The following is a 53,979-nucleotide window of genomic DNA, read 5'->3' on the forward strand; positions in this document are numbered from 1 at the left end:
AAGCAAAATCTGGCACCTAAGTAACGTTATGACGAATGAGCCAGCGCTGCGTTTAGCAAAGAAGCTAACTGATGCAACTTTCGCCGATCGCGTTTACTACGCTAACTCTGGTGCAGAATCTAACGAAGCAGCCCTTAAGCTAGCTCGTCGTTGGGCACTAGATAACTACGGCGCAGACAAAGACCAAATCATCGCTTTCAAACAAGGTTTCCACGGTCGTACTTTCTTCACGGTAACTGTTGGTGGTCAAGAAGCTTACTCAGACGGTTTCGGTCCTAAGCCGGGCGCTGTTGAGCACGTTGCTTACAACGATTTAGAAGCGCTTAAAGCATTAATGTCAGAGCGCACTTGTGCGGTAATGATGGAGCCACTGCAAGGTGAAGGTGGTTTAGTTAGCCCAACAGCTGATTTCGTAAAAGGCGTTCGTGAGTTATGTGACGAGCACAATGCACTATTAATTTTCGATGAAGTACAAACTGGTTTTGGTCGCTTAGGTTCACTTTACGCTTACCAAGATTTAGGTGTGACTCCAGACATTCTAACTTCAGCAAAAGCACTAGGTGGCGGTTTCCCAATCGGCGCTATGCTAACGACTGCAGAGATTGCTAAGCACCTTAAGATTGGTACTCACGGTTCAACTTACGGCGGTAACCCACTAGCGTGTGCTGTTGGTGAAGCAGTAATGGATATCGTAAATACTCCTGAAGTATTAAACGGTGTTAAAGAGAAAGAAGCACAATTCCGCGCTGGTTTAGAAGCCATTAACGCAAAATACAACGCGTTTAGCGAAATCCGTGGTAAAGGTTTACTACTAGGTGCAGTACTTAACGACAAGTACCAAGGTCGCGCACGTGACTTTATGGTTGCATCTGCTGACAACGGTTTAATGGCCTTAGTTGCTGGTGCTAACATCGTTCGTTTCGCGCCGTCATTAATCATCACTGACGCTGATATCACTGAAGGTTTAGCGCGTTTTGAAAAAGCAGTAGCGCAAATCGTTAACGCTTAATAGCGTCTTCGAAAAAAGGCGAGTGCATAAACACTCGCCTTTTTTATCCTTTAGCATTCATTCACCCATCCAAGTAGAGGATCCATTATGTTGGTCATTCGTCCGATAGTCGCTGCTGACTATCCAGCGTTAATGCAAATTGCTCATGATTCAGGTGTTGGCTTTACATCTTTGCCAACTAACGAGCAATTGCTGCGCTCTCGAATCGCACATTCAGAAGAATCGTTTGCTGCCAATGCGACAAAGCCGGGCACTGAAGGTTACCTTATGGTGATGGAAGACACGGATACCGGAACTGTTGTTGGTACCTGTGGGCTTGATTCAGCAGTAGGCTTGGATAATGCGTTTTATCATTATCACTTGGGCAAAGTTGTCCATTCATCGCAAGAGCTTAAGCTGCACAACACTATTGATACGCTGACACTGTGTAATGATTACACTGGCGCTGCTGAGCTATGTACCTTGTTCTTAAGTGAGTCGGCGCGTGGTGGTAATAACGGCCGTGTTCTTTCTCGTTGTCGCTTCTTAATGTTGGCGGAATTTGGCGAGCGTTTTGGCGATAAAGTTATTGCAGAAATGCGTGGTGTGTCAGATGAAAAAGGCAATTCACCGTTTTGGGAGTGGTTAGAAGATCACTTCTTTAGCATGGACTTCCCAACGGCTGATTACTTGTCAGGCATCGGCAACAAGGTCTTTATTGCCGAGTTAATGCCGCGCTACCCGATTTACGTCAACTTGTTGAGTGACGAAGCGCAAGAAGTGATTGGTCATGTCCATGAAAAAACGCGTCCAGCGCTACGTTTATTAGAGCGTGAAGGTTTTAGATACCGCGGCTACGTCGATATTTTCGATGCTGGACCAACGGTTGAATGTGAACGTGAACAAATCAAAGCGGTGCGTGATTCTATTCGCGTGAAAGTGAAAGTTAGCGAAGTTGAAGAAGGTGCGCCTTATGTCGCCTGTAACACTGATTTCCAAAACTTCCGCGCAACTGAGGTGCACATCCACGTCGACCACGACGAAGAGTTTGCATTAATCACACGCGAACATGCCGACGCATTAAAAGTGGAAGACGGCGATATTATTCGCGTTCTTTCGCTGTAATTTATTAAGGAGCATTAAATGTCTCATCAAAATCAATTTATTAATGGCCAATGGGTTGCTGGTTTAGGCAGCGATGTAACATCAGTTAATCCAGCGAACAACGATGTAATCTGGTCTGGTCAAACGGCAACGACTGAGCAAGTTGATGCTGCAATGAAAGCGGCACGTGCAGCGTCTTTTGAGTGGGCACAAATCGGCTTTGAAGCGCGTAAAGCGATTGTTGAAAAGTTTGGCGCATTGCTTGTTGAAAACAAAGAAGAGCTAGCACACGCGATTGCTTTAGAAACGGGTAAGCCACTATGGGAAACTCGTACTGAAGCGGCGGGCATGGCTGGCAAGATTGGTATTTCAATCAAAGCACACGACGAGCGCACTGGTACAGTTGAAAATCCAGCACCGGGTGCTAAGGCGTTTATCCGTCACAAACCACACGGCGTTGTTGCGGTATTTGGTCCTTACAACTTCCCAGGTCACCTGCCAAACGGTCACATCGTTCCAGCATTACTTGCGGGTAACACTATCATCTTCAAACCAAGTGAATTAACGCCACGCGTTGGTGAGCTAACGGTTAAATTGTGGGAGCAAGCTGGCTTGCCAGCGGGTGTTATCAACTTACTACAAGGTGAAGTTGAAACTGGCGTTGCTATCGCTAATCACAATGAAATCGACGGCTTGTTCTTTACAGGTAGCTCAAATACCGGTCACCTACTGCACAAGCAATTTGCTGGTCAGCCGGGCAAAATCTTAGCGTTAGAAATGGGTGGTAATAACCCATTAATCGTTAAAGACGTAGCTAATGTTGATGGCGCAGTACACGACATCATCCAGTCGGCTTACGTAACCACAGGTCAACGCTGTGTTTGTGCACGTAAACTATTCGTTGCCAATGGCGCGGAAGGGGATGCACTGATTGAGCGTTTAGTTGAAGTGACTAAATCAATTAAAGTTGGCAACTTCGATGATGAAGACCAGCCATACATGGGTTCAATGATTAGCGAGAAAGCGGCACTTTCAATGGTTGCGGCACAAGACATGCTAATTGAGAAGGGCGCTAAGGTATTAATAAAGCTGACTCATAAAGCAGGTACTGGTTTTGTAACACCGGGTCTGGTTGATGTAACTGACTTTGCCCGTGAATTACCAGATGAAGAGCACTTTGGTCCATTACTGCAAATCATCCGTTACTCAAGCTTCGACGAAGCGATTGAACTCGCGAATAACACCAGCTTTGGTTTATCGGCAGGTTTACTGGCTGATAGCCGTGACGACTACGATTACTTCTTCGCACGTATTCGCGCAGGTATCGTTAACTGGAATAAGCAAATCACAGGCGCAAGCGGCGCTGCACCATTTGGTGGTGTTGGTGCAAGTGGTAACCACAGAGCAAGTGCTTACTATGCGGCTGATTATTGTGCTTACCCAGTTGCTTCGATGGAAGCCGATGAAGTTGTACTACCAGAAAACTTAACGCCGGGTCTGACGTTTTAATTTGGACTTAGTTGTTAGATAAAAAAGGGAGCTGCGGCTCCCTTTTTTGTTTCAGCAATGAAATAAAAGCGATGCTGTTAAACCAGTGCAGCTAAAGCATTGGAATGATGCGCAATATATTGATTGCTAATAACGAAATCAGTAATGCCTCGAAGTAGCGTTGAAAGTTCTTTTTCTCGAATAGCTTATCAAACAGCTTCATGACTCCGACCAGAATCGCCAATCCAATAGCGTATTCATACCATTCATTACCACGCCAATTAAACAGCTGGCTGATAATGAATGCCGCCAACGCGCCCATCGCAAACGCTAAAAATGAGCGTGTAAATTGATATTGTACTGACGAAAAACCAGTGACAATGACCACAGCGCTGCTGACCATTAACAAACCGACGACTAGTGTTGCCAGCATCCAGCCAAGGCCATTTGACGGTAGCTCTCCCCAAATAAAAACGAGAAACCACATAAACAAGCTAGCGCCAATGGCCTGCGAGACAGAGAAGTCTAATTTATCGCGATTCATCATTATTCCTTGTAATCCAGCTTCTTCATTAACACATCTGACTGATACTCATTTGCTGCCTGTGCTTGTTTAGCCCAGCTCTTTTTGCGCGCGAAAAGAATGCCAACTAATAGAGCTAATATCGATAAATCCAGTATTGGCAAGGCAATGAGTAAATCGCCGATAGTACCTACGTGCGCTTTGCCTGCTGCACTTGTGAAGAAAATAACAAACAGTGAAAAAATCGGTAGGGTGATCCAAAACCACCTTAAGATCCGCTTAGTGGAAAGGTTTTTCTTCGCGCCTAGGGCCTTCATCATGATAATGGCAGGGATATAAAATATCAGTGCTGAAACAGTGAGAATATTTAAGAACTGATGAGAGAGTTGAAAGCTATTCACTATCTTCTTCATTCCCAGCGCAAGATTATATAAGTTGAAGTGCTCGACAACTCCGCTACCGAGCTGCCAAGCAAAAGCCATCAATATCGCGGCTAATACGCCTAATGCGGCAGCAGAGTTAGCAAAGATATTTAAGACCGAGAGTTTACTACGGGCTTGCTGAAACTTTTGCTGCAATGCTATTAGTAATTCGTGCATCGCTTTGGTGGATTTACTGGTAATCATGCGTTTGGTGCGCAGCTCGTTGTAAGGAACAACTTTACCTTCGCGGCTAGATTCACCGCACACGTTGAATAGCGGAGAAGATGTTAAACACTTTATCTTTTGTGGTGATATTTGATTCGCTGCAAGTGCAGAAGTAGCGGCGTTATAAGTGTGTTCGGTATAGATATAATCACAATCATAAATGAGTCCGCCTAGGGTTTTAAGTTGCCCTTTGCTCGTTGCAAACTCTCCCTGTAGCGTGGCGTTACAATCGGCGGCAGTAATTTCACCGGGAATAGTGACGGTAAACGCGCCATTGTCGTGATCGGTGACTTGTTGTTTGCTCAACTGCCAAGTACCAGCATCTTGTAGTTCGAAATCGTCTTGATCACCATGCAGATAATCGTTGGTCCATGTTGTGGTTTCGAACTTGCTCCATTTATGCTTCCAGTTACCTAGTTTTGCATAAATATCAACGGTTTCAATATAGGTATTCTGACCATCACCATGACAGGTAGAACACCTGTTTTGCCCTGAACCGCCACAGCCTGAGCAGGTAACGCGATAATTTCTATAGCCATAGCGAGGTTCTTGTCTCGTCACGTAACCACGTGAGTCTCTGTATTCGTCATAACCAACGATTTCATAACGCGACTCATCGACTTGGCCTGATCCATAACACGTGCCACAAGTGACTCTGCCCCGACCACCACAAGGTGAGCAAGTGACTAGGCAAGAGTGTTCAAATACCTTTAACGGCAATTTCTTACGGTGGACAGACGCAAATAAAGAATTATTAGATAGCTCTTTGTATAGCGCATCACATACGCTTTTTCGCTGCCCATTTATCGATGACTCTATCGCTTTTTTGGAGTAACTTTTTACTTCGGCAACGCTTGAACAGTTGTAACTATTAATACCGCCTAATTCTCGAGAATTATGGGAGTAATCAATGTTAAATACAGCGGTTACCAAAATATCTTTGGCCTCTCTACGCGGAGTGCTACTCGCCGTTAAATTCAATTTGAAATTAGGCAGCCATTTATTTGTAAGCCTCGCAAAGGGACTTAAGAAAGCATCTTGATTATTATTCATGTTATTTTTTGACTAGCGAGAAGTTAAAGCGAGTTTTTTTGCCGTTGAGGGTAATCCAGCGGCGCTGTGTTTCGTAACCGGGGCTTGATACTTCAACGTCATAGCGTCCAGCCTTGAGTTTCATATTGGCACGATATTTAGGGCTAATATTCATAATTCTTACCTTGGCATTGCGTGGCAAAGTGACAATGCGTAGTGGATATTTCGCTATTTGCTGAGAAGGCGGTGGTTTCGCTACTGCTTTTTTAATTGTCGGCTTTGGTGAGCCGTTTAAGAAAATAGTAAGAATGGCTAGAACAGCCCAAATCCCTATGGCGTATTTAAATGATATCGTCACGATTTCGCTCTAGTAATGCTCGATGTGGCAATCAGTATGATGCCAAATAATTCGCTAACTCTATATTCGTATTATATTTTTTTCAATGGTTCTTTTGTATTGGAAGTTCATGAGCTCTTGGTTAGCAACCAAGCGCAATAACCAGAAGTTAATGACACGGAAATGCCCGAGCTTCAACAGGCTTAGTACTTTTTCTTTTTTGACAGTGAGCTGCGGCTCCCTTTTTTATGTCTAGATTTTTATAAAACCTACATAATAGAATTAATGTTTGACAGTGATTCAATAAACTCTATTATGTAGGTATTAATATTTACAGAGTTTACCAATGGCCAATAAAAAAACTTATCTTGGCGAATTTGAGCATTTAGTTTTGTTGAGTGTTTTGTGTTTAACGAAAGAAGCTTATGGTGTAACTATTCGCCGCCACTTAAAGGATACCATTGGACGTGAAGTGTCTATTGGCGCGCTGTATGCGACAGTAGAGCGCTTAGAGAAAAAAGGCTACATCACTTCGCAGAAAGGTGAGGCGACTGCAGCCAGAGGCGGAAAAGCGAAGCGGTATTTTCAATTGACGCCGCAAGGGCTGGCAGCAGTAGCCGAAACTAAAGAAAAACTCGAATTAATGTGGGCAAAGTTACCAGAGCTTCCCGCGATGAGTCTTGCTTGATATGGGACATCATTCGCCTCCTGCGTTAGCCAGATTAATATTAGCAGTCGTTTTACCGCGCCATTTAGTTGATGATGTATGTGGTGATCTTGAAGAAGAGTTTCAGCTGCAAATACAAGAAAAACCGAGTGTAGCTTCCGCTCAATACTGGTATTGGCATCAAGTGGTTGGTGCTAGCTGTCATTATTTATTCACCAAAACACGGGTTATTTCTGCTGTAATCTCCTTGTTCTCGATTTTCATCTTTCTCGCGCTTTATGGTGCTGTTTCATTATTATCCTATGGTGAACAAGCGTTTTTTATTGATGATTTCTGGTACAACGGCAATGTCCACTTATTGTTTTCAGAAGCAAAGTTCTGGCAAGCTATGCCTGATGCTTTGGCCTATAAATTTTCTCCGGATTTGCTACTAGACCTGACTGCTATCTGCTGGTCGTTGGTAGCATTCAGTCTATTGTTAAAATTGAGTAATGACGCTTGTTTAAGTCTATTCCAATTCTGTTGTTTAGCGGTGATCCTGATGTTGGCTCCTTATTTCTATGGCGTTATTAGTTTTCAAGTATTTCACCTTCCGACAAATCAGGTTGGGCCGCTTATCGCCTTAATGTGGTTGCCTATTCTTTATTTAATATTTCCAGTGACGTATTTAGTGACAAATAAACTTAAACGGTCGTTGCTCGAATCATATTCATTGTAAAAGTATTCACTCACTTCGTCTGAAAGGAAGTTTGCTGTGTTGATAGTTAAAAAACTGATATGCGCGCTAGTCTTGATAGTCATATTGATGTCTACAGCTTATTCTGCGGACTACCGTCTTGGCGTTGCCGCTCAGCCCCTTAAGCAAAAAATTTCGCTAAAGTTAGATCCACAACTGGACGAGTTTTCTGGCTCCACTTCGATAGAGCTGGAAATAGGTCAAGATGTCGAAGGCATAGATATTTATGCTAAAGATATCAGTATGTCGACTGTGGTTTTAAAAAGTATGACCGCAGATTTAAAGGTGGATTTAGTGCCATCAAAATCTAGTGAATATGACATAGTGACATTGCGCGGATCACAAACTATTAGTCGTGGCCGTTATCAGCTATTCATTGAGTACACGGCGCCGATAAACAATGAACCAAATGGCTTGTATAAATTTTCCGATGGCGATGAGCTCTACTTAGCGACTCAACTACAAGCGATGAAAGCAAGAACAGTGTTCCCAAGTTTCGATGAGCCATCATTTAAGATTCCATTTCAAATGGATGTAACAGCTCCTTCGACCTATCAAGTATTAGGCAACACTTCCATTCACAAAATTATTTCGCAGGGTAAGTACACGACTCATTATTTTAAACCAACGGCATCAATAAATACCGATGTCTTGGCGGTTGCGGTTGGCAAGTTCACTGCTTGGCCAATAAAGGAAATGGCGATCCCATCAACTATTTATACCATCAAGGGACAGCAGTTAGATGTTGAGGTAATCCGGCGGGATATCCCCAAAATATTTAAGCATGTCCAATCTTACTTCGACTCGGCGTACCCCTTTGAAAAGTTAGATTTTCTACTGCTCCCAGTCTATAGCGGCGCGGGAATGGAAAATGTTGGACTCATAACTTTGCATCAAGATTTAGTGACGTTCCCAAATAGTAAAAATGAGATAGGGAACTATGAATCGCACAAACTAATTGCTCATGAAATCATTCACATGTGGTTTGGTAACTTAGTAACCATGAAATGGTGGGACGATTTATGGCTCAATGAATCTTTTTCAGAATGGCTGGCGAGAAAAATAGTTAATAATCACTTTCAAGAACTCGGTGGTGAGCTAGATTTACCACAACTAGGAGCGTTCTGGGATGATACGCCATCAACGCCTGCTATTAAGCGCCAGATGAAGTCTGTTGAGGATTACAACGCTATAGGGCAAATCGTTTACACCAAGGGACATGCAATTATATCTATGGTTGAGCAGCACGTAGGTGAGTTAGCATTTAAACGCGCTATCGTTGATTACATTAAACAGTTCAGTGGTAAAAACGTCTCGTTTGAGGATTTTATTGGCTTTATGGAAAGGCATACTAATACGACGCTTTTTCCTATCTTTGACTCGTTTTTGACTAAACCACAATATCCATTGGTAACTTTAACAAGCTCAGAGCGGCAACTGCAGATTTCTCAGCAGCCATTTTCTGAAACAATATCGACTAAAGGCTCTAGCTTCGATACAACATCGATATGGCATATTCCATTGCGGATAAAATTCATAACGCAACAAGGAATTATTACTAAATCTGTTTTGCTAAACAGCAGAAGTCTAAGTATCTCGTTGCCAAAGGGCACTTATGCCGTCTTTGCGGATGGAGGCGCTTTAGGCTATTTCAGGTACCATGTGAAAGGTTTTGATACCGATTCAACCAATTGGCTTGAACACCTTACCAACAAAGAGAAACGCTCGTTATTGGCTAACAATAGTGACTTGGTGAAAGGGGATTATTTGAAATATGTTGATGCCCTAGCGCTGCAATTAAAACTGTTACAGAGTGATTTGCTCGTTCATGAGCTCGCAGTCGGTGTTATTGATGATCTGAATAGTGATTTCTATGATTTTTTACCACTCTCCTTACAGGGAGCATTTCGAGATTATTTGACGAAGGCCTTGTTAAAAACAACAACACAAATACGCTGGTACCAGCAAACAGAGGTTAGTGATGAGCTACGTGCCTCCTCATTGAGTTTCTTGGGAGCAAAGTTATTGGACAAAGATGCGATTAACTTTGCCACTTCGCACTATCAAACTGTTTTAAATAACAAATCATCACTGAGTGAATTGATGCAAAGGGCAGTTCTTGAAGTTGTTGCAAGCGATGGGACTAAAAGGGAGTTCAATCGATTTAAACAAGCTTACATGACATCCAAAAGTGAATTAACGAAAGATAAGATAATTCGCTACATGGGATACTTTTCGTATCAAAATTCCGTCGCTGATTACTACAACTTTTTATTTTCAAGCGATCTTAATACGACAGAGTTCAGAGGCTATTATTTACAATATCCAGTCTATAACCCCAAAAATAGAATCGATGCTATTAACTATTTAGAAGCTAATCTCTCCAAATTGTTTGCCAGAGTTTCTGAGGATGATAAACAATGGCAACCTTATAGTTTTGCATCTGGTTGCTCAATGGAATTACGCCGTAAATTAAATCTGATTTATCAGCCTTACTTCAAGGAAGTTAAAGGATTAAAAGAAAAACTGCACAACGTAAATCACATGATTAGCAGCTGTGAAAAGATGCAAAGATCTAATCATCCTCAACTAGAAGCATTATTGCTGAAGCATTAAATTATCTGTGACAGATTGAAAGGGAGCAGCAGCTCCCTTTTTTATTTTCTGGATTATTGTAATATGTTCCGCTGTTAATTCAGTAGGCTATTGAAAAGGAAGTAATGGATGAAATTTAGGTTATTAATTCTGATATCAGGTATCTTAACGCTATTTGGTTGTGGGTTAGCGGCTCAAGTAGAAGAAACTGATGCATTAATGGAATCGTTTTACGCTGAAAGGGCTGATGGGCAGAATGTTGATCGCTACTATGCAAAAATGTTTTGGGATGCGACAAGTCAGCAAGAATGGAAAAATATAATTTCGCTAGTTAAAAAAGCACATGGCACATTAAATTCACATGAGCAGGTAAATTGGAACATTAAGTCGACATCTCATACCAACCAACTTTCAGGAACTTTCGTTTCTTATGTTTACAATGCTCATCATGAAGTTGGCGTAGTGACTGAATATCTAACGCTGTTTAGAGAAGATGATGATGATGAGTTTAAAATATTGAGCCATAGGTTTGATAGTCAGGAAATTAAAGAACTTGTTAATAAAGGTATTCAGCAAGTCGCAACTGAATAGAGTATAAAAAGGGAGCTACTGCTCCCTTTTTGTTTTTTACAATCCCAACTTTTTACGCAGTTTGCGGTGCTTGTTGTTGTGTTGTTGCCAGTACTTTTCTTTGATGGTGGCAATTAGTGTCGCGCTTGAGGTGAGTACTTTAGCGCTTTCGCCAAAACCGCTTTTGTAGGTGTCTTCCCAGCCTTGAATGACGTATGGAAATTCATTGTTAAAGGTAATCGCTAGGGTGCGGTTGAGTGTTGGGTATTTGATATTGTACACCGACGTTTTATCGCCTTTATTTAGACTCAGTTTGGCAGGGTAGGCTTTGGTATCGATATGCAATAAACGGCTATATTCCAGCGCTGGAATGAGCTGCACTTCACCCTGTGGCAATGATGTTGGGTTGAGACGGATTTTCGTCCATAGCTCATCTTCTAACAGTGCTTTGTTTAAGGTGAAGTTTTTATCCGCTTCGCCTTCGAAATATGAGTGAGATGACACCTCGAATAACCCGCGATTATTGAGCTGTGCGTAGGCGTTGCCACACCATTCTTGGGTTGTATTACTGACCTTAATTGCATGACCTTGATTGTCTGTCGGTGAAAAGGTGCTGGTCATGATAGTGTAAGGATAAATGCCTGTAAGAAAGGATTTGTGCTTGTTGAGTTTAAGCACGCCGATATTAGTGTCTTTTACGGAATCTGCCTTTACCTGCTCCTTTGGTAGGAACTGTTCGGTAACATAAATCAGTGTCGCCGTGCCTTCGTTGAGTTCACCATAACGCGCTTGTTGAAGTTTGTATGATGACAACTCGGCATCGCCTGCATACCAATAATCTTTGAATTGCTGATTGATGTGATTATTCGCACTCGCATTGTGGGCTGTCAGCACTAACAAGGATGCGAGGAGTGAACGCGTTATGTTTGTCTTTATCATTGGGTTATTCCGCTGTGAATGGGCATCTATTAACAGACCTTAGCATCTGCTAAATAATTACACAGGTGGCTCTTTACGATAAAGACTTGTACGAACAAGAACTGCGGGCAAACAAAAAGGAGCTAAAAGCTCCTTTCTTCGTGATAAATATTCTGACGCTATTTAGAGTCAGACTTCACATTACCCGACCAAATATCCGCATAAATAGAAGATTCTTTTTTGGCAGCTTTCTTGGCTTTTTTCTTTTTGCCAGAACCCGGCGGTGGCACGACAGGTTTGTTGGCAGAAAAATCAGGATCGATAAGTGACTCGTCGATTTCAAAGCCGGCGATTTCTTCGCGTTCTAATCTGAACTTGTTTTTCTTCTCGATAATTTTGAAGTGGTGATAATCTTCATAATCGATTAGCGATAACGCCAAACCAATTTCACCGGCACGGCCACTACGACCAATGCGGTGCATGTAATCTGCTGGGCTTCTTGGTAAATCGTAGTTAATTACCACAGGTAGCTTTTCGATATCTAAGCCACGGGCGGCAATATCTGTAGCGATTAACACTTCAATTTCGCCATCTTTAAATGCTTGCAGCACACGGCTACGTGCGCCTTGACCTTGATTGCCGTGGAATACTTCGGCAGTAATGTCGTGTTTAGCAAGCTTTGATGCAAGGTGTGAGCAACCGCTTTTTGAATTTACGAATACTAAAACCTGTCGCCATTGATTTTCTTTAATTAAGTGCGCCAGCGCAGCGGTTTTCTGACCTTTGTTTACGGTAAACACACGCTGAACTAATGTACTGGCATCGGCGCTTTGCACCTGTACTTCAACAGGATTGTTTAGCAGTTTTGATGTTAACGCTTTTACCTGTTCAGGGAAGGTGGCGGAGAATAACAGCGTTTGTTTTTGCTTTGGCATCATCGCCAATAGCGCTGACAACTCTTCGGTAAATCCTAAACTCAACATGCGATCGGCTTCATCAAGCACTAGTGTTTTTACTTGATCGAGTTTAATAGCATTGCTGGAAATCAAATCGAGTAGGCGACCCGGTGTTGCCACCAAGATATCGGTGCCACCGCGCAGTGCTAGCATTTGTCTATTAACAGACACGCCACCAAACACGGCGACGGTTTTTACTGTGCCATTTAGATGAAATGCGTAAGAGCGAATACTGTCAGCGACTTGGGTTGCTAATTCACGTGTCGGCACTAACACTAGCGTTGCTGCGTAGTTTCCTTTCTTGTTTGTGCTCGGCTTTCCAGATGATTTAGCGTTAAACAGCTGTTGCAGCAATGGCAGGGCAAAGGTCGCTGTCTTACCCGAGCCAGTATTCGCGCCTGCGATGAGATCACTACCATTCAACACACTTGGAATGGCTTGCGCTTGAATCGGCGTTGGCTGTTTATATTCCAAGTCGACTAAACGCGCCAACAATGGAGAAATAAGGCCAAGCTCGCTAAAACAGCTTGATGAAGAGGCGGTATTATTGTCGTTAGTCATGAATAGTCGCGGCTTAAAGTAAAAGTAATGGCGCTATTTTACCGTATTTATGTCCATGAGAGTGAACTGAATCTAGCTTGATTATTGTTGGGTGGTAAATGTGTGTTGTTTACCTCGTTTTGAATTGTAATTGAGCACTCAATGCATTACATTCACCAAACACTGTTACACATAGATGTGTATTGAAAATCATTAAAGCTAAGGAAAGCTCCTCATGAAAAAATTATCCCTCTTGATTACTGTATGTTTATTTCTCTTATTAGGAGTAAATTCAGCATACGCTGTCACTGTTCAGCAAGCATATTCAAAACAGCAAAGTGATGTCCAAGTTCAAGGGATGGGAACCGTCGTTCGGTTGCTAAGCGATGATCTAGAAGGCGCCCGTCATCAAAAATTCATTCTTAAATTATCATCAGGCCAAACCATACTTATTGCCCATAACATCGATTTAGCCCCGCGTATAAATAGTATTGCTACTGGTGATAAAGTGCAGTTTTTTGGTGAATACGAGTGGAATAACAAAGGCGGTGTCGTACATTGGACGCATCACGATCCGCGAAGACGTCATGTTGGTGGCTGGCTTAAACATCGCGGGAAGGTTTATCAGTAGGATTAACTAGATTGGGAGTCAGCAGTGGCTGATGGACTATCGTTGAAGTTATTGTATGTTTAATTTTGCTTTAATTCCGTCAATCTCGCTATTGATATGTTTTTGTTCTTAAAGTTACGTTAAAAAATTACCTGTATTAAATAATGAGTTTTATTAAAGTGATAAATGATTTATCTAGAATAACTGTATACATTGAGTCTTATGCGATTAACAGAAACAACGGAGAATGGTGTAAGCGAGCCAATGCGACAGGCTTTTTTGTAAAAACTGAAAATAAAATATTATTGGTAACGAATTGGCACGTTGTCACTGGATTAGATCCGAATAACCCGCAAAAAAATAGAGGGAGGAGTGTACCTGAAGTTTTAAAAATCACTGTAATTAGCAAAGATAATATGATTACTGAATTGTCACTCCCGTTATACAACAAAGAGCTGGAGCCATTATGGCGGGAACATCCAGAGCGGAATACTGTTGATTTAATTGTATTACCTATTTCAATGACTTTAGATAAGTATTTTCATATTTTTGATATCTTTTCAGAACTTGATTCACACTCATTAACTCCTTTGGTTGGAAAAGATGTGTTTATTTTAGGTTATCCTTTTGATAAGGATTCTTTAAAGGAATCATTTGATGATTTTGACCATTATTTTTTACCTATCTGGAAAAGGGGGAGTATTGCAAGTGAACCCTCAGCTCTAATTTCAGATAAAGTGATTTTAATAGATAGTTTGACTCGAGCAGGGATGTCAGGTTCGCCAGTCGTTTTATCTGAAGATGTTTCAATAATGGTCGCACGTACCAAGCGCGGACAAGACGTACTAAAAAGAATTGATGAAGGTGATGTTTTGGCAATCACAGAATCAACACCAGAGGATATTGGCTACGAACAGCGTCAAAAATATAGCATTTTAGGAGTTTATTCTGGGGTAGTTGGTACAACTAAGCTTCAGGAGTTAGCTTTAGGAAAGTGCTGGCATATCGATGTCCTTCAAAATTTAATTGAAAACCAAATTAAGGGAAAAATGCCTTATCATGCACCATTGCCGCCTCATCCCTACTACGAAGAATTTGTCGAGCAAACTATGGGGGTTATTATTCGTATAGATTCTAATGGTGAAAACATCGAAACAATAAGACTTTCAAAAGAGTATGAACTGCCATCTTATTCATATAGCTATAATTTTAGAAATTAAAATAATGAGGCAGCTGAACATTAAAATTTTAATAGTTTAGCTTTACCGCTTCAACTTAGTCGCCAAAATTACCGATGAATTCGTTCGTTCCACCCCTTCTAGGTTACCAATTTCTTCCAATACCGTATTCAGCTTATTGAGTGACTGTGCCTGCACCACGGCGATGAGATCGTATTCGCCGCTGATGACGTGGAGATCGACGATTTGCGGGATGCGTTGTAGTTCAAGGTTGGTTTTCGATACCAACTTAGGACTTTCTTTGATCAGCACGTGGGCAGACACAATGTCGTCGAGATATTCGCTGCCGTAGTTAACGCTGTAGCCTTGGATGATGCCGCTTTGTTCTAATTTGGTAATGCGGTTTTGTACCGTCGAGCGGGATAAATGCAGGGCGCGGGCTAGATCTGAGACACTGGCGCGGGCGTTTTCTCGTAGTAGGGCTAATAGCTCTTCATCTTTCTTATTTATCATAATGACGATCTATTTGGTTAATTTGATAGGTTATATGGTTAAAAATATCATATCGACACTGCAAATTGAATGATTGAAGCGACATAATAAGGAGTAATGCTGTTTGCGAATCAACGAAACTGTCGTTTGAGGCAAGCAGTCGATGAAACAATAAGAAACACCTGTCTGCAATCATCGGTTGTAGGCACCAAAGTAGGAAAATTTATTATGACAGTAACAAGAGCATTATTTGACGAAGTAATGGTACCTAACTACGCACCATCAAGCATCATTCCAGTACGTGGTGAAGGTTCTCGTGTATGGGATCAAAACGACAACGAGCTAATTGATTTCGCAGGCGGCATCGCGGTTAACTGTTTAGGTCACTGTCACCCAGCACTTGTAGCTGCTGTGAATGATCAAGCGAGCAAAATCTGGCACTTAAGTAACGTAATGACTAACGAGCCAGCGCTACGTTTAGCAAAGAAGCTAACTGATGCGACTTTCGCTGATCGCGTTTACTACGCTAACTCTGGTGCAGAGTCTAACGAAGCGGCACTTAAGCTAGCTCGTCGTTGGGCATTAGATAACTACGGTGCGGACAAAGACCAAATCATCGCCTTCAAACAAGGTTTCCACGGTCGTACGTTCTTCACGGTAACTGTTGGTGGTCAAGAAGCTTACTCAGACGGTTTCGGTCCTAAGCCGGGCGCTGTTGAGCACGTTGCTTACAACGATTTAGACGCACTAAAAGCATTAATGTCAGAGCGCACTTGTGCGGTAATGATGGAGCCATTACAAGGCGAAGGCGGTTTAGTTAGCCCAACAGCTGATTTCGTTAAAGGCGTTCGTGAGTTATGTGACGAGCACAATGCACTATTAATTTTCGATGAAGTACAGACTGGTTTTGGTCGTTTAGGTTCACTTTACGCTTACCAAGATTTAGGTGTGACTCCAGACATTTTAACTTCAGCGAAAGCACTAGGTGGCGGTTTCCCAATCGGCGCTATGCTAACGACTGCTGAGATTGCTAAGCACCTTAAGATTGGTACTCACGGTTCAACTTACGGCGGTAACCCACTAGCTTGTGCTGTTGGTGAAGCGGTAATGGATATCGTAAACACGCCAGAAGTATTAAACGGCGTTAAAGAAAAAGAAGCACAATTCCGCGCTGGTTTAGAAGCGATTAACGCGAAATACAACGCGTTTAGCGAAATCCGTGGTAAAGGTTTATTACTAGGTGCGGTACTAAACGACAAGTACCAAGGTCGCGCACGTGACTTCATGGTTGCATCTGCTGACAACGGTTTAATGGCTTTAGTTGCTGGTGCTAACATCGTTCGTTTCGCGCCGTCACTAATCATCACTGACGCTGATATCACTGAAGGTTTAGCGCGTTTTGAAAAAGCAGTAGCGCAAATCGTTAACGCTTAATAAGCAATAACTTAATTAAAGGGCTGATTATTCAGTCCTTTTTGTTTGAGGAATTATTATGCTAATTATCCGTCCGATTACTAGTGATGATTATCCAGCGTTAATGCAGATTGCGATTGATACGGGAATAGGTTTCACGTCGTTGCCAATCAATGAAGATCTGTTGCGTAAACGTATTAAACACTCGGAAGAGTCGTTTGTGGCGCAAGTGGATAAGCCGGGTGACCAAGGTTATTTATTGGTGATGGAAGATACTGAAACGGGTGAAATCGTTGGTACTAGTGGTATCGAAGCATCAGTTGGTTTAGATAGTGCGTTTTATCACTATCACCTTGGTAAAGTGGTGCATTCATCGCAGGAATTAAAACTGCACAATGTGATTAATACGCTGACGCTGTGTAACGACTACACGGGTGCTGCTGAGGTTTGTACGCTGTTCTTAAAAGAGAAAGCGCGCTTTGGTAACAATGGTCGTGTGTTATCGCGTTTCCGTTTCTTGATGCTTGCAGAATTTGCCGAGCGTTTTGGACAAACCGTTATTGCAGAAATGCGCGGTGTGTCTGATGAAGAAGGTCATTCTCCGTTCTTCCAATGGCTGCAAGAGCATTTCTTTAACATGGATTTCCAAACCGTCGATCACATGATGGGCTTGGGTAATAAGGTCTTTATTGCCGAGTTAATGCCACGTTATCCGGTATACACCAATTTACTGAGCCAAGAAGCACAAGATGTCATTGGCCACGTTCATAAGAAAACAGCGCCTGCATTAAAACTTCTACAACGCGAAGGCTTTGTACACCGTGGTTATGTAGATATTTTCGATGCTGGACCAACAGTTGAGTGTGAGTTATCTGAAATTAAATCGGTGAAAGAGAGCAAGCGTTTAAGCGTGAAGGTGACTAGCGAAGTTAGCGACGCTGTACCACACATTATCTGTAACACGGTGCTAGAAAACTTTAGAGCTATGGAAGCGCAAATCGCTATCGACGGCGAGACGGCAATGATTACGCCGCAGCAGGCTGACGCATTAGGCGTTAGCGATAATGATCCAATTCGCGTGTTGGCTATTTAGTCAGTACTAGAGGAGAGAAAATATGTCTCATCAAAATCAATTTATTAACGGCCAATGGGTTGCAGGTTTAGGCAGCGACGTAACATCGGTAAATCCAGCAAACAACGATGTTATCTGGTCTGGTCAAACAGCAACTGGCGAGCAAGTTGATGCTGCCATGAAAGCGGCACGTGCTGCGTCTTTCGAGTGGGCACAAATCGGCTTTGAAGCGCGTAAAGCGATTGTTGAAAAGTTTGGCGCACTGCTTGTTGAAAACAAAGAAGAACTAGCACACGCGATTGCTTTAGAAACGGGTAAGCCACTATGGGAAACTCGTACTGAAGCGGCGGGCATGGCTGGCAAGATTGGTATTTCAATCAAAGCACACGACGAGCGCACTGGTACAGTTGAAAATCCAGCACCGGGTGCTAAGGCGTTTATCCGTCACAAACCACACGGCGTTGTTGCGGTATTTGGTCCTTACAACTTCCCAGGTCACCTGCCAAACGGTCACATCGTTCCAGCATTACTTGCGGGTAACACTATCATCTTCAAACCAAGTGAATTAACGCCACGCGTTGGTGAGCTAACGGTTAAATTGTGGGAGCAAGCTGGCTTGCCAGCGGGTGTTATCAACTTACTACAAGGTGAAGTTGAAACTGGCGTTGCTATCGCTAATCACAATGAAATCGACGGCTTGTTCTTTACAGGTAGCTCAAATACCGGTCACCTACTGCACAAGCAATTTGCTGGTCAGCCGGGCAAAATCTTAGCGTTAGAAATGGGTGGTAATAACCCATTAATCGTTAAAGACGTAGCTAATGTTGATGGCGCAGTACACGACATCATCCAGTCGGCTTACGTAACCACAGGTCAACGCTGTGTTTGTGCACGTAAACTATTCGTTGCCAATGGCGCGGAAGGGGATGCACTGATTGAGCGTTTAGTTGAAGTGACTAAATCAATTAAAGTTGGCAATTTCGACGATGAAGACCAGCCATACATGGGTTCAATGATTAGCGAGAAAGCGGCACTTTCAATGGTTGCGGCACAAGACATGCTAATCGAGAAGGGCGCTAAGGTATTAATCAAGCTGACTCATAAAGCAGGTACTGGTTTTGTAACACCGGGTCTGGTTGATGTAACTGACTTTGCCCGTGAATTACCAGATGAAGAGCACTTTGGTCCATTGCTGCAAATCATCCGTTACTCAAGCTTCGACGAAGCGATTGAACTAGCAAACAACACCAGCTTTGGTTTATCGGCAGGTTTACTGGCTGATAGCCGTGACGACTACGATTACTTCTTCGCACGTATTCGCGCAGGTATCGTTAACTGGAATAAGCAAATCACAGGCGCAAGCGGCGCAGCACCATTCGGTGGTGTTGGCGCAAGTGGTAACCACAGAGCAAGCGCTTACTATGCGGCTGATTACTGTGCTTACCCAGTTGCTTCAATGGAAGCCGATGAAGTTGCATTACCAGAAAACTTAACGCCGGGCCTTAAGTTTTAGTCACTTTTATTTGATCTCGCGCTAAAGATTAGCGGGAAACGATCATTATAATGCACATATTGGTAGGCGATTGGCTCGCCTACTTAACTAACAAGATGAGAAATAGGATAAGTTATGCACAACAACGTAGATGAATTATTCCAACAGCTTTGGACACAATACCTTCAAGTAACGCCTTCGGCTGAGAAAATTTGTCAGCTTTTAGGTAAGGGCGAAGCGATCATTAACGATCACATCGCACTGCGTACTTTTAACATCGCTAAAGTAAACCTAGAAGTTCTAGCTGAACACTTCAAAAAAGTGGGCTACGAAGAAAAAGGTCAATACAACTTTGAAGCGAAGAAACTAAGCGCTAAGCACTTTGAGCACAGCGACCCAGATCAACCAAAAGTATTCATCAGTGAATTACGCGTTGAAGAGTGTTCAGAAGAGCTACAAGCTATCGTTCACAAGCTAGTTGACAAAGTTGATGCAAGCGTGACTACTGCGCCTGAATTCGTATACAACGGCGCACCTTGGCAGGTAAGTAAGGCTGACTACCAAACGCTAATTAGCGAAAGCGAATACGCTGGTTGGACTGCGGCTTGGGGTTACCGTGCAAACCACTTCACTGTACACGTAAACAAGCTATCTGGTTACACGGATCTTGAGTCAGTAAACGAAGCGCTTAAAGCAGCTGATTACCGTCTAAACGTATCTGGCGGCGAAATCAAAGGCAGCAAAGAAGTATTGTTAAAGCAATCTTCAACTATGGCTGATACTGCTGTGGCTACATTCAGCGACGGTGAGTTAGAAATTCCTTCGTGTTTCTACGAGTTCGCTGAGCGTTTCAACATGGCTGATGGCAACGAGTACACTGGTTTCGTTGCAGCTTCTGCTGACAAAATTTTCGAAAGTACTAACGTTAACTAATTTAACGTAAGCTTTTCTACATATAAAAAGCTCATCAGCAAAATTGCTGGTGGGCTTTTTTTATTCCTATTGCCAGTGAAATAAATCACCCTATCGGGTCATTTACACCTGTAAGACAAGTGAGATAGCATGGTTATACTCAGGCTTTTTCAGATGGTTTGAGAATGTATCACGCCGATCTTCGCTGCTTGCAATCAAGCTCCTGTTAAGTGGATTGCAATGGATGGCTTAAATTACTCGGTTACTTTATGTATAAGCTATTTTATCAATCAGTTTTCTTCGTCTTCACGCTAGTTAGCGCACTATTTGTGGGCTGTGCTAATGCCGTGGTGAAACCTTCCATCAAAGTTGTTACCGAGTTTATGCCGCCATTACAGATGGCAAAGTCAGGTCATCAAATTCATGGCAAAGTCGCACAATTGGTGCAAGCTGTAACCAAAGATACAGGATTGCCACATTCCATCGATGTATTTCCTTGGGCGCGCAGTTATTTATGGGCCACCACTAAACCTAATGTTTTAATTTTTCCGATAATTCGCACCAAAGAGCGCGAAGATAAGTTTCATTGGGTTGGACGCGTGTGGAGCTTTTCAGCGCAAATGTATCGCCTAAAAGGCCGCAAGCCGATTGTAATTAACAAGCTTGAAGATGCGAAAAATTACAACATCGCCGTCTATCGGGACGACTTTTTTCATCGCTATTTGTTGGCGCAGGGATTTAATGAAAGCAATCTCTATCCCGCGGCTGGCATTGAGCAGAGTATCAATCTGTTTCTCAATAAACGCGTCGATTTAATTTTGGTGGACAGCTCTATCTTTGAATATTATCTCAAGCAGTATCAGCGAGATATCGATGAAGTTGAATCTTTATTTACCTTAAAAAACGTTAAACAAAACGATGCCTATATCGCATTGAGTAAAAGCACCAATCCTGCAATCGTTGAGTTGTTTAAGCAAAGCTATCAACGCGTTGCGGCAAGTCCCGAATTTGCTGATAGCTTACGCGATGCTGTTGCTGTTAGCGCCAATACTCAATAATCCGTTTTACTTTTTCCCCGTCAAATTCAAATACACTCAAATGGATTTCGCCATCGAATTGTTTTCGTATAACGGCAATCGCGTTTAATCCAGTCATCATCTGGATAATTTGATAGCGAGGTTGTTGATATTGATAGTCACCTTGGCCGTGAAATCTCACGGTGTTCTTGTATAAGCCTGCGCGAGAATAGGTGCCGCCGTAGACTTCATGAACATAAGTAAAATCATCGGTGTATTGTGCAAACAACGAGTCGATGTCTTGTTTGGTTGAGCCTGCCATAAGCACTTTGTTTTGCAATTCGTTGACTTGCTTAACTCGCTCGACAAGTTGTTCGGAATTAAGCTCTTTGGCGTTTGCTGCTGGTAATGACACCAAAAACAATAAGATAAAGTAAGTGATATAACGCATGGTGACTATTCCTGTGCTGGTGGAACAACAAGCTCAACGTCAATGACTTTGTTGCCTTGTAATTTGAAGGTTAAATGCTGTCCGTTTGGCCAACCAGAGAAGTTAAAGCGTTGCGGTGAAGCAGGGCGCAGACGTGCGACAAATTGCCCTTCAATAGCGGCATAATAAAAGCCTGCCTGTTCAAAAACTGTGATGGTTTGATTGTCAGACAGTTGGTGCTGACCTAGATAAGGTGTGATGTCTTTTATTACAAAGTCTTTAGTTGGCTTGGCATTCATTGTTCGTTGAATGCGTCGTTTTAAATTATTTGGGTCGCTATAACCTCCTTCTTTGTTGCCGCCACTAAAGAAACTCACTAACTTGCTGATAGTTGGTGTCGCTAGAATTGATTCTGCAGTTGCGCCATTCGCAGCTGATTGGTAAATGGTATTTAGCCACAGTGCACTGTTAGTTCGATATTGGGCTAGATGACTTTTGTCGGTGACGAATCCGTGTCCCGGAACGACCTTAGTTTTGTTATCGATATTAGCTAGCACTTGGGCGAGTACGCCGTCGGCTTGTTGAGAGCTGTTTGGTCCCCAATTAGTGCCGAAAACATCTCCCATAAAGACAACGTTCGATTGTGGTAAATAGACAATTAAGTCGTTGTAGGTATGGGCAATTACACCGCTTGCTTCTATTCGCTGGCCGCCAAAATTCATGATTAGCTGTCGATTGATAAACCATTGATTATTGTATGTCAGTGGGTGCTCACTGTTATCTTTTTCTCTTAATACATTGCGTTGTGAAATAATCGTCGCACCGCGCTTAACAAAATATTGATTGGTGCCAGTGTGGTCGCCGTGATTGTGAGTATTGATAATGAATTTTACCGGAAGGTCGGTAATTGATTTTAAAGCCGCACTGAGTAACTTAGGGTTATCTTCTTTGCGGTTCATGGCATCGATAAGAAGTACGCCATCTGTAGACAGGACAACGCCGACATTTGAGCCACGGCCTTTTTCTGGCGTAAAGACATAAAGATTGTCGTTGATTTTTGAGATTGTGATGGGCGAATGAGGAGCTGCCTGCACTGCGTCAGCGCAAAAGGTGATTGCACTAACCCACAGTATCGCAAATATGCGTATTAAAATGCTTGTGTTCATGGTGTTGTTCCATTTTTTTTAGATTGAACACAAATTAGCTATGTTGTTGAATATTTACATGAAAAAAAGCTGATTTTTGGCTGATTTTTACGTGAAAGACTTATCACAGCTGAATTTATCAGTAGTATAAGACTCAGATTATTTGGGGAATGACAGAGAGATGTCTCAGCAGTTTTGGGTGAACAATTATCTGATCGACATTAAGCGCAATCAGATTTCACATCAACAACAACAAACGCCAATTGCGCCAAAAGCGTTGGCGGTACTCGCCGTGTTGGCTGAACATGCCGGCGAAGTAGTGAGTCATGACACGCTAATGGATGCTGTGTGGCCAGATACTATAGTAACTCCCAATACGTTACAGCGCTGCATTGCCCAGTTGCGCAAAGCTTTTGGCGATGACAGTAAGCATCAAGCCTTTATCAAAACTCATGCTAAGCAAGGTTACAGCTTAGAAGCCGCCGTGTGTTGGGATGATCCTACGCCAAGTGTTCAGCAGTCAGTCGTTGCCGAAAAAGCGCCGAGCGATGACTCCCCAGCAAAGGCTGAGAACAAGTTGTGGCTAGTGCTGCCGATGCTTTTGTTAGTGTTGGTGGTGGCATGGTGGCAATTTAATAAATCGCCGCGTCATCAGTTTAGCCACGTGGTGCCATTGACGGCGAGCGATGAGCGAGAGACCAATGCCCGTTATTCGCCAGATGGTAAATATTTGGTATTTCATCGTTTTCAGGCGACTTGTGAGCATCATATTTGGGCCAAGGATTTAACTACGCAACAAGAGTTTAGATTGACCAAGGAGCCGGGGATTTACGGCAGTCATAGTTGGTCGCAAGATGGCTCTCAGCTGACCTTTTCTGAGCGTGGGAATTGCCAACTCCCAGTACAAAATGCGCAGCCCGAGAAGATCTGCTGGCGTATTAATACCCTCGATTTTTCTAGCGCCTTATCTGAGCCGCAGTCGGTGGTCACACGTCTTGATTGTGATACCCAGCGCAATGCGGTGGCGCGCTTTCTTCCTAACGGCAAAATTGCCATGCTGCGAGAAGTTGAACCCTATTTAAATAAACTGACGGTGTTAGATCCCCGCGATAACAAACTGCACGATGTGTATCGTGACGATGAGCGTTATATTTATAGCTATGATTACTCGTTTAAAACTAACTTAATTGCCCTTACCAGTCGCGATGTCGATAGCAATCATTACATTGATGTAATTAGTCTCGATGGCAAACGTTTGTCGAGCCATCCTATTGCGTTGCGTCGTCAGGACGCTAGCTATGAATTTTATAACGTCTATTTTCACCCCGATGGCAAATCGCTATTAACTGATACGGCGTTGGGACTTTTTGATTTGTCATTTGACGGCCAGTTGTCACCAATTAATACTATGGGACATAACGATGTGTTTGATGCCAATTATCACCCGTCGGGACAGCGCATTGTTGCCAGTCAGATGAGTAGCGATAAAGATATTGTGGCAGTGACATGGGATGATATAAAAAGCGGAAAACCATCGGTTATTGCGCGATCTACGAGTGTCGAACTAAGCGCAAAACGTCAGCCAAATGGCGAAGCAGTTGCTTTTATTTCCAAGCGCAGTGGCACGCATCAGCTGTGGATTTCTTCAAATAATCAGGTAACTCAGCTGACTGCTTTTGATACGGGCATCGCAAGAGATAGCTTGATTTGGGCGGCGAATGGCGAAAGGATCGCTGTGCTGCATCAGCAAAAAATAGTCATGGTTGATCTCAGTGGAAAGGTGCTGCAAATAGATTCTGTGTTGCCAATCATGCAGTTGATGAGCTGGCCAACAACGTCGAAATTTATAGTGTTAGCGGAGCAATCACACCAAGCTAGGTTGTATGAGTTTGATATTAATAAGCCGGACTCGCTTAAACTCCTTAGCAGTGAGGCGACCATTTCTGCAGTATCTACGGACGCTAAACAAATTGTTAGCGTGCTGGAGAATGGCGATGTGTGGTTGATTGGTAGTGAACAGCGACAGTTATCAGCGCTAAATAATCAGGTGTTTAGACAGAATCTTCACTATTACGACAATCAACTGTGGGGGCTAAATCAGCAGCGCCAATTGTGGCGCTATGACTTGGCCACCGAGCAGCTACATTACGTAAAACAGCTCGGCGATGACATATCAGCACTAACTGATGTAAATGAGTCTGGCGTGTTACTCAACCAAGTGATCAGTGTTAAAAAAGAATTGATTGAGTTTCAATAGCCTCGGTTTTTTCAGGCGAATAGGGCAGCTCTATGGTAAATAACACGCCGCCGCTTTGTGGGCTCTTACAGTCGATGCTGCCTTTGAATAGTTGGGTGATTAGGTTGTACACGATATGCATTCCGAGCCCACTGCCGCCTTCGTTGCGTTTGGTGGTGATAAAGGGTTCGTAGATTTGATCGATAATTGCCTGATCAATCCCATTGCCGTTGTCGCGATAGTAGATGGTGGCAGTGTCTGTCTTGCGAATAACTTCAATTGAAATCTCGCCATTGTCTCGACCTTCAAACCCGTGGGTAATTGAATTATTCACAAGGTTGGTGAGGATTTGATAGAGCGGACCAGGGTAAGATTGCAGTGTTATGTTGTCTTCCCCTTCGATGCGTAGTTCAATATTTTTATTGCGCAGTAATGGATGAACTGCCAGCATGATTTCTTTGATGTATTCCGTCAGCTCAATTTCGCGCAGCGCTTCTGTGCTTTGGTCGACTGCGACCTGTTTAAAGGTCGAAATTAAGTGAATTGCACGCTCTAGGTTTGAACGCATTAGCGTGTATGCTTCGTTTTGTCCCGCCAATGATTTATCTAGCTTAGAGGCGGTTAGCGCTTTGTCTTCTACCAATTTAGTTAATTCAACTATAGCGTCTTTATTATGAGATACCGCGGTTTTTACAATACTAAGCGGCGTATTTATTTCATGAGCAACGCCAGCTACTAAACCGCCTAGTGCAGCCATTTTCTCACTTTCAACCAAACTTGATTGCGCGTGTTTTAGCTTGGCCATTGCAGTTTCTAGTTTTTCATTCTTTTTCGATAATTGCTCTGTCCGGGCAACGACTTGCGCTTCTAAATTTCTGAGCACCTGTTGCCTAATGTGATAGAACCACATCAATAAGCCACAGATAATAAACAAGTACAGTGTTTTACTGTATAGATTCCACCACCATGGTGCGGCTAGATTAACCGCTAAACGGTGAATAGGAGAGGTAAAACCGTTGTCATTTTTTGCGTAGGCCTCAATGGTGTAGTTACCCGGTGGCAGCTTCATGAGATTGAATTGACGACTGTCTTGATTCATTTTGATCCAATCATCTGAAAGCCCTAACACACGGTAGTAGTACTCAACATTTTGTGCCGAAGAGTTAAGAGAAGTGTATTTGAATGAGAGGATATCTTGCTGATAGTTGAGGTCGATTGCTTGTAAAAACTCAACTTCTTGCTGCGCAATTTCTGGTGTTGCTTTGGGAGAAACTGCTTGTCCCAATACGGTAATTTGAGAAAGAGTAATGGCGTTTAGCGTGCTGTCTAGCGTGATTTTGGTGGGATCGAAGTAATTAAAACCGTCGGATCCTCCAATAGCGACATAACCATGATTACTTAATGCAGCTGCGCCAAAGTTATATTCCAAGCCTTGGGCGCCATCCAAGACGCTAAAATTGGTAACGCTGTAATCAATTGGGTCGATGCGAGACAGTCCGCCGCTAGTTCCTGCCCAAATAAAGCCTTGTTGATCTTTGATCATTGTCCAAACCGCTTCGTTGGCTAAACCTGTTTCACGGTTGATTACCGTCTTAAGTGAAAGTTTTTTGTCTACCACGGCAATGCCTGCATCTGTTGACGCCCAGATTAAACCGTTATCACTTTCTACTACTGTGTACACCATATCGGATGGTGCGCCTTGCTGTTTGGTGAATTGATAGAGCTCGCCGTCTTGAATTTTTAGTAGCCCGTCTCCTAGTGAACCTGCCCAGATATCACCGTCGATTACTTCGATTTCATAAATTGATTTAGGGATCGGCGTTTTTACATTTTCAAACATTGGCACAAGTTGATCTTGCTGTTCATCGAATCGAAATAAACCATTGTGGCGCGCGACAGTAATGATTTCTCCTCGATACGGCTCTAGGTCGATAAAGCGTCGGATTTGTTTAGGCTTTGGAGTGTAGTAACGCTTGAGCTTTCGAGTCTCAAGGTTAAACCGAACAACGCCATGTCCAAATGTAGTAAGCCACAACTCACCATTAAAGAATCGGATGTCGGCAATAAAAGCCATATCGAATTTACTTAACGCTGAGTAATAATCCGATGCTGGTTTTACTGTATTATTATCCGCAATATAGAGTCCTTGTGATGAGCCCATCCACAGTCGTTGTTGAGCGTCAAATTGAAATGAGCGCATATCGTGATTAGCAAAAAGTTCATTACCAAATATGTCTTGGTCAATATGTCCAAGTTGACGACTACTCAAATTCAAGTGGCTAATACCATGGCTAGATGTTCCTATCCACAGTGTGTGTTGATTCATTGCGCGCAGCGATAAGATGTTATTGTCGACGAGGCCGGTGCCTGCATTATCGTTAGCTGTGTAATGGTGAACTTGATTACCAAAGAGATCGTAACGATGTAAGCCGCGTTTGCTCGCGATCCACAGCGAATTTTGCAGTACCGTCATGGCATTAATGGCTTTATAGTCGCCTTGATGAATAAAGGTCTGCCATTCATATGATTTGTAATTACCGTCAAGCTTGTAACGGCGCACCGCACTATTGTTAATGGCAACAAAAATCCAGCCTTGATATGAGGCGAGGGTATAGACGTTGTCACTGAGGAGCTTTTCGACCTCAAAGGTGTCTTTATGTTGTCTAAACAAACCACTTGAGCTAGCTATGTAGTTGTGATGCTGCGTTTGAATAATGTCGTGAACTTGCATTTTTGCGCTAATAGAATCAGTGATGACTTTTCCTGTTTCACTGTCGATAGAGAAAAAACCGTGCTCATAGGTACCTGCAATAACTTTATTGTTACCACAGGAGAGACTGGATATTTTATTTGAAGAAATTTGGGAATTGGCGGTGGTGATTACAGCAGTTTGACCTGTTTGGTAATTGTAGCGGCTAAGGCCTGAGCGCGTGCCAATCCAAAGGATATTATTTGGTGTGGTACAAAGGGATGAAATATAAGTGCCAGCAAGCTCTGCTAGTGGCGAGCCTTTGTCATTAAATTGAGAAAATTTGTAGCCGTCAAAACGATTTAAACCAGATTGCGTGCCAACCCAAGTGTAGCCTAAATTATCGCGAGCCATCGATAAAACCGCTGGTTGGCCGAGTCCATGACGTTGATCTAGTGTGATAAAAACTTCGTTATTTTTGTTAAGTAATGCGGTACTGGGGGCTGTGGTGGCAAAACTCCCTTTACTGAGCAAAAGCAATAAAACTACCGATAAAAATCGCACTTTTTGTCCTAATCAGATAGCAGAGTAAATATTAAGCATAGCAGGTGATTTATTTTTTTTAGTTTTTTGCGGTAAATCTGACCGATTATTTAGCTATTTGTCGTTCTATTTTCTTAATCCGTGAATATGCAAGGTGCGTTATAAGTATGGTGTGTTAGCATGTGAGCATGATTAATCCATGTTTTTCAATGCCATGAGTTATTGTGATATCTCAAATAGCCAGCACCCAATGCTAGCTTATGAAACAGCGCTGCAAGAAGCTCTTGCAAGTGTCAGTGTAAAATCCTGTTCGACTTCTATTCCACTTAGCCAAGCATTAGGCAAGGTCCTTGCGTGCGATGTCTTATCGCCGATGGATATGCCGCCGTTTTCGCAATCGGCAATGGACGGCTATGCACTGTTGGCGCAGGATTTAGAAAGCAGTAATGAATTTCGCGTTGTTGGAAAATCTTTTGCGGGTCATCCATATTCAGGAGCTATTACAAGCGGAGAATGTGTTCGCATCATGACGGGGGCGGTGCTGCCAGAAGGTTGTGATAGCGTCATTATGCAAGAGAAGGTAACGGTTAACGGCGATAGTATTACTATTGATAGCGAGGTTAAGGCAGGGCAATGCGTTCGTGCGAAAGGGCATGAATATCGAGCTGGGGATGTGGTGCTTAAACGCGGCACGCCGATAAGTGCTCGCCACATTGCGTTATTGGCATCAATGGGATTTAAAGAAGTTGAAGTTTTTGAGCCGCTGACCGTTGCTATTTTTTCAACTGGCGATGAGCTGATTGAACTTGGTGAGCCGTTAGCTGCAGGACAAATTTATGATAGCAACCGATATTCACTAATTGCTCAGTTGGAAAAACTCAATTGTCACGTTTTAGACTACGGCATTATTCCGGATTGCGTTTCTCAGATAGAACGGGCTTTTAGTCAGGCGAACAGTGAAGCGGATGTAGTGATTACCAGCGGCGGCGTGTCAGTTGGCGAAGCGGATTACACCAAGGAAGTGCTAGATAAACTAGGTAATATTGAATTTTGGAAAGTCGCCGTTAAACCCGGTAAACCTTTGGCCTTTGGTTACCTCAGCGACAGTGTCTTTTTAGGCTTGCCGGGTAATCCAGTGTCGGCGATGGTGACTTTTGATAAGGTGGCAAAACCCGTGTTGAAAAAGTTAGCGGGTGAGGCCGATAGTCCGCAAATGCTGCTTGGTGCAACCTGTAAAACGCCGCTGCGCAAGAATGTTGGTCGGTTGGAGTTTCAACGTGGATTTGCAGCAACTGATGAAAGAGGCAACTTGATAGTAGAAACAACAGGTGGCCAAGGTTCTGGTATGGTTGGCAGTATGTGTGCAGCCAATTGCTATATTGTGTTGCCGCAAATGCAGGGTAATGTGGCGGCAGGTGAAACGGTGATGATTGAATTGTTCGCCGCTAATTTACAGGCTTAATTTATAACCTCGTAATATACAGAGATAGCTATGCGTGAAGATATCCTTAGCCCACAACAAGAGCAGCGTTATGCAAGGCAAATCAGTTTGCCGAGTGTTGATTTTGTTGGTCAAGAAAAGCTGCAACAGTCGCATGTTGCTGTGATTGGTGTTGGTGGTTTAGGTTGCGGGGCGGCGCAATACCTTGCAGCTGCAGGTATAGGCAAGTTAACGCTGGTGGATTTTGATGCCGTCGAGCTTTCTAACTTACAGCGTCAGGTGTTACACCAAACGGCAGATATCGGAATCAATAAGGCGGAATCGGCCGCGCAATTATTGCGATTGAATAACCCAGAGATTGATATCAAACCTATCACGCAAAAGCTCGACAATGAGGGTCTAACTTGTTTAATTCAGCAATGTGATGTCATTGTCGATTGCACCGATAATCTAGAGACACGGCAACAGCTAAACAGGTTGTGTTTTAGCGAAAAAACACCTTTGGTGTCGGCGGCGGCGATCCGGCTTGAGGGTATGGTGACTGTTTTTAACTACGACGCTAATTCCCCCTGTTATCAATGCTTTAGCCTACTATTTGGCGAGCAACAACTCTCTTGTTTAGATGCTGGGGTATTGGCCCCCAGTGTTGGTATCGTCGGTGCCATTGAGGCGACTGAGGCGATTAAACTCATTGTCGGGATCGGAGAGCCACTCGTTGGTCGGCTATTGCTCGGGGATTTCTCAACCATGTCTTTTCGTGAAATGACGCTTAAAAAAAGCAGCACATGCTCCGTTTGTAATACTTAAGTGCTGACTCTGGAAATTAAACCATCCTTCGAAAAATCAAAGCTCTACTAAAATTAACACTATGTCGTTAGTTTCAGATGGATACACCTAATACGGGGTTCATCGTTAAGGAGTTTTATGAGCCAGTCGTATTACAGCCAGATCGCCGATACCTTTCAAGATTATGCCATCACCTACAATCACCGATTATTCAATCATTTCCCCATGTCCATTGTCGCTTTAGAGCGATTTGGCGCCACCAATGAACAACTAGAGGCGTTTCGCGAGTATTACTGTGAGCGCTTGGTGTTATCTTCTGATACCGAGAATCATTGTGAGATGCAAAGTGCTGAACTCAGTGATATTGAGCAGCAGTCTGACGCGCTCCATCAAAGACTTGAAACTGAAGGTATTGAGTCGGTGTTGAAAGCGAAACTGCCGCAACTGCTTACCGGTATTGGTGCTGGCAATTTTTATGCGCTGAATCGTTTAGCCTATGCGGTGAGCCAGCAGAACTTGAGTGATATTGCGATATCGCTAGCGCTATGGCAAGCCTTGCATTTGCCATTGGGCGAGCTTGGCGAAACCTGCTTGAAAAGACCAACCAGCTTATTGCGTGGTGTGAGTAAATCTATCGGCCATATTCGTTTTGGCGCCGGAAATACCACAGAACGCATGACAAGTGTCACCACCCTTATCGACTATCAAACAACACCCCATCAACCTGAAGTTATCGACTTTGAAAGTATCGCCAATGCGGCAGCGACCATTTATAAAATGAGTGGCGATTTTACCATGTTGCACAGTGTGACGGCTTGTTATTCATTTAGTCAGCTTACGCCCTATATGGAAGATGAAGTTACTGGTTTACGTCATTTGTGGCAGGCGATAGTGGTAGCCTATTTGAGTGCTGGCAGCCCATCGATGACTAACACTGAAAAACCAGAATTATTGCCGTGGCAAGAAATCGTAAAATTCTGCTGTGCTAGCCACAATGAGCATTTGATTGAGCTGTGCTATGCCTGTCAGCAGTTGGACAATATGCTAGAGAAAGATGTATTTCATCAGGTAGCTGCTCACTACGTTACTCTTTATAGCGAGCCAGCTTAAATCCGTTTAGAGCTATTTATCTTGTTGTGCTAAGCGTTGTTGGGCGAGCTTCTTACGCTCGACAATGCGGCGAATAACAGGAGTTAAAATTAATTCCATCGCTAACTTCATCTTCCCACCCGGCACGACCAGCGTATTAATTCGCGACATGAATGAGCCCTCAATCATCTGCAGATAATAAGGGAAATCTGTTGACTCTACGCCCCTAAAACGAATTACAACAAAGCTTTCGTCGAGGCTAGGAATATCTTTGGCGCTAAATGGGTTTGAGGTATCTACCGTTGGTACGCGCTGGAAATTAATGTGAGTGCGAGAAAATTGCGGCGTAATGTGGTTGATATAATCGTCCATACTGCGCACGATAGAGTCCATGACTTTTTCTCGGCTGTGGCCGCGATCGTGGGTATCGCGAATGATCTTCTGAATCCATTCTAAATTGACAATAGGCACCATGCCGATGAGTAAATCGACGTGTTGCGCTACATCGTGCTCGTCGGTGACCGCGCCGCCGTGTAATCCTTCGTAAAACAGCAAATCACTGTCTTCAGGTAGCGGCTGAAATGGCGTGAACGTACCCGGCATTTGGTTATATGGCACGGCTTCATCGAAGGTGTGAAGATAACGGCGGATCTCGCCTTGGCCAGTTTCACCATAGGTTTTAAAAAAGGACTCTAATAGCTCGAAGTCGTTGGCTTCAGGGCCAAAATAGGACAAGCTTTTGTTTTCTTCTTTACACTTGCGGATCGCCAAGTCCATCTCTGGACGGGTGTAACGATGGAAACTATCGCCTTCGGTGTAAGCAACATTGACATCCAGTTTGCGAAAAATGTGTTTGAAGGCCGTGGTCGATGTTGATGTACCAGCGCCAGAGGAGCCAGTAATCGCAATGATCGGATGGAGTTCAGACATATTTATTACCTACAGGTAGTTGTTACTTAATTGTTAAAGTCGGTGGCACAGTTAATCAATTATTCTGCTTCAGGTCAATCGCTTGTTTGAACAAACTGCGCTTTGGGCAATAAGTTGACTGACTCGTGAATTTCAGAATAAACCAACACGATTTCTTCTCGCATAAGCTGTTGTTTTAACTGTTCCATTTGAGTATCGATGCTGACTTCTTGCTCGCCGTAATCGGTGCCTTCACGCAAGATGTGCTCTTTGAGAATATTGTCTAACGTGGCTGGCGGCAGTGAACTAATTGGAATGATCATGCGTGGTAAATCTTTTTAAAGAATTCGGCAATACGGTTTTCGACATAAAACTGTGGACGCCATGGAAATTTACCGCCGATAAAACCGACATGACCGCCTTTGTTAGTCAGCTCGTATTCCACTTGCGTTGAAAGCTGATGCGGCTCTGGGATAACGGCATGCGTCATAAAAGGATCGTCTTTGGCATGTAAGATCAAGCTTGGCACGGTAATGTGACTTAAAAACTGCATCGCACTGCATTTTTGATAGTAGTCATCGGCATTTTTAAAACCGTGTAGTGGCGCAGTAACTTGCTCGTCAAAGGTTTTGAAGGTGCCAATGCCATCGACGCCATTGTCCATTTTTAGTTTGGATACTAGCTCTGGCATTTGCGCCACTTTCTTCTTTAAGTTGCGCTTCATACGAGAAAGTAGGTGATGCTGATAAACACGTGAAAAGCCTGTTTTTAAGCGGACTTCACACGCCGATAAGTCCAGCGGTGGTGAAATGGCTGCCGCGCCAGACAACAAAGAGTTTTCTTTATACTTCCCCAAATACTTAAGCAGCATGTTGCCGCCTAGGCTGTAACCCGCAGCAAAGAGTTTAGCTTGTGGAAAACGCTCGGTGAGGTGTTCGATAAAGTAGCGCGGATCTTCTGTTTCACCCGAATGATAAGCGCGGGGCAGGCGATTAGGCTCACCCGAACATCCACGAAAGTGCATCATCACGCCTGGCCAGTCGTGGTCTTTGAGTGATTTTAGTAGTCGATAAGCATAGTGAGATTTTATCGAGCCTTCTAAGCCGTGAAACAACACTAGTAAAGGCCCTGTGTATTGTGACTCCAGTTTGCGGGTCCACACTAGGTCAACAAAGTCACCGTCGGCTAACTCCAATCGCTCTGGTGTGCCAACAGGCTTTTTACGGCTGGTGAGAAGATCGGCAAAGATAGTTTGTACGTGGGGATTTCTAGCCCACCATGCAGGTTTGAATTGGCTGGGTTTATACATTAATTCACAAAGTTTTAGCACACGATAATAAAGAGAAAATATAGCAAAAATTCGGCACTGAGCATATGGCGCAGTGTTATTTTTGCGAATAAAACGCCTGCTCTGCTGATGTTAATTGCATTAACTGTTCTCTAACCCAAGTTTTATCATCGGCATATGTCAAACCAAACCATTGCGACTGGCTCCGATAAACAGCCACTTTTTCTGTCGTTAGAGCTTGGGCAATGACATCAGGTAGCTGACACTCGTCAGTCGCGCTGGCGGTGTCGACGAAGTTAGCGATAAAAGTAGTTAAGTTGTCAAAAATGGCAGGCGCTAGGCACCAGAAATTCATGGAAACTAACTGATTCGTGGGCAGCGAAATCGCTTCTCCTTCTTGTTGACCGATAACTCCTTGTGGAGATTGCTGAATCTCGTAACATTCGGTGACACAACGCAGCGTGTTGTCGTTGTTGTGCTGACAAAGTCCTCGATTGACACCACCGTGAGGTGATAAGGTTTTTTCTAACTCATAAGCGACGATCGCCCACTGTGACGGATTAGCGCTAAAGTGCTGAGCTGCAATATTAAATGCACTAGCACCGTAATAATCATCACCATTAGTCACTACAAAACCGTTTTTGATTAAATGGCGACAGCTCCACAGCGCATGCGCTGTACCTAGCGGTTTAGCGCGCTGCGCGATGACTTTATCGTTGGGCAGATCATCTAGGCGTTGTTCGGCATATTCTATGGTGAGATCGCTTGGTAATTTCTGGGCAAAATGTTCATTAAAGACTTGCTGGGTTTGCGGCGCAATAATCAACACAACATGACGACAACCTGCTTGATAAGCATTGAAGATATTGAGCTCTAACAAGGTGATATTGTGGGGGCCAAAGCCTGCTAAGGGTTTATGGCCACCAAAGCGCGAACCAAGCCCTGCCGCTAGAACGACCAATGAAAAACTTGATGCTGGGAATTTTGTCGATGTCGTCATAACGGAGTCCTGATTATGCTCTAATGCGCAACGCGTTGGCCAATGCTATAAAGCGTCATTAATTCTTGTTCGGTTAATTGCTCTAGCGGTACATTAAAAGCAATTAAACAGCTAAGAATATTGGCTTGTGCTTCGACATTGTGTGGCGGCAAAGCTGGCAGGGTTTGCGCGAGTCGCCATTGTTCTTCACGCTCTAGCGCAAGCTCGACTCTGAGCATTGCTTGATATTGTTCGTTAGTAATTGTCGCTTTTAGCTCGCGGCGCAGCTCGCGATACGGATTGGTAATATCTTCTTGCCAGCTTTTGGTTTGCGCCACCAGTTTGTGCATATCGTATTCATCGATAGCACAGCCTAGCGTTTGTGTGTAACCAGATAACAGCAATACATTGATATTGAGGCCATAATTATCTTGCAGCGTGATAGCAATGTCCTTAATAGCGTCATACACTTCAAGACTGTATTGCCACAGTTCATCGCTACTTACTTTGACCTTGTCTGTTATATCCATGCCACTTCTTATCCTTTTATTAAGCTTCTAAGCTCTTGTCGAAGGCTTGTTGCTTTTCTTCGATTTGCTCTTGCAGCTCAAACCATTCCATTTCCAAGTCATCAATCGATGAGCGCAGTTCGCCCTGGCGTTGCAGCAATGGTGCTAGCTTGGCTTTGTTCTCGGCAAGGTATAAATCGGTGTCGCTAAGTTGAGTTTCTAACTCGCCTAGCTCGTCTTGCTCTTTTTCCATTTGCTTTTCGACTTTGTCGAACTGCTTTTTAAGCGGCGATAAGGTTGCTCTAAATTCAGCTTGTAGGCGTTTTAGTTCTTTTTTATCGACTTTCGGCGCAGCTTTTTCCGTGGTTTGTTTTTGCGAGGCAATAGCCAGCTTATCGGCTGCCTTTTGCTCTTTTTGTTGCTCGCTAAGCCACGCGTGATAGTCTTCTAAATCGCCATCAAATGGCTGTACTTGTTTGTTATCAACAAGGTAGAAATCGTCAGTAGTGGCACGCAATAAATGACGATCATGGGATACGATAACCATAGCGCCATTGAAGTTTTGCAAAGCCATCGTCAGTGCCAAACGCATTTCTAAATCGAGATGGTTGGTTGGCTCATCGAGTAGCAATAGGTTAGGACGCTGCCAAGTTAAAATCGCTAAGGCTAAGCGGGCTTTTTCGCCCCCTGAAAATGGCGCGATAGGCTCAATCGCCATATCGCCGATAAAACCAAAGCTGCCAAGATAATTGCGCAGCTCTTGTTCAGTTTTATCTGGCGCTAGACGCACCATGTGCTCAAGGGCGGTGTCTTCTTTGCGTAGTGAGTCCAGTTGATGCTGAGCAAAGTAACCAATTTTTAAATCGCCAGCCTGTACTATCTTGCCCGATTGCTGCTCAATTTCGCCAGCTAACAGTTTGATTAATGTTGATTTACCCGCACCGTTGCGACCCAGTAAACCGATGCGTGAGCCCGGCACTAGGTTGAGTTTTATCGACTCTAAAATAGTGACATCGCCGTAACCCGCCGAGAGTTTTTCCATTTGTATTAGCGGTGATGGCAGCTGATCTGGGCTAAAGAATTTAAAGCTAAACTGACTGTCGACATGCGCCGGACCAATTTCTTCTAACTTCTCTAAGGCTTTTAAACGGCTCTGTGCTTGTTTTGCTTTGCTGGCTTTGTAGCGGAAGCGATCGACAAAGGCTTGCATGTGAGCTTTTTCTTTAAGTTGCTTCTCATGCATGCTTTGTTGCAGCGCGAGCTTTTCACTGCGTAGACGTTCAAAGGCGCTGTAGTTACCGCTGTAATTAAAGATGGTTTGCTGTTCAACGTGAATTATTTGATTCACCACGTTGTCGAGAAAATCGCGATCATGAGAAATCAGCACCAAGGTGCCTTGATAACTTTGCAGCCATTTTTCTAGCCACAATACGGTGTCTAAATCGAGGTGGTTGGTTGGCTCATCGAGGAGCAGTAAATCAGAGCGACACAGCAGTGCTTGCGCTAGGTTTAGACGCATCCGCCAACCACCTGAAAAGCTCGATACTGGCGATGAAAGCTGGCTATCGCTAAAACCTAAACCGTGGAGTAACTCACCCGCGCGCGCAGCAATAGAGTAGCCGTTGATGTTATCGATTGCGGCGTGCATTTCGGCAATCTCTTGGCCGTTGTCGTCGGCTTCTGCCTGAGCTAATCGCGCTTCAAATTCGCGGTATTGCACGTCGCCGTCAATACAATAATCAAGAGCGCTGCGATCCATCGATGGCGTTTCTTGTTTTACCCATGCCATTTGCCATTGACTTGGATAAGAGAAATCTCCCTGATCTTGATGCAGTACACCGCGAATAAGTGCGAACAGGCTTGATTTACCACAGCCATTAGCACCGACAAGACCAACCTTGGCACCGGGGTAGATGGTGGCGTTGGCATTTTTCAGCAGCTCTTTGCCGCCGCGAAGTAATTGCAAATCTTTAAAAACGATCATGGGATAACATCTGAAAAATAAATTGCGCGCATCATAACGCAAACGGGTGTTAATCGATAGATTGTGATGCTGAATATGTTAAAGTAGCCGCCATTGCCAAACAGAGTAAAGAATGATGTCTATTCAACGCAAAAAACGTTTTATCGCTGGCGCTAAATGCCCAAACTGTAACGAGCTCGATACTTTAATGCTTTATAAAGAAAATGATGTCGAAAAAGTGGAATGTGTTGAGTGTGGTCACAAGCAATCACAGGTTGACGATGAAGTGGCAAAAGCTGCGCCGCAGCCAAGCCAAGTGATTGGGGTGTTTAAGCCTTAGCAATTGTAGCTAAGGCTATCATAAAACTTATACCTTAAAACTTATACCTTAAAACTTATACCTTAAAGCTTACACCTTAAAATAAGCAATATCCCCTTTAAGCTTGCCGGATAGCGTTTCCAGCAATTCGGCTTGCGAAGCATTGTTCTTCAGCGTTTCACTGGTTTCTTGCGACATCACAGTGATTTCTTCCATTCCTAATGAGACATCTGAAATCGTCGCGACTTGCTCATTGGTGGCATTGACCACTTCCAGTACTTTAGCCAGCGAGTCGTCTGCTTGGCGCTGAATATCGTTAAGTACTTCGTTGGCTTGATGGGTTAACGTTAGACCGTTTTCAACTTGCGGTACCGTTGTTTCCATCGCCGTTACCGACGCTTGGGTATTTTCTTGTACCTGATTGATCATCGACTCGATTTCACCCGTCGCATCACCTGTACGTTGAGCAAGTTGACGTACTTCGTCGGCGACAACAGCGAAACCGCGACCTGACTCACCCGCGCGCGCTGCTTCGATGGCTGCGTTCAGTGCTAGTAGATTGGTTTGCTCAGAGATACCGCGAATAACATTGATAATATCGCCGATTTCACGAGCTCGCTCTTGTAGTACATTGACTTGCGATACTGTGGCTTTAACCGTGGTGGAGATTTTCTCAATTTCTGTTGCTACATCTTGCACTGCATCGCGGCCGCGCTGAGATAGCTCAACCGTCGCCTTAGAGTTGTCTTCGGTTTGACGTACCGTTTCTACCACGTTGTGAATGCTATCACTCATAGAATCGAGGCTTGTTTTAGCATTGTTGGTTTGCGCAACTTGGCGATCGGCAGCTTCGAGCGCTTGCATCGAGCCTGCGGTTACGCTGATGGCGCGGTCTGACAGTTCATCTGACGAGGCGATAATGCTGTGTACCGTGGTTTTGAGTTGTTTTTGCATCACTTCAACCGACGCCATCATACTATTAGGGCAGCAAGAATTTATTTCGCCAGTAAGGTTACCTTGCGAGATGTTGGCCACGACTTTGGCTGCTTCTTTGGGCTCTCCACCAACAGCTTGGCGTACTTGATAACTAATGCGATAAGCAACACCAGAGCCAATAGCGATAGCAATGGCTGTGAGTACAATCATCCACGTTTGGAAAGAGCTTGCCACAGCGCGTGTTTCTTTGGTGGCTTGTTGGTTGATAGCTTCTTCGTAATCGATAAATTCATTAATGATGGCAAGCCATTCTACAAAGGCTGGGCGAGCTTGGTTGAGAAGAATCGATTTTGCTGTTGCTTCATCACCAGCTTGTTTGGCGCTAATGACTTGCTCAATTAACGGTAGCGTCTTTTGCTCAATATTGTTGATTTGGGCGTAGATGCGTCTTTCATCGCTGGTGACTGTCATGTCTGATGTCATGATTTGGCGCATCGCTGTCGCTGATTTTTGATAGAAACTATCTAACGTACGAATATCTTCGATATCTTTATTTAACTCGCTACTGTCACGGGCAAAAACAACATCGCGCACAGCGATTGCTCTGTCGTGAACACTGCCGCGAAAGTTAATGGCGTAGCGTTGTTTTACCGAATTAACATCGGTGATTTGGGTGATTTGCTCATCAATAAAGTTCACTCTAGAGATACCAATAACGGTAAGTACCACCATCATCATTAGTACGACACTAAAGCCGAGGATTAAACGCAGATTAATTGTCATAACATGTGCTCTTAGTCTTTAAAGAATAGTTATTCGGGGATTCGATCTAAATAGCAGACCCGAATAGCTCTAGATTTCTTACATCAAAATGATAGTAATGGCAAAGCTTTGGCGATGAAAGGAAAACTTGAAACTGAATTATCTTTACTATGAACTGAACCTTAGCTCATTTGTAGCGCTTCTTTAGTGATTAAGGTAAGGTGCTGATTCACTTTTTTGAAAGCTTAGAGGCATGTGTGAAAGACGGATATTTGAATTTCTCTCACAGTAAAGTTGGTAAAACGTTATTTTCGATATTGGGGTTGACTGTTCCACCAAAACTCGCGAGATATAGTGAGGGTGATGAATTAGTTAAGACGTCAATTCTCGTCAATGACAGAACTAATCTTGTAGCAATTCAGCAGTGTTTTCCTGAAAGCAATATTTCTGTGGTTGATGAGGCTAGTTCAGCCAAAGTCGGTGGGCTTGTCTTTGATGCTACAACAATTACAACGCCGCAGCAGCTAGTTGGTTGTTATGAGTTTTTCAATCAGCAGCTTGGTAGATTAATTACCAATGGCCGTATTGTGATTATTGGATCTGCAATTGATTCCACAATGTCGGTGGAAATGGCGGCGAGTCAGCGGGCGCTAGTCGGCATTGTAAAATCCATTGCTAAAGAACTGGGGCGTAAAGGCTGCAGTGCTAATGTACTGTATGCCAAACAGGTGAGTGAACAGACTATTGCCGCACCGCTGCGCTTTTTAATGTCTGATAAAAGTACCTATGTCAGCGGGCAAGTTATTGCAGCTGGAGAGGTTACTAGTGAATTTGAATTATCGCAATGGCATAAGCCGTTAGCGGGAAAAACAGCGTTAGTCACCGGCGCGAGTCGTGGGATCGGTGCCGCTATTGCGAGCACATTAGCGGCTGATGGTGCACAAGTTATAGGTTTGGATATCCCGCAAGCAAAAGCGGCGTTAGAGCAGCATATGAGTGAACTCGGCGGGCAGTCTATATTACTCGATGTTACTGCCAGTGACGCACCACAACAGTTGGCTTCAGCCTTGGATAAGCCGTTAGATATTGTGGTTCACAACGCGGGAATTACCCGTGATAAAACGTTAAAGCGCATGTCTACAGCGCAATGGCAATCGGTTGTGGATATTAATCTTGGGGCTGTAGCCAATATCAATCAGCACTTTTTTCAGCATGAGGTATTTGCGCCGCAGGCTAAAATTGTTTGTGTCGCATCCATTAGCGGTATTGCCGGCAATGTCGGGCAAGTGAATTATGCTGCTTCAAAGGCGGGGATTATTGGATTAGTAGAAGCAACCGCGCAACAGCTGCAGGTTAACGATGCTGATATAACCATCAACGCCGTCGCCCCTGGCTTTATTGAAACGGAAATGACCGCTAAAATCCCGCTAATGACTCGGCACTTCGGCCGTCGTTTGTGTTCATTATCTCAAGGTGGTTTGCCGCAAGATGTTGCTAACACTATTGCGTTTTTGGCCTCACCAAACGCGCAGGCTATCAACGGCAATACGATTCGAGTTTGTGGCCAAAATTTAATGGGTGCTTAGCCCTTCTCTCTAAGGAAATAATAAGATTTATGTTGCAATCTGTAATAAAGAAAGCTGTTTTAATTGCGGCGTTGATAGCACCAATGAGTACAATGGCTGGAGAAGTCATGCATACGCTTAAAGCATCATTATTAAAAGACCGTACAGGCTTGGTATACATTGGTTACGATGTTGATAAAAAACTACTTAAGCCTTATTTATCGCAATTACAGGCTCATTTAGGTGAAGATAAATTTAAGGTATTTCGCGCAGGACAGGCTAAGCGTGATCATAATCATTTTCACATCACATTGATTAATCCATTTGAGCACCCAGATGTGAAAAGCATTGATGTGGCAACTTTGCCTGAAATTAGCTTTACTTTTGAGGGGCTAGGTACGGCAGCGAATGACAAAGACCGCACCTTCTTTGTGGTAGTGTCGTCCGATAAAGCACAACAGGTTCGCAAGGCGCACGGTTTAAAAACTAAAGATTTTCACGTCACACTAGGATTCGATAGCCGAGATGTCTTTGGTGTGAGCAAGGGGATGGATAGTTTGTTGGACACTAAAAAATAATGACGTTAGTTTTAGCAGAGTTACGCCATATTGATGCTGTTGTACCTGTCATGGAGGAATATAGGGCCTTTTGCGGGTTTGAGAGTAAGGGCAGTGAAACGGAGCAATTCTTAGAGCAGATTATTGCTAATCAACAATCGAAGTTGTTTCTTGCAATTGATGAACAGACGCAACAAGTGATGGGGTTTGTGAATTTATATCCTAGTTATTCGACATTAGCGTTAAAGCCAATTTGGATTCTAAATGATCTCGCCGTATCTAGTCATTTTCGGGGACGAGGCCTAGCAAAAGAGCTTATATACGGTGCACTTGAGTTTGCTAAATCATCAGGCGCTATTCGCGTCGAGCTAAAAACTGAAGTAACGAATGCACGTGCTCAAGCGTTGTATAGGTCACTGGATTTTAATATCGATAGCGATAATGTTTATTATCGCGTTACTTGCTAGAGTTACCTGTCACGGCGTTGGGCGCATTATTTAGATTTAAATAATGCGCCTCGGCGCTTTGGAGTTGGTTTAATGCTAACTCGACGTTATTATCGATTGCCTCGATAATTTTCTTAGCATTTTTATGCTGTTTCGAGACGGCAACATAACCGTAGACGTACTCAATTATTGGTGATGTTAGCTTAATTTTTTGCGCTAACTCTTTGTCTTCACTGAGTAAATATTGCATGCGGCCAATTTCTGCAAATAATGCGTCAACTCGCGATAGTGCTAACATTTGCGCACCTTGCACGGTTGATTTTACGTTGTAGTATTTCCATTGTTGCGTTGAGATGTTTTTACTGAGATAGGTAGAGCGTTGCAGCGCAAGAACACCGTTACGAATATCCGCCAGCTCTTTATCTTTTTCAATATAGATGCCTAATGCCTGTTTGATTACCGGTTTTGTTGAGAAATAGAATACTTTTCTTCGTTCTTCCGTTGGCCATAGACCAGCGATAATACAGTTTCCCTTTTCTCCTTCACGCATGATCCTAGCCCAAGGTGGCGAGAGAAGTGTGACATTAATATTTGATAATTTTAATGAGTTAACAATAAGTTCGGTGAGGGGACCATGGTAGGGTAATTCACTACTTGAATAGGGCGGTGACTCAGGAATACAGAGTGTTTCGTTTTCAGGTAGGGCGTTAGCGAAGCTTTCAAAACAGACGAAAAACAGTAGAGATATTGAATATATAGTTCGCATGTAAATATTCATGTTTGTCGTTGCCCTCCTGTGAATCGGCGCTAAATATATCATGGAGTGATAATTTCGCCGTGACAAGCATTCCACTTTTATGGATGGTAATTCAACGCATATATTGATCAAACAGAATTATCGATTCATATCACAGTTTTTTGTTATGACCTAGGTCCGATTTTTCGTAACATTGACTCAACCTCTCAATTCACCTATCTTTAAAATTACTTGACACTTATGTCAAATTTAATCAAATAAATGTCACCAGACTGACTTATTAACGAGTTAGCGTTATTGAGTGACAATAAGAGCGACAAAGCAATGGCGAACAATCAGATCCAGTTTTTACTCAACGATACGTTGACGACGTTGAGTGGCATCGATCCTAATACGACGATTTTACAATATTTAAGACAGCATCAGCACAAGAGTGGCACCAAAGAAGGCTGTGCCTCAGGTGACTGTGGCGCTTGTACTGTAGTAGTGGCAGAAGCTGTTGCTGGCAAGTTGCGTTACAAGAGCTTGAATGCCTGTATTAGCCTATTGCCAAGTCTGCACGGCAAACAACTCATTACTGTCGAAGATTTACAAGATGGCGAATGTCTCCACCCAGTGCAACAAGCGATGGTGGATTTTCACGGCTCGCAATGTGGTTTCTGTACGCCGGGCTTTATTATGTCGTTGTTCGCGCTACATAAGAATTTCCCTGAGCCGAGCAAGCATCAAACACTAGAAGCGCTGGCTGGCAACCTGTGTCGTTGTACCGGATATCGCGCCATTGTTGACGCGGCGGCCGCGGCGAAAAATCATGGTGCCGATCAATTTGATCGCAACGCAGAGCAGACTATCGCAACTCTAAACAGCATAACTAAAGATGCAATGGCTCAGCTGTCACAAGGTGCTGAGCAAGCATTCAGCCCTTTAAGTCTGTCGCAACTAAGTCAAATTATGCTGGATAATCCACAGGCGCGTTTAGTGGCTGGTGGTACGGATATCGTACTTGAAATTACCCAAATGCATAAAAAACTCGGCACTATCGTTTATGTGGGGAATGTGCCTGAGCTACAGAAGTTTGAAGAGCACGACGACAAGTTTGTTATCGGTGCTGCACTGCCATATAGCGAATTTACCCCGCATCTTGCTGCGCATTATCCTGAGTTTGGCGACATGATCGAGCGTATCGGCTCATTGCAAATCCGCAACCAAGGCACCTTAGGTGGCAACATCGGTAATGCCTCTCCGATTGGTGATACACCGCCGGTACTCATCGCCCTTGATGCGAAATTAAATCTGCGTTGTGGCGATGAAGTACGTCAAATTCCGCTGCAAGATTACTTTGTTGATTACAAGGTAACGTCACAACAAACCAGCGAGTTTATCGAAAGTATCGAAGTGCCTAAGCCTGCTAGCAAGGCTCAGCAGCTTAAGGTGTATAAGATTTCTAAGCGTTTTGATGACGATATCTCGGCGGTATTAGCTGCCTTTAATCTAACTATTGAAAATGATGTGATCACAGATGCACGTGTGGCCTTTGGCGGTATGGCAGGCATTCCAGCCCGTGCTGCGCAGTGTGAGCAAGCGTTAAATGGTCAGCCGTTTACTCAAGCAACTATCGATGCGGCGAAAGCTAAGCTTGGCAATGATTTCACGCCAATGAGTGATGTGCGCGCCTCGAAAGATTACCGCATGACAGTAGCGCAAAACCTATTGCAAAAAGCCTTTATCGAAATTTCTCAGCCACAAACTAATACGGGAGTTGTGCAATATGCGTAAGTTAGTTGATTTACCGACGAAAGAGTCGAGCAAGGTGGCTGGCAAAGTTGGTGTTTCTCACAAACACGAGAGTGCGGATAAACACGTTAGCGGTAAAGCCGTTTATATCGATGATCGCCCTGAGCGCTCGGAGCAACTCCACGGCGCTATCGGTCAGAGTACCATTGCTCATGGTATCGTTAAGTCGATGGATTTATCGAAGGTTAAAGCACATCCTGGCGTAGTGGCGGTTATTACTAGTGGTGACGTACCGGGTAAAGTGGATATTGGCCCTGTATTTGGCGGCGATCCTGTGCTGGTGGAAGAGAAAGTTGAGTTCATGGGACAGGCGTTATTTGCGGTCGCAGCAACTTCTCATGAAGCGGCGGTAAAAGCGGCTAAGTTAGCGGTTGTCGAATATGACGAGTTAACGCCGGTGTTATCGGTAAAAGATGCGCTAGCAAAACAAAACTTTGTACGCCCAACCCATACACAATCTCGTGGCGATGCTGCTACGGCGATTAGCCAGAGTGATAATAAGCTGTCTGGCGAACTGCAAATTGGCGGTCAAGAGCACTTTTATTTAGAAGGTCAAATTTCTGTGGCTGAGCCAACGGAAGAGGGCGGTATGTTGGTGTATTCATCGAGCCAGCATCCATCGGAAGTGCAGATTTTAGTCGCGGAAGTTTTGGGCATTCCATTTAACAAAGTAACTATCGACATGCGCCGCATGGGTGGTGGTTTCGGTGGTAAAGAAACGCAAGCTGCACCTTGGGCCTGTATTGCTGCGTTGCTTGCTAATAAAACTGGCCGCGCGGTAAAAATGCGCCTTAACCGTCACGATGATATGACGGCAACAGGTAAGCGTCATCCGTTTGAAAATACTTACAACGTAGGTTTTGATGACGAAGGCATGGTGAAAGGTATCGAGTTTACCATTAACGGTAACTGTGGTTATTCGCCTGATTTATCAGACGCTATCGTCGATCGCGCGATGTTCCACAGCGATAACGCCTATTTCTTAGAGCACGCCAATGTGGTGGGTAATCGCTGTAAAACTAATACAGTGTCTCATACGGCGTATCGTGGTTTTGGTGGTCCGCAAGGGATGATTTCTATCGAAGGTGTGATGGATGACATCGCCCGTAAAGTCGGTAAAGATCCATTAGAAGTTCGCAAGCTAAACCTTTACGGTCAAGATGAGCGCAATGTGACCCACTATGGTCAAACGGTTGAGCACAATATCTTGCCGATGATGATCGACAAATTAGAAAACGATTGTGAATACCAAGCTCGTCGTGAAGCAATTTCTAAATTTAATAAAGAAAATCAGTTTATTAAGAAAGGTATCGCCCTAACACCTGTTAAGTTTGGTATCTCGTTTACCGTACAACATCTTAATCAGGCTGGCGCGTTGATTCATCTATACACCGATGGTTCAATTCAGTTAAACCACGGTGGTACCGAAATGGGACAAGGTTTAAATACCAAAGTCGCTCAGGTAGTTGCACAAGAATTCCAAGTAGATATCGACAATATTTTGGTGACGGCAACCCGTACCGATAAGGTACCAAATACCTCACCAACAGCGGCATCATCAGGAACTGACTTAAACGGTAAAGCAGCACAGGCGGCTGCTAAGACTATTCGCGGCCGTTTAGTGGAATTTGCCAGCGAGCATTTCGAAGTGACGCAAGAGGAAGTTATTTTCAAAGATAACTTCGTGCATATTGGCGACAAAACTATGGCCTTTGCTGAGTTAGTGCAACTGGCTTATATCAACCGTATTTCACTGTCATCGACAGGGTACTACAAAACGCCGAAGATCCATTACAACCGTGAAAAAGCCAATGGTCGTCCATTCTTCTACTACGCCAATGGCGTGTCTTGTTCGGAAGTAGTGATTGATACGCTAACGGGTGAATATAAGGTTGAGCGAGTAGATGTATTACACGATGTCGGTGATTCACTTAACCCTGCTATCGATTTGGGACAAATCGAAGGTGCCTTTGTCCAAGGTATGGGCTGGTTAACGACAGAAGAATTGATGTGGAATGAGCAAGGCCGCTTATTATCTAATGGCCCTGCCACCTACAAGATTCCAGCTATTGCCGATATGCCTGAGCATTTCAACGTTGAATTATTGCAAAACGAGCCAAATCGCGAGGCGACTATCTACAATTCGAAAGCAGTAGGTGAACCGCCGTTTATGTTGGCTATTTCGGTGTGGTCGGCACTGCGCGATGCGATTTCGTCGGTATCTGATTACAAACAAAGCCCTGTGCTGCATACGCCAGCAACGCCTGAGCGCGTGCTAGATGCTGTCATGCAGATGCAGCAGGATTAGTTGAGGTAACTATCTCATGAGTATGACCCCAAACAGCCACTGGCTCGATGCCGCGCAGCAGTTATCACAGCAAGGACAAAGTTATGTACTTGTGACTTTGTTAGGAGGCTGTTGTAGAGAGTGTGGCTCTGCGTCGCAGGATTATAGTCGGACTAATATGGGATTCGTCTCATGAGTATGACCCCAAACAGCCACTGGCTCGATGCCGCGCAACAGTTATCACAACAAGGACAAAGCTATGTGCTTGTGACCTTATTAGGTGTGCGTGGCTCTGCGCCGCGCGATAGTGGTACTAAAATGGTGGTAAGTGATAGTGCGACTTTCGACACCATCGGCGGCGGTCATCTCGAACACAAGGCGACGCAAATTGCCCAGCAGCTAATTCGTGATGGACAAAGTGGTCAGAAAATTGAGCATTTTCCATTGAGCGCCAAGCTTGGCCAATGTTGTGGCGGCAGCACCAGCGTATTGTTCGAAACCTTTATCAATACCAATATCAATGTGATGATGTTTGGCGCTGGCCATGTTGGTCATGCTATTGCGCCAATGCTGGCGGGATTACCAGTTAATTTACATTGGGTGGATGAGCGCAGCGATTTATTTCCAGCGCACAGGGCGCGTAATACGCATCATATTGTTAGTGAAGTGCCAAGTGATGAGGTCGCTAGCATGCCGCCGAATAGTTATTACATCATCTTGACTCACAATCATCAGCGAGACTTTGATATTACCAGCGCCATTTTAAAGCGTGGTGACGCTAAATATATCGGCTTGATTGGCTCAGATACTAAATGGAAGCGTTTTAAGCAGCGTTTTAGTCATCGCGGTTTCACCGACGAGCAGATAGCTAGCATCACTTGCCCTGTTGGCTTGAGTGATGTACCGGGCAAGTTACCGATGGAAGTGGCGGTGTCTATTGTTGGTCAGGTGATTAACTTGTATCAGCAAGAGCTGGCACCAGTACCTCACAAGCAAGGGGTGCAATGGGATGAACTCAAGCAAATGCTCGATGGCAAGATCGAGACAGAACAATTAGAAAATAAGTGATTAAAGGAAATTAAAGCACCATGAACCAGCAGCAGTTACACCAACATTTCACACAGCATTATGTCGATTTAGCACAAGCGCGCCTTGGTGGCGAAACTCTGGCGTGTAGCGATGACTTCTTTGCGGAAATGGAAAATCTTATTAAGCCGGGACGCGGCGTGTTTATCGAAGATAAATACACGGATCGCGGCAAGTGGATGGACGGCTGGGAGTCTCGCCGTAGCTATGGTCGTGACAACGGTCGTGACGAAGATTGGTGTGTGATCCGCTTAGGCGTTGCTGGTGTTATTCGCGGTGTCGATGTCGATACTAATCACTTTAAAGGTAATGCGCCGCAATCGATTATGGTTGAAGCGACTAATACCACAGGTAGCCCAGAGAATGCTGAATGGCGTGTGATTGTAGCGCAAAGCGATACCAATGCTCATAGCCAGAATTTATTTGAAGTCGATTCAGATCAGGTATGGACGCATGTGCGCATCACCATGTTCCCTGACGGCGGCATCGCTCGTTTCCGCGTTTATGGCGATCCAGTATTGGATATGAATAACTTTGTGGCAGGTGAGCTAATTGATTTAGCCGCCATTAAAAACGGCGCTCGTGCATTGATGTGTTCAGATATGTTCTTTAGCGATAAGAACAACCTCATCATGCCGGGACGTGGCGTAAACATGGGTGATGGCTGGGAAACCAAACGCCGCCGCGATCCAGGCCCTGACTGGTCAGTGGTTAAGTTAGCTACCCGCGGCGTGATTAAAAAAGCCATCATAGACACTGCGCACTTTAAAGGTAACTTCCCTGACACGTTCAGCCTAGAGGGTTGTGTGAGCGATGATGAAACTGTATTAGCAGGTGAAGCACAATGGCAATCTGTTATCGAACGCACCAAGCTATTTGCCGATCGCGAACATTTGTTTATCGATGAAATTTGCAATAACGAAACAGCCTTTACCCATGTACGCCTAAACATCTTCCCTGATGGTGGTGTTAGCCGTATGCGGTTGTTTGGAAGTATCGCGTAGTTAGCTCCTTTGAGTTTTGTAGTTGTATGACGTGCAAATACGCATGATGTACTAATGGAGTGCGATCAAGTGCCCTTGATTAGTTGTCTATCGTAATTGAATTGTTAGAAGAAAAAATCATGGATGATTTTTTAGATTTTTCCGCAGGATGCGGATAAAAATCGGTTTCGTTAAGACAATTCGGTTGCGATAGATAAACAACTAATTGGGGCTCGCCTTTTTTGGTTACTTTGTTGTAAGTATCGTCCTGATACTTATCGCTTCGCGACCTGCTGCGCAGTCCTAGAATATTCCAGATATTCTAGTGGCGACGCACAAATTGGTCTGGAACCAATTTGAACAGCCGTAGGCTGCCCGAAGGGGAAAACACAAGGACGTGTTTTCTAAAAAAAGTAACTGGCGTGCGAATGACATTGCTCTTTGGATAGATTGGACTAAATCACACGTCAAAACGGCTCCATAGTTTAAGGCGAAAGATAGCGGGCAGTAGATATTGCACGTCATAAGGTGCGCTTTATGAAAGGATTACGAGAAAAAATATGAATTATTTAGACATCAACAAACAATCAGAACAAGACGCTACTCATGCATTTATGCAGTGTTGCACCTCAAGCACTTGGGTGAGCAAAATGGTGGCATCGCGACCGTACAACAGTGCTGATGAACTTTATGAGGCAGCAAACCAGCACTGGATTGGTTTGGACGAAAAAGATTATTTAGAAGCCTTTGATGGTCACCCGAAAATTGGTGACGTTAATAGCTTGCGCGCTAAGTACGCTAACACCAAAGAGCTAGCGGCTGGTGAGCAGTCGGGGATGAGTGAAGCCGATGAGCAAACCATCAACGAATTAGCGCAAGGTAACAGCGACTACGAAGCTAAGTTTGGTTTTATCTTCATTGTGTGTGCGACAGGTAAGAGCGCAGCGCAGATGAACGAGTTATTACAAGCGAGACTTGGCAACGATCGCGACACTGAACTTCGCAACGCCGCAGAAGAGCAACGCAAAATTTTTCATATTCGATTAGCGAAATTGACATAAGGAATTGAAGATGAGTCAAATTACTACCCACATTTTAGATACTACGCGCGGCACACCAGCGGCGAATGTGCCAATTACACTCTTCATTAAAGTTGGTGATGAATGGCAAGAAATGTCGACTGGCGTAACTAATGACGATGGCCGTATCGGCGGTTTGTTGGCTGATAGTGTCGTGTTAGACGCTGGCACCTATCGCATGCACTTTGATACTCAAAGTTATTTCGATGCTAATAACGAACAAGGTTTCTATCCATACGTTGATATCGTGTTTAACGTCGATGGCAGCGGTAGTCATTACCATATTCCATTGCTATTAACGGCTTACGGTTATTCAACCTATCGCGGAAGTTAAGCACGATGGAAAATATGATGATGCAAGCCAAGCCGCTAACCCAAGAAGCTTTCTCCGCTTTTGGTGATGTTATTGAGGTCAGCGATAACAATGAGCATTTTGCCATTAACCAAGGTTACACCACCCGTCATCACAAGTTGGCGGCGGTTGAAACCATTGGCGATGGTGCGCAGGGCATTATTAGTATTTTCCGCTCTACGCCATTGGCGCTGCCGATAAAGATCGGCATGATGGAGCGTCATCCTCAGGGCTCGCAGGCCTTTATGCCGTTAAGTGACAATCCTTATTTAGTGGTGGTTGCGCCAAAGGGTGAGCTAGATCTGCGTAAAATCGAAGTCTTTTTAGCACAATCACATCAGGGTGTGAATTATCACACCGGAACCTGGCATCACTTCTGTTTAGCCCTCAATGAAGTGAGTGATTTTTTAGTTGTCGATCGCTGCGGCGCTGGCAACAATTGTGACGAAGTGACAATCGAAGAGCCACAACAAATCACAATAGAATTTTAATTTTAGTTTTTAATGAGTTACACAATGAACAACACAACCAAGGCCTTTCGCGGCGAAATTCTTCACTTTTTAAGCGATCCGGCAAAAGATGAAACCAATAGCTATCAACATTTCGCTGATGGTGTTTTAGTCGTTAAGAACGGCTTGGTTGAGCAATTAGGCGAGGCGCAAGATATCTTGCCAACCTTAGCCGATGACGTTGAAGTGACTGTTCATGATAATGGCATTCTAATGCCGGGTTTTGTTGATACTCATATTCACTTTCCGCAAACTGAAATCATCGGCTCTTATGGCGAGCAGCTATTAGAATGGTTAGATACCTATACTTTTCCAACGGAAGCGCAGTTTGGGGATAAAGACTTTGCGTTGCCACGCGCACAATTTTTCTTAGATCAGCTATTACAGAACGGTACCACTACGGCGCTAGTTTTCGGAACAGTGCATCCAGAATCTGTCGATGCCTTTTTCGAGCGCGCAGAAAAAATGAACCTGCGTATGATCTGCGGCAAAGTGATGATGGATCGCAACGCGCCAGACAATCTAACGGATACGGCGCAATCAAGTTATGATGAATCAAAAGCACTCATTGAAAAATGGCACGGTAAAGGCCGTTTACATTACGCGGTAACGCCGCGCTTTGCGCCAACCAGCACTAGTGAGCAGCTACATAAAGCGGGCGATTTACTCAAAGAATATCCAGATGTGTTTATGCATACCCATCTTAGTGAAAATGAAAACGAGTGTGCGTGGGTAAAAGAGCTATTCCCAGAGTGTGAAAACTACTTAGATGTTTACGACAAGCACGGCTTACTAAGCAAACGCAGCGTATTTGCTCATGGCATTCATCTGTGTGACAGCGAGTACCAACGTTTATCGGATACTGACTCGTCACTGTCATACTGCTCAACGTCAAACTTATTCTTAGGTAGCGGCTTATTCAATCTTAAAAAGGCGGAAGCCTATAACGTCGATGTGGGTCTAGGCACTGATGTTGGGGGCGGCACTAGCTTTTCACAGCTGCAAACACTCAATGAAGCATACAAAATTCAACAGCTGCGTGGCGAAAAGCTAACAGCACTGAAATCATTTTTCCTCGCCACCCTTGGCGGGGCACAAGCACTAGATTTAGACAGTAAGATCGGTAACTTCGAAGCAGGTAAAGAAGCTGATTTTGTCGTGCTTGATTATCAATCAACAGATTTAATGCGCGTGCGCATGAACAAGTCAAAAGACTTATTAGAGCGTCTGTTCGTCATGACAACACTAGGTGACGATCGCGCCATTAAAGCCACTTATGTGATGGGAGAGCAAATGCACGATCGCGATGCTCCCAAGCAGAGTGCGCTCTAACCTCGTTATAAAACAGAGGTAAAAAATTATAACAATTCACATCATGAGGGTCGCGGTGACTACTCAGGTGCAGGATTGATTGGAGTAGTAGGAAATGGATCCTTATATTACTGAATGGCTAAACCTGATATTGAGGTTTGCCCACGTGATTACGGGTATAGCATGGATAGGTGCATCCTTTTATTTTGTGTGGCTGGATAATCATCTGGAAAAACCGCCACAATGGAAGAGTGACAAAGGCATAGGGGGAGATCTCTGGGCCATTCACGGTGGTGGCTTTTACGAAGTCGCCAAATACAAACACGCGCCAGAGCAAATGCCCAAACTGCTCCACTGGTTTAAATGGGAAGCCTACAGCACCTGGCTAACAGGCTTCGTCTTATTAGCACTGATGTTTTATCTCGGTGCTGAAACCTATCTTATCGATCCGTCGGTATCTGACATCTCGCCAGCATTGGCTATCACTATTGGCCTTGCAAGTATCGCAGGTGGCTGGTTAGTTTACGACTTACTATGCCGCACTAAACTCAGTGAGCACGGTGTCGTTCTTGGCATCATCTTAATGGTGCTGATCTGTGGTCTCTCTTACGTCCTATCACAAACCTTTAGCGCACGTGGCGCATTCATGCACGTTGGCGCTGTGGTCGGTACTATCATGGCAGGTAATGTGTTCTTCACCATTATGCCCTCGCAACGCGCCTTGGTCAGTAGTGTTGAAAAGGGCGAACCTGTAGATCCTAGCTGGGGAGCCAAAGCTAAATTGCGCTCAACCCACAATACCTATGCAACACTGCCTTTGATCTTCATAATGATCAGCAATCACTATCCTATGATCTTTAATCATCAATACAATTGGGCTGTGTTGATGGTGATCTTTATTATCACTGCCGCCATTAGACAATACTTCGTAGCAAGACATAAAGGTAATGAAAATAAGATGGTATTAGTAGCCGCTGCGCTATTAACTGTTGCGCTGATGATCGCTATTGCGCCTAAGAAAATAGAGACAAGCGCGCAAACACCGCAAAATACTATTGAAGTAGCACAGGTTAAAAGCATCATTAACGAACGTTGCACCGCATGTCATTCTAAAAAGAATACCGATCAAATCTTTACCGTGGCTCAAGGCGGTGTGATCTTAGATACCTTAGATGATATGAAACGCTGGGCACCACGTATTCAAGCTCGTGCAATAGACGCTAAGGATATGCCCTTTATTAATAAGACGAAGATGACGGGTGAAGAACGTAGCTATATAGCGCAATGGATCGCTCAAGGCGCTAACGTTAAATAAAACTATTATTAAACCCAACCTTATAAAAAATGAGCATGTCAGCAGCTAACCTTGCCTGATATGCTCATTTTCTCGTCTTAAAAGCCAACTTTTTGTGATCTCAAACCATTTTAAGCATCAAACTCATAAAAAGATCAAAAAAGCCCTTGCCAAGTTAAATTGGATCTCTATAATGCGCATCCACTGACACGGCACAACGGCTTCTACTAAGGAGTTAAGAGCAAGTCAGCGAAGAAAATAACGATTAAATATTTTTAATAAAAATTTAAATTAGTTGTTGACTTCAAATCGGGAATGCGTAAAATGCGCAACCCGAAACGCAGAGAAGCAAAGGCTTCAACGCGGTTCTCTCACCAAGTGGTGATAGAGATAAACGTTCTTTAAAAATTAGTATTCAAATAAACTGTGTGGGCATTTGAAGTTAAGAATCACTTAAGTAATTTATTACTTTGGAACTTAATGACAATGCCTATGCAAATAGACAGAATTCATTGAGAACCTAAATCAAATTTTAATTGAAGAGTTTGATCATGGCTCAGATTGAACGCTGGCGGCAGGCCTAACACATGCAAGTCGAGCGGAAACGAAGAGTAGCTTGCTACTCTGGCGTCGAGCGGCGGACGGGTGA

General features: G+C 43.9%; 48 protein-coding genes and 1 rRNA gene (1 of these 49 running past the window's edge). 32 read left to right on the forward strand and 17 right to left on the reverse strand.

Going from position 1 to position 53,979, the window contains the following annotated elements; genetic code table 11:
* The 3 genes from MHM98_RS14470 to astD (MHM98_RS14480) form a co-directional block, all read left to right on the forward strand.
* Positions 1–1,009, forward strand: partial view of an aspartate aminotransferase family protein gene (locus MHM98_RS14470; RefSeq protein ID WP_275441627.1) — the 3' portion only. It extends 197 nt beyond the left edge of the window; 1,009 of the gene's 1,206 nt are visible here — the last part of the coding sequence; its start codon lies off the left edge, out of view; its stop codon occupies positions 1,007–1,009.
* An 87-nt stretch (positions 1,010–1,096) separates the two neighbouring features.
* The gene (astA, locus tag MHM98_RS14475) at positions 1,097–2,113 is read left to right on the forward strand and encodes an arginine N-succinyltransferase (RefSeq protein ID WP_239440067.1); all 1,017 of its coding nucleotides are present in this window, start codon (positions 1,097–1,099) and stop codon (positions 2,111–2,113) included.
* Between the two features lie 18 nt (positions 2,114–2,131).
* A complete protein-coding gene (gene astD, locus MHM98_RS14480) occupies positions 2,132–3,601 on the forward strand; it encodes a succinylglutamate-semialdehyde dehydrogenase (protein WP_239440068.1) in 1,470 nt (489 codons plus the stop codon).
* A gap of 91 nt (positions 3,602–3,692) precedes the next feature.
* Here the strand turns inward: astD (MHM98_RS14480) and MHM98_RS14485 are convergent, their stop codons facing one another.
* The 3 genes from MHM98_RS14485 to MHM98_RS18965 are packed head-to-tail and all read right to left on the reverse strand — an operon-like array spanning position 3,693 to position 6,140.
* Positions 3,693–4,124 carry a hypothetical protein gene (locus MHM98_RS14485; RefSeq protein ID WP_239440069.1) on the reverse strand — a complete coding sequence of 144 codons (432 nt, stop codon included), beginning with the start codon at positions 4,122–4,124 and terminating at the stop codon, positions 3,693–3,695.
* A 2-nt stretch (positions 4,125–4,126) separates the two neighbouring features.
* On the reverse strand, positions 4,127–5,803 hold the full coding sequence (locus MHM98_RS14490) for a hypothetical protein (protein WP_239440070.1): 1,677 nt from the start codon (positions 5,801–5,803) through the stop codon (positions 4,127–4,129).
* A gap of 1 nt (position 5,804) precedes the next feature.
* Positions 5,805–6,140, reverse strand: a complete 336-nt coding sequence (locus MHM98_RS18965; RefSeq protein ID WP_239440071.1) for a carboxypeptidase-like regulatory domain-containing protein — start codon at positions 6,138–6,140, stop codon at positions 5,805–5,807.
* 325 nt (positions 6,141–6,465) lie between these two features.
* On the opposite strand from MHM98_RS18965, the gene MHM98_RS14500 reads away from it, so the two are divergent.
* From MHM98_RS14500 to MHM98_RS14515, 4 genes are all read left to right on the forward strand, one after another.
* Positions 6,466–6,807, forward strand: a complete 342-nt coding sequence (locus MHM98_RS14500; RefSeq protein WP_239440072.1) for a PadR family transcriptional regulator — start codon at positions 6,466–6,468, stop codon at positions 6,805–6,807.
* A gap of 1 nt (position 6,808) precedes the next feature.
* The gene (locus tag MHM98_RS14505) at positions 6,809–7,504 is read left to right on the forward strand and encodes a hypothetical protein (protein ID WP_239440073.1); all 696 of its coding nucleotides are present in this window, start codon (positions 6,809–6,811) and stop codon (positions 7,502–7,504) included.
* 87 nt (positions 7,505–7,591) lie between these two features.
* Positions 7,592–10,138: a M1 family metallopeptidase gene (locus MHM98_RS14510; protein WP_239440074.1), complete on the forward strand. Its 2,547-nt coding sequence runs from the start codon at positions 7,592–7,594 to the stop codon at positions 10,136–10,138.
* Positions 10,139–10,246: 108 nt separating this feature from the next.
* Positions 10,247–10,708 carry a hypothetical protein gene (locus MHM98_RS14515; protein ID WP_239440075.1) on the forward strand — a complete coding sequence of 154 codons (462 nt, stop codon included), beginning with the start codon at positions 10,247–10,249 and terminating at the stop codon, positions 10,706–10,708.
* A gap of 36 nt (positions 10,709–10,744) precedes the next feature.
* On the opposite strand, the gene MHM98_RS14520 is transcribed toward MHM98_RS14515, so the two are convergent.
* Positions 10,745–11,626 carry a hypothetical protein gene (locus MHM98_RS14520; protein WP_239440076.1) on the reverse strand — a complete coding sequence of 294 codons (882 nt, stop codon included), beginning with the start codon at positions 11,624–11,626 and terminating at the stop codon, positions 10,745–10,747.
* A 158-nt stretch (positions 11,627–11,784) separates the two neighbouring features.
* A complete protein-coding gene (locus MHM98_RS14525) occupies positions 11,785–13,122 on the reverse strand; it encodes a DEAD/DEAH box helicase (RefSeq protein WP_239440077.1) in 1,338 nt (445 codons plus the stop codon).
* Positions 13,123–13,336: 214 nt separating this feature from the next.
* Here MHM98_RS14525 and MHM98_RS14530 point away from each other — a divergent pair, with 214 nt between their 5' ends.
* Both MHM98_RS14530 and MHM98_RS14535 read left to right on the forward strand, forming a co-directional pair.
* Entirely contained in the window at positions 13,337–13,732 is a 396-nt protein-coding gene (locus MHM98_RS14530) for a DUF3465 domain-containing protein (protein WP_239440078.1), read from the forward strand.
* 143 nt (positions 13,733–13,875) lie between these two features.
* Positions 13,876–14,931 carry a serine protease gene (locus tag MHM98_RS14535; RefSeq protein ID WP_239440079.1) on the forward strand — a complete coding sequence of 352 codons (1,056 nt, stop codon included), beginning with the start codon at positions 13,876–13,878 and terminating at the stop codon, positions 14,929–14,931.
* A 42-nt stretch (positions 14,932–14,973) separates the two neighbouring features.
* On the opposite strand, the gene MHM98_RS14540 is transcribed toward MHM98_RS14535, so the two are convergent.
* Positions 14,974–15,402, reverse strand: coding sequence for an Lrp/AsnC family transcriptional regulator (locus MHM98_RS14540; protein WP_239440080.1), 429 nt, complete (start codon positions 15,400–15,402; stop codon positions 14,974–14,976).
* A gap of 207 nt (positions 15,403–15,609) precedes the next feature.
* Here MHM98_RS14540 and MHM98_RS14545 point away from each other — a divergent pair, with 207 nt between their 5' ends.
* The 5 genes from MHM98_RS14545 (at position 15,610) to MHM98_RS14565 (ending at position 21,328) form a co-directional block, all read left to right on the forward strand.
* On the forward strand, positions 15,610–16,815 hold the full coding sequence (locus tag MHM98_RS14545) for an aspartate aminotransferase family protein (protein WP_239440081.1): 1,206 nt from the start codon (positions 15,610–15,612) through the stop codon (positions 16,813–16,815).
* A 58-nt stretch (positions 16,816–16,873) separates the two neighbouring features.
* Positions 16,874–17,887 (forward strand): arginine N-succinyltransferase, encoded by a 1,014-nt coding sequence (astA, locus tag MHM98_RS14550; protein WP_239440082.1) that lies wholly within the window; start codon positions 16,874–16,876, stop codon positions 17,885–17,887.
* A gap of 22 nt (positions 17,888–17,909) precedes the next feature.
* The gene (gene astD / locus MHM98_RS14555; RefSeq protein WP_239440083.1) at positions 17,910–19,379 is read left to right on the forward strand and encodes a succinylglutamate-semialdehyde dehydrogenase; all 1,470 of its coding nucleotides are present in this window, start codon (positions 17,910–17,912) and stop codon (positions 19,377–19,379) included.
* Positions 19,380–19,493: 114 nt separating this feature from the next.
* Positions 19,494–20,291: a DUF1338 domain-containing protein gene (locus tag MHM98_RS14560; RefSeq protein ID WP_239440084.1), complete on the forward strand. Its 798-nt coding sequence runs from the start codon at positions 19,494–19,496 to the stop codon at positions 20,289–20,291.
* A gap of 248 nt (positions 20,292–20,539) precedes the next feature.
* The gene (locus tag MHM98_RS14565) at positions 20,540–21,328 is read left to right on the forward strand and encodes a transporter substrate-binding domain-containing protein (protein WP_239440085.1); all 789 of its coding nucleotides are present in this window, start codon (positions 20,540–20,542) and stop codon (positions 21,326–21,328) included.
* Here the strand turns inward: MHM98_RS14565 and MHM98_RS14570 are convergent.
* Positions 21,309–21,737: a hypothetical protein gene (locus tag MHM98_RS14570; RefSeq protein WP_239440086.1), complete on the reverse strand. Its 429-nt coding sequence runs from the start codon at positions 21,735–21,737 to the stop codon at positions 21,309–21,311. The two genes, MHM98_RS14565 and MHM98_RS14570, sit on opposite strands and share 20 nt — an antisense overlap.
* Before the next feature lie 5 nt (positions 21,738–21,742).
* Entirely contained in the window at positions 21,743–22,882 is a 1,140-nt protein-coding gene (locus tag MHM98_RS14575; RefSeq protein ID WP_239440087.1) for an MBL fold metallo-hydrolase, read from the reverse strand.
* Between the two features lie 160 nt (positions 22,883–23,042).
* Here MHM98_RS14575 and MHM98_RS14580 point away from each other — a divergent pair, with 160 nt between their 5' ends.
* On the forward strand, positions 23,043–25,118 hold the full coding sequence (locus MHM98_RS14580) for a winged helix-turn-helix domain-containing protein (RefSeq protein WP_239440088.1): 2,076 nt from the start codon (positions 23,043–23,045) through the stop codon (positions 25,116–25,118).
* On the opposite strand, the gene MHM98_RS18970 is transcribed toward MHM98_RS14580, so the two are convergent.
* A complete protein-coding gene (locus MHM98_RS18970) occupies positions 25,090–28,350 on the reverse strand; it encodes a sensor histidine kinase (RefSeq protein WP_239440089.1) in 3,261 nt (1,086 codons plus the stop codon). The two genes, MHM98_RS14580 and MHM98_RS18970, sit on opposite strands and share 29 nt — an antisense overlap.
* Positions 28,351–28,528: 178 nt before the next feature.
* Here MHM98_RS18970 and glp point away from each other — a divergent pair, with 178 nt between their 5' ends.
* From glp to MHM98_RS14600, 3 genes are all read left to right on the forward strand, one after another.
* Positions 28,529–29,791, forward strand: a complete 1,263-nt coding sequence (gene glp / locus MHM98_RS14590) for a gephyrin-like molybdotransferase Glp (protein WP_239440090.1) — start codon at positions 28,529–28,531, stop codon at positions 29,789–29,791.
* A 30-nt stretch (positions 29,792–29,821) separates the two neighbouring features.
* Positions 29,822–30,577 carry a molybdopterin-synthase adenylyltransferase MoeB gene (locus tag MHM98_RS14595; RefSeq protein ID WP_239440091.1) on the forward strand — a complete coding sequence of 252 codons (756 nt, stop codon included), beginning with the start codon at positions 29,822–29,824 and terminating at the stop codon, positions 30,575–30,577.
* 117 nt (positions 30,578–30,694) lie between these two features.
* Positions 30,695–31,666, forward strand: a complete 972-nt coding sequence (locus MHM98_RS14600; RefSeq protein WP_239440092.1) for a questin oxidase family protein — start codon at positions 30,695–30,697, stop codon at positions 31,664–31,666.
* Positions 31,667–31,678: 12 nt separating this feature from the next.
* On the opposite strand, the gene MHM98_RS14605 is transcribed toward MHM98_RS14600, so the two are convergent.
* From MHM98_RS14605 to MHM98_RS14630, 6 genes are all read right to left on the reverse strand, one after another.
* Positions 31,679–32,575, reverse strand: coding sequence for a phosphoribulokinase (locus MHM98_RS14605; RefSeq protein ID WP_239440093.1), 897 nt, complete (start codon positions 32,573–32,575; stop codon positions 31,679–31,681).
* A 74-nt stretch (positions 32,576–32,649) separates the two neighbouring features.
* Positions 32,650–32,877, reverse strand: a complete 228-nt coding sequence (locus tag MHM98_RS14610) for a YheU family protein (RefSeq protein ID WP_239440094.1) — start codon at positions 32,875–32,877, stop codon at positions 32,650–32,652.
* On the reverse strand, positions 32,874–33,863 hold the full coding sequence (locus MHM98_RS14615; protein ID WP_239440095.1) for a hydrolase: 990 nt from the start codon (positions 33,861–33,863) through the stop codon (positions 32,874–32,876). Before MHM98_RS14615 ends, MHM98_RS14610 begins: the two co-directional genes overlap by 4 nt.
* Before the next feature lie 76 nt (positions 33,864–33,939).
* Complete coding sequence (locus MHM98_RS14620) at positions 33,940–34,842, reverse strand: sugar phosphate nucleotidyltransferase (RefSeq protein WP_239440096.1); 903 nt, start codon at positions 34,840–34,842, stop codon at positions 33,940–33,942.
* A 20-nt stretch (positions 34,843–34,862) separates the two neighbouring features.
* The gene (locus MHM98_RS14625; protein WP_239440097.1) at positions 34,863–35,351 is read right to left on the reverse strand and encodes a TIGR02444 family protein; all 489 of its coding nucleotides are present in this window, start codon (positions 35,349–35,351) and stop codon (positions 34,863–34,865) included.
* A gap of 19 nt (positions 35,352–35,370) precedes the next feature.
* On the reverse strand, positions 35,371–37,314 hold the full coding sequence (locus MHM98_RS14630) for an ABC transporter ATP-binding protein (RefSeq protein ID WP_239440098.1): 1,944 nt from the start codon (positions 37,312–37,314) through the stop codon (positions 35,371–35,373).
* A 121-nt stretch (positions 37,315–37,435) separates the two neighbouring features.
* Between MHM98_RS14630 and MHM98_RS14635 the strand changes: the two genes are divergently transcribed.
* Positions 37,436–37,633, forward strand: a complete 198-nt coding sequence (locus tag MHM98_RS14635; protein WP_239440125.1) for a YheV family putative zinc ribbon protein — start codon at positions 37,436–37,438, stop codon at positions 37,631–37,633.
* 69 nt (positions 37,634–37,702) lie between these two features.
* On the opposite strand, the gene MHM98_RS14640 is transcribed toward MHM98_RS14635, so the two are convergent.
* Positions 37,703–39,331 (reverse strand): methyl-accepting chemotaxis protein, encoded by a 1,629-nt coding sequence (locus MHM98_RS14640; protein ID WP_239440099.1) that lies wholly within the window; start codon positions 39,329–39,331, stop codon positions 37,703–37,705.
* A 236-nt stretch (positions 39,332–39,567) separates the two neighbouring features.
* Between MHM98_RS14640 and MHM98_RS14645 the strand changes: the two genes are divergently transcribed.
* Genes MHM98_RS14645 through MHM98_RS14655 form a run of 3 tightly spaced genes read left to right on the forward strand, consistent with a single transcriptional unit; the run spans position 39,568 to position 41,899 of the window.
* Positions 39,568–40,896: a 3-oxoacyl-ACP reductase gene (locus MHM98_RS14645; protein ID WP_239440100.1), complete on the forward strand. Its 1,329-nt coding sequence runs from the start codon at positions 39,568–39,570 to the stop codon at positions 40,894–40,896.
* 29 nt (positions 40,897–40,925) lie between these two features.
* Positions 40,926–41,453, forward strand: coding sequence for a 2'-5' RNA ligase family protein (locus MHM98_RS14650; RefSeq protein ID WP_239440101.1), 528 nt, complete (start codon positions 40,926–40,928; stop codon positions 41,451–41,453).
* Positions 41,453–41,899, forward strand: a complete 447-nt coding sequence (locus tag MHM98_RS14655; RefSeq protein ID WP_239440102.1) for a GNAT family N-acetyltransferase — start codon at positions 41,453–41,455, stop codon at positions 41,897–41,899. The genes MHM98_RS14650 and MHM98_RS14655 overlap by 1 nt, the downstream gene beginning before the upstream one ends.
* Here the strand turns inward: MHM98_RS14655 and MHM98_RS14660 are convergent.
* Positions 41,889–42,644 (reverse strand): transporter substrate-binding domain-containing protein, encoded by a 756-nt coding sequence (locus MHM98_RS14660; protein WP_239440103.1) that lies wholly within the window; start codon positions 42,642–42,644, stop codon positions 41,889–41,891. The genes MHM98_RS14655 and MHM98_RS14660 overlap by 11 nt on opposite strands.
* Positions 42,645–42,932: 288 nt before the next feature.
* Between MHM98_RS14660 and xdhA the strand changes: the two genes are divergently transcribed.
* From xdhA to MHM98_RS14710, 10 genes are all read left to right on the forward strand, one after another.
* Positions 42,933–44,411: a xanthine dehydrogenase small subunit gene (gene xdhA, locus MHM98_RS14665; protein ID WP_239440104.1), complete on the forward strand. Its 1,479-nt coding sequence runs from the start codon at positions 42,933–42,935 to the stop codon at positions 44,409–44,411.
* A complete protein-coding gene (xdhB, locus tag MHM98_RS14670) occupies positions 44,404–46,737 on the forward strand; it encodes a xanthine dehydrogenase molybdopterin binding subunit (RefSeq protein WP_239440105.1) in 2,334 nt (777 codons plus the stop codon). Before xdhA ends, xdhB begins: the two co-directional genes overlap by 8 nt.
* 171 nt (positions 46,738–46,908) lie before the next feature.
* Entirely contained in the window at positions 46,909–47,784 is an 876-nt protein-coding gene (gene xdhC, locus MHM98_RS14675) for a xanthine dehydrogenase accessory protein XdhC (RefSeq protein WP_239440106.1), read from the forward strand.
* Between the two features lie 20 nt (positions 47,785–47,804).
* The gene (alc, locus tag MHM98_RS14680; protein ID WP_239440107.1) at positions 47,805–48,806 is read left to right on the forward strand and encodes an allantoicase; all 1,002 of its coding nucleotides are present in this window, start codon (positions 47,805–47,807) and stop codon (positions 48,804–48,806) included.
* A 539-nt stretch (positions 48,807–49,345) separates the two neighbouring features.
* The gene (gene uraD / locus MHM98_RS14685; protein WP_239440108.1) at positions 49,346–49,846 is read left to right on the forward strand and encodes a 2-oxo-4-hydroxy-4-carboxy-5-ureidoimidazoline decarboxylase; all 501 of its coding nucleotides are present in this window, start codon (positions 49,346–49,348) and stop codon (positions 49,844–49,846) included.
* Between the two features lie 10 nt (positions 49,847–49,856).
* Positions 49,857–50,198, forward strand: a complete 342-nt coding sequence (gene uraH, locus MHM98_RS14690) for a hydroxyisourate hydrolase (RefSeq protein ID WP_239440109.1) — start codon at positions 49,857–49,859, stop codon at positions 50,196–50,198.
* A gap of 17 nt (positions 50,199–50,215) precedes the next feature.
* The gene (locus tag MHM98_RS14695) at positions 50,216–50,707 is read left to right on the forward strand and encodes an ureidoglycolate lyase (RefSeq protein ID WP_239440110.1); all 492 of its coding nucleotides are present in this window, start codon (positions 50,216–50,218) and stop codon (positions 50,705–50,707) included.
* 24 nt (positions 50,708–50,731) lie between these two features.
* On the forward strand, positions 50,732–52,057 hold the full coding sequence (guaD, locus tag MHM98_RS14700) for a guanine deaminase (RefSeq protein WP_239440111.1): 1,326 nt from the start codon (positions 50,732–50,734) through the stop codon (positions 52,055–52,057).
* Positions 52,058–52,151: 94 nt separating this feature from the next.
* Positions 52,152–53,351, forward strand: coding sequence for a urate hydroxylase PuuD (locus tag MHM98_RS14705; RefSeq protein WP_239440112.1), 1,200 nt, complete (start codon positions 52,152–52,154; stop codon positions 53,349–53,351).
* Positions 53,352–53,863: 512 nt separating this feature from the next.
* A 16S ribosomal RNA gene (locus MHM98_RS14710) occupies positions 53,864–53,979 on the forward strand; the annotation flags it as partial.

The organism is Psychrobium sp. MM17-31, from assembly GCF_022347785.1.
Taxonomy (GTDB): Bacteria; Pseudomonadota; Gammaproteobacteria; order Enterobacterales; family Psychrobiaceae; genus Psychrobium.

Bases quoted from the DNA above. Each gene is read 5' to 3' on its own strand.
- MHM98_RS14610 (WP_239440094.1), bottom strand. From the start codon at position 32,877: ATGATCATTCCAATTAGTTCACTGCCGCCAGCCACGTTAGACAATATT.
- xdhC (WP_239440106.1), top strand. From the start codon at position 46,909: ATGAGTATGACCCCAAACAGCCACTGGCTCGATGCCGCGCAACAGTTA.
- MHM98_RS14580 (WP_239440088.1), top strand. From the start codon at position 23,043: ATGTCTCAGCAGTTTTGGGTGAACAATTATCTGATCGACATTAAGCGC.
- MHM98_RS14510 (WP_239440074.1), top strand. From the start codon at position 7,592: ATGTCTACAGCTTATTCTGCGGACTACCGTCTTGGCGTTGCCGCTCAG.
- uraD (WP_239440108.1), top strand. From the start codon at position 49,346: ATGAATTATTTAGACATCAACAAACAATCAGAACAAGACGCTACTCAT.
- MHM98_RS14520 (WP_239440076.1), bottom strand. From the start codon at position 11,626: ATGATAAAGACAAACATAACGCGTTCACTCCTCGCATCCTTGTTAGTG.
- MHM98_RS14695 (WP_239440110.1), top strand. From the start codon at position 50,216: ATGATGCAAGCCAAGCCGCTAACCCAAGAAGCTTTCTCCGCTTTTGGT.
- MHM98_RS14560 (WP_239440084.1), top strand. From the start codon at position 19,494: ATGCACAACAACGTAGATGAATTATTCCAACAGCTTTGGACACAATAC.
- MHM98_RS14485 (WP_239440069.1), bottom strand. From the start codon at position 4,124: ATGAATCGCGATAAATTAGACTTCTCTGTCTCGCAGGCCATTGGCGCT.
- MHM98_RS14490 (WP_239440070.1), bottom strand. From the start codon at position 5,803: ATGAATAATAATCAAGATGCTTTCTTAAGTCCCTTTGCGAGGCTTACA.
- MHM98_RS14525 (WP_239440077.1), bottom strand. From the start codon at position 13,122: ATGACTAACGACAATAATACCGCCTCTTCATCAAGCTGTTTTAGCGAG.
- MHM98_RS14630 (WP_239440098.1), bottom strand. From the start codon at position 37,314: ATGATCGTTTTTAAAGATTTGCAATTACTTCGCGGCGGCAAAGAGCTG.
- MHM98_RS14640 (WP_239440099.1), bottom strand. From the start codon at position 39,331: ATGACAATTAATCTGCGTTTAATCCTCGGCTTTAGTGTCGTACTAATG.
- MHM98_RS14625 (WP_239440097.1), bottom strand. From the start codon at position 35,351: ATGGATATAACAGACAAGGTCAAAGTAAGTAGCGATGAACTGTGGCAA.
- uraH (WP_239440109.1), top strand. From the start codon at position 49,857: ATGAGTCAAATTACTACCCACATTTTAGATACTACGCGCGGCACACCA.
- astD (WP_239440068.1), top strand. From the start codon at position 2,132: ATGTCTCATCAAAATCAATTTATTAATGGCCAATGGGTTGCTGGTTTA.
- MHM98_RS14615 (WP_239440095.1), bottom strand. From the start codon at position 33,863: ATGTATAAACCCAGCCAATTCAAACCTGCATGGTGGGCTAGAAATCCC.
- guaD (WP_239440111.1), top strand. From the start codon at position 50,732: ATGAACAACACAACCAAGGCCTTTCGCGGCGAAATTCTTCACTTTTTA.
- MHM98_RS14505 (WP_239440073.1), top strand. From the start codon at position 6,809: ATGGGACATCATTCGCCTCCTGCGTTAGCCAGATTAATATTAGCAGTC.
- MHM98_RS14515 (WP_239440075.1), top strand. From the start codon at position 10,247: ATGAAATTTAGGTTATTAATTCTGATATCAGGTATCTTAACGCTATTT.
- alc (WP_239440107.1), top strand. From the start codon at position 47,805: ATGAACCAGCAGCAGTTACACCAACATTTCACACAGCATTATGTCGAT.
- MHM98_RS14565 (WP_239440085.1), top strand. From the start codon at position 20,540: ATGTATAAGCTATTTTATCAATCAGTTTTCTTCGTCTTCACGCTAGTT.
- MHM98_RS14545 (WP_239440081.1), top strand. From the start codon at position 15,610: ATGACAGTAACAAGAGCATTATTTGACGAAGTAATGGTACCTAACTAC.
- MHM98_RS14570 (WP_239440086.1), bottom strand. From the start codon at position 21,737: ATGCGTTATATCACTTACTTTATCTTATTGTTTTTGGTGTCATTACCA.
- MHM98_RS14660 (WP_239440103.1), bottom strand. From the start codon at position 42,644: ATGCGAACTATATATTCAATATCTCTACTGTTTTTCGTCTGTTTTGAA.
- MHM98_RS14595 (WP_239440091.1), top strand. From the start codon at position 29,822: ATGCGTGAAGATATCCTTAGCCCACAACAAGAGCAGCGTTATGCAAGG.
- MHM98_RS14600 (WP_239440092.1), top strand. From the start codon at position 30,695: ATGAGCCAGTCGTATTACAGCCAGATCGCCGATACCTTTCAAGATTAT.
- MHM98_RS14540 (WP_239440080.1), bottom strand. From the start codon at position 15,402: ATGATAAATAAGAAAGATGAAGAGCTATTAGCCCTACTACGAGAAAAC.
- MHM98_RS14620 (WP_239440096.1), bottom strand. From the start codon at position 34,842: ATGACGACATCGACAAAATTCCCAGCATCAAGTTTTTCATTGGTCGTT.
- MHM98_RS14500 (WP_239440072.1), top strand. From the start codon at position 6,466: ATGGCCAATAAAAAAACTTATCTTGGCGAATTTGAGCATTTAGTTTTG.
- MHM98_RS14650 (WP_239440101.1), top strand. From the start codon at position 40,926: ATGTTGCAATCTGTAATAAAGAAAGCTGTTTTAATTGCGGCGTTGATA.
- astA (WP_239440067.1), top strand. From the start codon at position 1,097: ATGTTGGTCATTCGTCCGATAGTCGCTGCTGACTATCCAGCGTTAATG.
- glp (WP_239440090.1), top strand. From the start codon at position 28,529: ATGTTTTTCAATGCCATGAGTTATTGTGATATCTCAAATAGCCAGCAC.
- MHM98_RS14530 (WP_239440078.1), top strand. From the start codon at position 13,337: ATGAAAAAATTATCCCTCTTGATTACTGTATGTTTATTTCTCTTATTA.
- astA (WP_239440082.1), top strand. From the start codon at position 16,874: ATGCTAATTATCCGTCCGATTACTAGTGATGATTATCCAGCGTTAATG.
- astD (WP_239440083.1), top strand. From the start codon at position 17,910: ATGTCTCATCAAAATCAATTTATTAACGGCCAATGGGTTGCAGGTTTA.
- MHM98_RS14655 (WP_239440102.1), top strand. From the start codon at position 41,453: ATGACGTTAGTTTTAGCAGAGTTACGCCATATTGATGCTGTTGTACCT.
- MHM98_RS14535 (WP_239440079.1), top strand. From the start codon at position 13,876: ATGAGTTTTATTAAAGTGATAAATGATTTATCTAGAATAACTGTATAC.
- MHM98_RS14705 (WP_239440112.1), top strand. From the start codon at position 52,152: ATGGATCCTTATATTACTGAATGGCTAAACCTGATATTGAGGTTTGCC.
- MHM98_RS14605 (WP_239440093.1), bottom strand. From the start codon at position 32,575: ATGTCTGAACTCCATCCGATCATTGCGATTACTGGCTCCTCTGGCGCT.
- xdhB (WP_239440105.1), top strand. From the start codon at position 44,404: ATGCGTAAGTTAGTTGATTTACCGACGAAAGAGTCGAGCAAGGTGGCT.
- MHM98_RS14575 (WP_239440087.1), bottom strand. From the start codon at position 22,882: ATGAACACAAGCATTTTAATACGCATATTTGCGATACTGTGGGTTAGT.